The sequence below is a fragment of the Algoriphagus aurantiacus genome, from assembly GCF_035156405.1.
GTDB classification, from domain to species: domain Bacteria; phylum Bacteroidota; class Bacteroidia; order Cytophagales; family Cyclobacteriaceae; genus Algoriphagus; species Algoriphagus aurantiacus.
On sequence record NZ_JAXRUT010000018.1, the window covers coordinates 57,672 to 115,342 of the forward strand.

General features: G+C 39.7%; 51 protein-coding genes, 2 tRNA genes and 1 other RNA gene (2 of these 54 cut by a window edge). 20 read left to right on the forward strand and 34 right to left on the reverse strand.

Annotated elements, in window-relative coordinates:
• The 8 genes in view from SYJ56_RS17125 to SYJ56_RS17160 are tightly spaced (at most 39 nt apart) and all read right to left on the reverse strand, a layout consistent with a single transcriptional unit that may run on beyond the window.
• On the reverse strand, window positions 1-1,418 hold the 5' portion of the coding sequence (locus SYJ56_RS17125) for a cytochrome c oxidase subunit I (RefSeq protein WP_323836194.1). The gene continues 457 nt to the left of window position 1, outside the view; only the first 1,418 of its 1,875 coding nucleotides appear in the window; its start codon is at window positions 1,416-1,418; the stop codon falls past the left edge of the window.
• Between the two features lie 18 nt (window positions 1,419-1,436).
• Window positions 1,437-2,468, reverse strand: a complete 1,032-nt coding sequence (locus SYJ56_RS17130; RefSeq protein ID WP_323836196.1) for a cytochrome c oxidase subunit II — start codon at window positions 2,466-2,468, stop codon at window positions 1,437-1,439.
• 22 nt (window positions 2,469-2,490) lie between these two features.
• A complete protein-coding gene (locus tag SYJ56_RS17135) occupies window positions 2,491-3,783 on the reverse strand; it encodes a quinol:cytochrome C oxidoreductase (RefSeq protein ID WP_323836198.1) in 1,293 nt (430 codons plus the stop codon).
• Between the two features lie 2 nt (window positions 3,784-3,785).
• Window positions 3,786-4,505: a c-type cytochrome gene (locus SYJ56_RS17140; protein ID WP_323836200.1), complete on the reverse strand. Its 720-nt coding sequence runs from the start codon at window positions 4,503-4,505 to the stop codon at window positions 3,786-3,788.
• Window positions 4,506-4,515: 10 nt separating this feature from the next.
• A complete protein-coding gene (locus SYJ56_RS17145; RefSeq protein ID WP_323836202.1) occupies window positions 4,516-5,049 on the reverse strand; it encodes a DUF3341 domain-containing protein in 534 nt (177 codons plus the stop codon).
• A gap of 2 nt (window positions 5,050-5,051) precedes the next feature.
• Window positions 5,052-6,416 (reverse strand): NrfD/PsrC family molybdoenzyme membrane anchor subunit, encoded by a 1,365-nt coding sequence (gene nrfD, locus SYJ56_RS17150; RefSeq protein WP_323836204.1) that lies wholly within the window; start codon window positions 6,414-6,416, stop codon window positions 5,052-5,054.
• Between the two features lie 17 nt (window positions 6,417-6,433).
• The gene (locus SYJ56_RS17155) at window positions 6,434-9,517 is read right to left on the reverse strand and encodes a TAT-variant-translocated molybdopterin oxidoreductase (protein WP_323836206.1); all 3,084 of its coding nucleotides are present in this window, start codon (window positions 9,515-9,517) and stop codon (window positions 6,434-6,436) included.
• 39 nt (window positions 9,518-9,556) lie between these two features.
• A complete protein-coding gene (locus SYJ56_RS17160; RefSeq protein WP_323836208.1) occupies window positions 9,557-10,816 on the reverse strand; it encodes a c-type cytochrome in 1,260 nt (419 codons plus the stop codon).
• A gap of 366 nt (window positions 10,817-11,182) precedes the next feature.
• Between SYJ56_RS17160 and SYJ56_RS17165 the strand changes: the two genes are divergently transcribed.
• From SYJ56_RS17165 to SYJ56_RS17175, 3 genes are all read left to right on the forward strand, one after another.
• A tRNA-Cys gene (locus SYJ56_RS17165) sits at window positions 11,183-11,253 on the forward strand.
• A 262-nt stretch (window positions 11,254-11,515) separates the two neighbouring features.
• Window positions 11,516-11,986: a (2Fe-2S)-binding protein gene (locus SYJ56_RS17170; RefSeq protein WP_323836303.1), complete on the forward strand. Its 471-nt coding sequence runs from the start codon at window positions 11,516-11,518 to the stop codon at window positions 11,984-11,986.
• Window positions 11,987-11,989: 3 nt separating this feature from the next.
• Complete coding sequence (locus tag SYJ56_RS17175) at window positions 11,990-14,227, forward strand: xanthine dehydrogenase family protein molybdopterin-binding subunit (RefSeq protein ID WP_323836210.1); 2,238 nt, start codon at window positions 11,990-11,992, stop codon at window positions 14,225-14,227.
• A gap of 26 nt (window positions 14,228-14,253) precedes the next feature.
• Here the strand turns inward: SYJ56_RS17175 and SYJ56_RS17180 are convergent, their stop codons facing one another.
• The 4 genes from SYJ56_RS17180 to rpsA all read right to left on the reverse strand — a co-directional run bounded on the left by SYJ56_RS17180 (window position 14,254) and on the right by rpsA (window position 18,563).
• Complete coding sequence (locus SYJ56_RS17180; RefSeq protein ID WP_323836212.1) at window positions 14,254-14,862, reverse strand: hypothetical protein; 609 nt, start codon at window positions 14,860-14,862, stop codon at window positions 14,254-14,256.
• A 39-nt stretch (window positions 14,863-14,901) separates the two neighbouring features.
• Window positions 14,902-15,309 (reverse strand): hypothetical protein, encoded by a 408-nt coding sequence (locus SYJ56_RS17185; protein ID WP_323836214.1) that lies wholly within the window; start codon window positions 15,307-15,309, stop codon window positions 14,902-14,904.
• Window positions 15,310-15,366: 57 nt separating this feature from the next.
• The gene (locus SYJ56_RS17190; protein WP_323836216.1) at window positions 15,367-16,632 is read right to left on the reverse strand and encodes a hypothetical protein; all 1,266 of its coding nucleotides are present in this window, start codon (window positions 16,630-16,632) and stop codon (window positions 15,367-15,369) included.
• A 158-nt stretch (window positions 16,633-16,790) separates the two neighbouring features.
• On the reverse strand, window positions 16,791-18,563 hold the full coding sequence (gene rpsA, locus SYJ56_RS17195; protein ID WP_323836218.1) for a 30S ribosomal protein S1: 1,773 nt from the start codon (window positions 18,561-18,563) through the stop codon (window positions 16,791-16,793).
• A 406-nt stretch (window positions 18,564-18,969) separates the two neighbouring features.
• Between rpsA and SYJ56_RS17200 the strand changes: the two genes are divergently transcribed.
• The 3 genes from SYJ56_RS17200 to SYJ56_RS17210 all read left to right on the forward strand — a co-directional run bounded on the left by SYJ56_RS17200 (window position 18,970) and on the right by SYJ56_RS17210 (window position 21,298).
• Window positions 18,970-19,494, forward strand: a complete 525-nt coding sequence (locus SYJ56_RS17200) for a nuclear transport factor 2 family protein (RefSeq protein WP_323836220.1) — start codon at window positions 18,970-18,972, stop codon at window positions 19,492-19,494.
• Between the two features lie 400 nt (window positions 19,495-19,894).
• Complete coding sequence (gene ahr / locus SYJ56_RS17205; RefSeq protein WP_323836222.1) at window positions 19,895-20,899, forward strand: NADPH-dependent aldehyde reductase Ahr; 1,005 nt, start codon at window positions 19,895-19,897, stop codon at window positions 20,897-20,899.
• Between the two features lie 21 nt (window positions 20,900-20,920).
• Complete coding sequence (locus tag SYJ56_RS17210) at window positions 20,921-21,298, forward strand: EthD family reductase (RefSeq protein ID WP_323836225.1); 378 nt, start codon at window positions 20,921-20,923, stop codon at window positions 21,296-21,298.
• 124 nt (window positions 21,299-21,422) lie between these two features.
• On the opposite strand, the gene SYJ56_RS17215 is transcribed toward SYJ56_RS17210, so the two are convergent.
• Complete coding sequence (locus tag SYJ56_RS17215; protein ID WP_323836227.1) at window positions 21,423-22,154, reverse strand: LytR/AlgR family response regulator transcription factor; 732 nt, start codon at window positions 22,152-22,154, stop codon at window positions 21,423-21,425.
• Window positions 22,151-24,097: a tetratricopeptide repeat protein gene (locus SYJ56_RS17220; RefSeq protein ID WP_323836229.1), complete on the reverse strand. Its 1,947-nt coding sequence runs from the start codon at window positions 24,095-24,097 to the stop codon at window positions 22,151-22,153. The genes SYJ56_RS17215 and SYJ56_RS17220 overlap by 4 nt, the downstream gene beginning before the upstream one ends.
• A 194-nt stretch (window positions 24,098-24,291) precedes the next feature.
• On the opposite strand from SYJ56_RS17220, the gene SYJ56_RS17225 reads away from it, so the two are divergent.
• Both SYJ56_RS17225 and SYJ56_RS17230 read left to right on the forward strand, forming a co-directional pair.
• Complete coding sequence (locus SYJ56_RS17225; protein WP_323836231.1) at window positions 24,292-24,804, forward strand: nuclear transport factor 2 family protein; 513 nt, start codon at window positions 24,292-24,294, stop codon at window positions 24,802-24,804.
• 329 nt (window positions 24,805-25,133) lie between these two features.
• The gene (locus SYJ56_RS17230; protein WP_323836233.1) at window positions 25,134-26,225 is read left to right on the forward strand and encodes a TolB-like 6-bladed beta-propeller domain-containing protein; all 1,092 of its coding nucleotides are present in this window, start codon (window positions 25,134-25,136) and stop codon (window positions 26,223-26,225) included.
• 65 nt (window positions 26,226-26,290) lie between these two features.
• Here SYJ56_RS17230 and SYJ56_RS17235 read toward each other — a convergent pair whose 3' ends face one another.
• The 9 genes from SYJ56_RS17235 to SYJ56_RS17275 form a co-directional block, all read right to left on the reverse strand.
• Entirely contained in the window at window positions 26,291-27,310 is a 1,020-nt protein-coding gene (locus tag SYJ56_RS17235) for a bifunctional 3-deoxy-7-phosphoheptulonate synthase/chorismate mutase (protein WP_323836235.1), read from the reverse strand.
• 78 nt (window positions 27,311-27,388) lie between these two features.
• The gene (locus SYJ56_RS17240) at window positions 27,389-27,799 is read right to left on the reverse strand and encodes a hypothetical protein (RefSeq protein WP_323836237.1); all 411 of its coding nucleotides are present in this window, start codon (window positions 27,797-27,799) and stop codon (window positions 27,389-27,391) included.
• An 82-nt stretch (window positions 27,800-27,881) separates the two neighbouring features.
• Entirely contained in the window at window positions 27,882-28,655 is a 774-nt protein-coding gene (gene trpA, locus SYJ56_RS17245) for a tryptophan synthase subunit alpha (RefSeq protein ID WP_323836239.1), read from the reverse strand.
• A 284-nt stretch (window positions 28,656-28,939) separates the two neighbouring features.
• Window positions 28,940-30,118, reverse strand: coding sequence for a tryptophan synthase subunit beta (gene trpB, locus SYJ56_RS17250; RefSeq protein ID WP_323836241.1), 1,179 nt, complete (start codon window positions 30,116-30,118; stop codon window positions 28,940-28,942).
• A 45-nt stretch (window positions 30,119-30,163) separates the two neighbouring features.
• Window positions 30,164-30,790, reverse strand: coding sequence for a phosphoribosylanthranilate isomerase (locus SYJ56_RS17255; RefSeq protein ID WP_323836242.1), 627 nt, complete (start codon window positions 30,788-30,790; stop codon window positions 30,164-30,166).
• Between the two features lie 90 nt (window positions 30,791-30,880).
• Window positions 30,881-31,699, reverse strand: a complete 819-nt coding sequence (gene trpC / locus SYJ56_RS17260) for an indole-3-glycerol phosphate synthase TrpC (RefSeq protein WP_323836243.1) — start codon at window positions 31,697-31,699, stop codon at window positions 30,881-30,883.
• A 6-nt stretch (window positions 31,700-31,705) separates the two neighbouring features.
• Complete coding sequence (trpD, locus tag SYJ56_RS17265) at window positions 31,706-32,716, reverse strand: anthranilate phosphoribosyltransferase (RefSeq protein WP_323836244.1); 1,011 nt, start codon at window positions 32,714-32,716, stop codon at window positions 31,706-31,708.
• Between the two features lie 29 nt (window positions 32,717-32,745).
• Complete coding sequence (locus SYJ56_RS17270; protein WP_323836246.1) at window positions 32,746-33,312, reverse strand: anthranilate synthase component II; 567 nt, start codon at window positions 33,310-33,312, stop codon at window positions 32,746-32,748.
• A gap of 61 nt (window positions 33,313-33,373) precedes the next feature.
• On the reverse strand, window positions 33,374-34,786 hold the full coding sequence (locus SYJ56_RS17275) for an anthranilate synthase component I family protein (protein ID WP_323836248.1): 1,413 nt from the start codon (window positions 34,784-34,786) through the stop codon (window positions 33,374-33,376).
• 331 nt (window positions 34,787-35,117) lie between these two features.
• On the opposite strand from SYJ56_RS17275, the gene SYJ56_RS17280 reads away from it, so the two are divergent.
• The 7 genes from SYJ56_RS17280 to SYJ56_RS17310 all read left to right on the forward strand — a co-directional run bounded on the left by SYJ56_RS17280 (window position 35,118) and on the right by SYJ56_RS17310 (window position 39,376).
• Window positions 35,118-35,672, forward strand: a complete 555-nt coding sequence (locus tag SYJ56_RS17280; protein ID WP_323836249.1) for a hypothetical protein — start codon at window positions 35,118-35,120, stop codon at window positions 35,670-35,672.
• Window positions 35,673-35,692: 20 nt separating this feature from the next.
• Window positions 35,693-35,923 (forward strand): hypothetical protein, encoded by a 231-nt coding sequence (locus tag SYJ56_RS17285; protein ID WP_323836251.1) that lies wholly within the window; start codon window positions 35,693-35,695, stop codon window positions 35,921-35,923.
• 105 nt (window positions 35,924-36,028) lie between these two features.
• Window positions 36,029-36,114, forward strand: an RNA gene (gene ffs, locus SYJ56_RS17290) — signal recognition particle sRNA small type.
• Between the two features lie 177 nt (window positions 36,115-36,291).
• Window positions 36,292-36,951: a fructose-6-phosphate aldolase gene (gene fsa, locus SYJ56_RS17295; protein ID WP_323836253.1), complete on the forward strand. Its 660-nt coding sequence runs from the start codon at window positions 36,292-36,294 to the stop codon at window positions 36,949-36,951.
• 43 nt (window positions 36,952-36,994) lie between these two features.
• Window positions 36,995-37,198: a fructose-6-phosphate aldolase gene (locus SYJ56_RS17300; RefSeq protein WP_323836255.1), complete on the forward strand. Its 204-nt coding sequence runs from the start codon at window positions 36,995-36,997 to the stop codon at window positions 37,196-37,198.
• Window positions 37,199-37,200: 2 nt separating this feature from the next.
• Window positions 37,201-37,911 carry a cell division ATP-binding protein FtsE gene (locus tag SYJ56_RS17305; RefSeq protein WP_323836257.1) on the forward strand — a complete coding sequence of 237 codons (711 nt, stop codon included), beginning with the start codon at window positions 37,201-37,203 and terminating at the stop codon, window positions 37,909-37,911.
• Window positions 37,912-37,978: 67 nt separating this feature from the next.
• Window positions 37,979-39,376 carry a S41 family peptidase gene (locus SYJ56_RS17310; protein ID WP_323836259.1) on the forward strand — a complete coding sequence of 466 codons (1,398 nt, stop codon included), beginning with the start codon at window positions 37,979-37,981 and terminating at the stop codon, window positions 39,374-39,376.
• 411 nt (window positions 39,377-39,787) lie between these two features.
• Here SYJ56_RS17310 and SYJ56_RS17315 read toward each other — a convergent pair whose 3' ends face one another.
• The 7 genes from SYJ56_RS17315 to SYJ56_RS17345 form a co-directional block, all read right to left on the reverse strand.
• Complete coding sequence (locus tag SYJ56_RS17315; RefSeq protein WP_323836261.1) at window positions 39,788-42,556, reverse strand: TonB-dependent receptor; 2,769 nt, start codon at window positions 42,554-42,556, stop codon at window positions 39,788-39,790.
• Window positions 42,557-42,574: 18 nt separating this feature from the next.
• Window positions 42,575-43,660: a phytase gene (locus SYJ56_RS17320; protein ID WP_323836263.1), complete on the reverse strand. Its 1,086-nt coding sequence runs from the start codon at window positions 43,658-43,660 to the stop codon at window positions 42,575-42,577.
• 192 nt (window positions 43,661-43,852) lie between these two features.
• Entirely contained in the window at window positions 43,853-45,496 is a 1,644-nt protein-coding gene (locus SYJ56_RS17325) for a tetratricopeptide repeat protein (RefSeq protein ID WP_323836264.1), read from the reverse strand.
• A gap of 208 nt (window positions 45,497-45,704) precedes the next feature.
• Complete coding sequence (locus SYJ56_RS17330) at window positions 45,705-46,409, reverse strand: tetratricopeptide repeat protein (RefSeq protein ID WP_323836266.1); 705 nt, start codon at window positions 46,407-46,409, stop codon at window positions 45,705-45,707.
• A 21-nt stretch (window positions 46,410-46,430) separates the two neighbouring features.
• Window positions 46,431-47,864 (reverse strand): CCA tRNA nucleotidyltransferase, encoded by a 1,434-nt coding sequence (locus tag SYJ56_RS17335; RefSeq protein ID WP_323836268.1) that lies wholly within the window; start codon window positions 47,862-47,864, stop codon window positions 46,431-46,433.
• Window positions 47,861-48,247, reverse strand: a complete 387-nt coding sequence (locus tag SYJ56_RS17340) for a hypothetical protein (RefSeq protein WP_323836270.1) — start codon at window positions 48,245-48,247, stop codon at window positions 47,861-47,863. The genes SYJ56_RS17335 and SYJ56_RS17340 overlap by 4 nt, the downstream gene beginning before the upstream one ends.
• Window positions 48,248-48,445: 198 nt before the next feature.
• Window positions 48,446-48,787: a DUF6249 domain-containing protein gene (locus SYJ56_RS17345; RefSeq protein ID WP_323836272.1), complete on the reverse strand. Its 342-nt coding sequence runs from the start codon at window positions 48,785-48,787 to the stop codon at window positions 48,446-48,448.
• Between the two features lie 5 nt (window positions 48,788-48,792).
• Here SYJ56_RS17345 and SYJ56_RS17350 point away from each other — a divergent pair, with 5 nt between their 5' ends.
• Both SYJ56_RS17350 and SYJ56_RS17355 read left to right on the forward strand, forming a co-directional pair.
• On the forward strand, window positions 48,793-49,467 hold the full coding sequence (locus SYJ56_RS17350) for an RNA polymerase sigma factor (protein ID WP_323836274.1): 675 nt from the start codon (window positions 48,793-48,795) through the stop codon (window positions 49,465-49,467).
• A complete protein-coding gene (locus tag SYJ56_RS17355) occupies window positions 49,464-49,871 on the forward strand; it encodes a hypothetical protein (RefSeq protein ID WP_323836276.1) in 408 nt (135 codons plus the stop codon). The genes SYJ56_RS17350 and SYJ56_RS17355 overlap by 4 nt, the downstream gene beginning before the upstream one ends.
• 62 nt (window positions 49,872-49,933) lie before the next feature.
• On the opposite strand, the gene SYJ56_RS17360 is transcribed toward SYJ56_RS17355, so the two are convergent.
• On the reverse strand, window positions 49,934-50,338 hold the full coding sequence (locus tag SYJ56_RS17360) for a hypothetical protein (RefSeq protein ID WP_323836278.1): 405 nt from the start codon (window positions 50,336-50,338) through the stop codon (window positions 49,934-49,936).
• 1,155 nt (window positions 50,339-51,493) lie between these two features.
• Between SYJ56_RS17360 and SYJ56_RS17365 the strand changes: the two genes are divergently transcribed.
• Both SYJ56_RS17365 and yidC read left to right on the forward strand, forming a co-directional pair.
• On the forward strand, window positions 51,494-53,110 hold the full coding sequence (locus SYJ56_RS17365) for a CTP synthase (protein ID WP_323836280.1): 1,617 nt from the start codon (window positions 51,494-51,496) through the stop codon (window positions 53,108-53,110).
• A 42-nt stretch (window positions 53,111-53,152) separates the two neighbouring features.
• Window positions 53,153-54,961 carry a membrane protein insertase YidC gene (gene yidC / locus SYJ56_RS17370; RefSeq protein ID WP_323836281.1) on the forward strand — a complete coding sequence of 603 codons (1,809 nt, stop codon included), beginning with the start codon at window positions 53,153-53,155 and terminating at the stop codon, window positions 54,959-54,961.
• A 162-nt stretch (window positions 54,962-55,123) separates the two neighbouring features.
• Here the strand turns inward: yidC and SYJ56_RS17375 are convergent, their stop codons facing one another.
• Both SYJ56_RS17375 and SYJ56_RS17380 read right to left on the reverse strand, forming a co-directional pair.
• Window positions 55,124-55,369 carry a hypothetical protein gene (locus tag SYJ56_RS17375; RefSeq protein WP_323836283.1) on the reverse strand — a complete coding sequence of 82 codons (246 nt, stop codon included), beginning with the start codon at window positions 55,367-55,369 and terminating at the stop codon, window positions 55,124-55,126.
• 815 nt (window positions 55,370-56,184) lie between these two features.
• Window positions 56,185-56,258 (reverse strand) — tRNA-Arg (locus SYJ56_RS17380).
• Between the two features lie 181 nt (window positions 56,259-56,439).
• Here SYJ56_RS17380 and SYJ56_RS17385 point away from each other — a divergent pair.
• Entirely contained in the window at window positions 56,440-57,195 is a 756-nt protein-coding gene (locus tag SYJ56_RS17385; RefSeq protein ID WP_323836285.1) for a porin family protein, read from the forward strand.
• Between the two features lie 53 nt (window positions 57,196-57,248).
• On the opposite strand, the gene SYJ56_RS17390 is transcribed toward SYJ56_RS17385, so the two are convergent.
• Window positions 57,249-57,671: the 3' portion of a PA-phosphatase gene (locus tag SYJ56_RS17390; protein ID WP_323836287.1), read on the reverse strand. The gene runs 153 nt beyond the window's last position; 423 of the gene's 576 nt are visible here — the last part of the coding sequence; its start codon lies beyond the right edge, outside the window; it ends in the stop codon at window positions 57,249-57,251.

Genomic DNA, 57,671 nt, shown 5'->3' on the forward strand with positions numbered 1-57,671 from the left:
AATACCATGTAAACACCTACGAATGTGAGCCAGAAGTGAATGTAGCCCAGTTTGGCATCCATCATTCTTCCAAACATCTTAGGGAACCAATGGTAAACACCTGCAACCATTCCGAAGAAGGAGGCTGAACCCATCACCAAGTGGAAGTGAGCAACTACAAAGTAGGTATCGTGTAATTGAATATCAATAGCTGAGTTTCCGAGGAAAATACCTGTCAATCCACCAGAGATAAAGAAAGAGACAAGCCCTATTGAAAACAACATCGCTGGAGTGAAGATCAAGTTACCTCTCCAAAGTGTAGTTAAGTAATTAAACACTTTTACCGCTGAAGGAACAGCAATAATCAATGTAAGGAACATGAAGATAGATCCAAGGAACGGGTTCATACCTGACACGAACATATGGTGAGCCCATACCACGAAAGAAAGTACAGTGATACCAAGCAAAGAAATAATCATCGCTTTGTATCCAAAGATTGGCTTTCTAGAATTAGTGGCAATTACTTCAGAAGTAATACCCAACGCTGGAAGCAATACAATATATACTTCAGGGTGACCTAGGAACCAGAACAAATGCTGGTACAATACAGGGCTACCACCAGTATTCGGTAGAGCTTCTCCGCCGATATAGATATCCGCAAGGTAGAATGATGTACCAAAGCTTCTATCAAACACCAATAATAATGCTGCAGCAAACAGTACTGGAAAGGACAATAGACCAATCACAGCAGTCAAGAAGAAAGCCCATATAGTCAAAGGAAGCTTCGAGAAAGACATTCCTTTAGTTCTCAGGTTAATGACGGTAGTAATGTAGTTGATACCTCCCATTAGAGAAGATGCGATAAAGAAAGTCATCGCTACCAACCAAAGTGTCATCCCAAGTCCAGATCCTGGAATAGCTTGCTCCAAGGCTGATAGAGGTGGATATACCACCCATCCACCAGATGCCGGACCGGTTTTGAGAAACAAGGAAATAAACATGATCACACCGGAAAGGAAAAACAACCAGTAAGAAAGCATATTCATAAATCCTGAAGCCATATCTCTTGCACCTATTTGCAATGGAATCAAGAAATTGGAGAAGGTACCACTCAATCCCGCTGTCAATACAAAGAATACCATGATGGTACCGTGCATTGTAACAAGGGCAAGGTAAAAGGTAGGATCCAAATGCCCAGTCTCATCAATCCATCCACCCAGGATCGGTCGAAGGAAGGACATGTCCATCTCAGGGAACCCTAATTGTAATCTGAATAGAATCGATAGAAATCCTCCCAAAAGAGCCCAAAACATACCAGTAACCAAGTATTGCTTTGCGATCATTTTGTGATCTTGGGAGAAAATATATTTCGTTACAAAATTATCATGGTGCTCATGGTCGTGTGCTGCGTCATGATTTTCGACAGATGCTGTAGACATAATCTATAATTTTGTTAGTTACTTATCGCTTAATTGAATTTCTGCTACCTCTTTCACCTCAACTGGAAGACCTGTAGCTAGAGCCGGGTTCATTTGGATAAATGACTTTTGTTCAGCAAACCATTTCTGATATGCCTCTGGCTCCACTACCTCTATAACTTTCCGCATTGAGAAGTGACCATTGCCACATATTTCTGTACAAGCGATCTCGTAGTTAAATTCAGGGTTTCCGGTTTCCTCTCTCATTTCAGCTGTAGTCTTGGTAGGTACAAACCAAAAACGGGTTGGCATTCCAGGTACTGCGTCCATTTTTAATCTCATATGGGGAGCAAAAACTGAATGAAGTACGTCTCTAGCTCTGATTTTGAATAGAACTGGCTCACCCTTTGGAATAACTACCACAGGAGATGAGAAATCATCAATTGAATTCTTATCTGTGAAATCAATCCCGTGTGAATTAGTTGCTGTAATTAGTCGATAATCATAATCTCCCAGCACATTGTCTTTGCCTGGATATCTAACTTCCCACGCAAACTGGTACCCCATGATTTCCACTGTATGCGCATTCTCAGGCGCAGGAGCAGTGATATCTGACCATGCTACCCATCCTGAAATCACCAAACCTGCAAGAACAAATGCTGGCACGATAGTCCAGATAATCTCAAGCTTATTATTATCAGGGTAAAAAGAAGCTTTACGCTTCTCGCTATACTGATATTTATATGGAAAAATGAAAAGTAATACATGAGTAATCAAGAATACGATGCCCGTGATTGCCATGGTCCACCAGAATAATGAATCAGTGACTACACCGTGCTCAGATGCAACTGGTAATTGATAGTTGTGAAATTCTTTGATAGAATACCAGAACATCAGAATGCCTGTACCCACCAAGAAAACTATAAACAAAATTGCATTTACCTTATTACTCCCTGAAGCGATCTTCTTATCAGATCCTTTTACCACAGAGACTAACGTTTGGATTCGATATACCATCCATATTATGGAAAATATCAAAAGAACCCCTACTCCAATCAGAAATCCGTACATACCTTAATTATTTCGGCTGTTATTAAATGTGATGATTATAGCTTTCTTCAAGCATTGGATGGTTTTTAGGAACTAAATTCCCTTTTGCCAATCCAGAAAGAACTACGAATGTGAAGGCTGCTCCATAAACTAAGAACATGCCTACTTCCATAAACCCGACGCCTCCATTATGTCCTAATGTGCCTGGCTGTACCATAAGAAAGAAGTCAACCCAGTGACCAGCGATGATCAACGCACAAACTAGCTTCAAGAATACCCCATGTCTTTTTGAATCTCTTGTCATTAGTAACAGGAAAGGAAGCACAAAGTTCATGGCTAAATTCACAAATATGAATGGTCCATAAATATCGCTAGACAATCTTTCGACGAAGTAAACAGTCTCTTCAGGTATATTGGCATAATAAATCAACAAGAACTGAGAGAACCATAAGTACATCCAAAAGATGGTGAATCCAAAGATGAATTTACCCAAGTCATGAACGTGATTCTCATTAACCATCTCAAGTAGGCCTTGGCTCTTCAAGAAGATTGTAATCAAGGTGATTGTAGATAATCCAGCAACAAACCAAGATGAAAATACATACCATCCAAATAGAGTAGAGAACCAGTGGGTGTCAATTGACATTACCCAATCCCATGCAGCTATGGAAGATGACACAGCAAAGAAAATCAAGAAAAACGCTGACCAGCTTCTGATTTTGTACCAAGTGGCAGTACCACTGATTACATCTTCATTGTAAGTAAACTTTTGAAATTTCTTGAAAAAGAATACCCAGAAACCAAAGAACAAGACCATTCTAAGAATATAGAATACAGGGAATGTTCCTTTTGCCATAGGCCAGTAGAAGAAAGCTCCTTTTCCATCAATGATATGATCATATTCAGGAGAAGCCTTATCAAATAGAGAAGCATGAGTCCAGTGAAACAAATCATGATTTGCCACAAAGAATGTAACGATCATCAATACTCCTGCAATTGGCAACCAGTTACCTAAAGAAAGCATCACACGAATGATCGCTGTAGACCATCCAGCTTGAGCTGCATATTGAATAGCAAAGAAGAATACGCCGATGATAGCAATACCTGTGAAGTACACATTATTGATCCAAAGGTTAGCGTATAGCCGCTGATACCAATGAAAAGCATGTCCTTCAGCTTCAGCTGCCTCATGATGGCCACCGCCAAACATCGCCATTACAATGCCAAGTACTAGCAATGCTGCACCGATACCCAAAACCGTAAATACGATTTTCTTGGTTGCAGCAGTGAAATCAAATTTTTGATCCAGATTATAGTGTTGTACGTCGTGAGCCATAATTAATTAGCTGGAGTTTCTACTTGTGTAACTTCTTGGTCAGCGTCTGCATTTTCTTCTACATCTGCGTCTATTGAATTATCAGCATTCTGACCGCCTTGGAGGTCTTGCTTCACATAGTGAACAATCTTCCATCTGTTTTCCGGCGTAATTTGAGAACCGTGGGCTCCCATTCTTCCTTTTCCTTTTGTGATTACATGGTAAATATGTCCTTCTGATAGACCGGTATATGCACCACCTGTTAAGTTGGCTACACCACCGATGATTTCACCCACTTTACCATCCCCCATACCACCTGATCCATGGCATGGAGTACAGTAAAGACTGTATAGCCTCTTACCATCTTCCAATACTGCATCAGAGAGTTCAATAGGGTTTTTCAAAGTGGTACCGGCCTCCTCTATTTCAAAAGCTTTGTACCTATAAGGTAAATAGCCTTGTTTGTTTCTAGGGACAGTATTTGCAACAGGCTCTCTCATATTCATGTTATGAGGGTTGTTTATATTACTATTGTAATATTCGCCCTTTCCATCTTCTCGGTTGGAGATGATGTTACCTTTGGTCTCTGAATCAGTGATCTGAGTCAAAGGTTCATAAGCTACTGAGTGATACATCTGAGGCGCAAATTCCAAGCCTTGATCTTCTCCTCCTGCTCCACAGCCTGCAAGGGTAATCCCAGCTACTGCAATCCCTAAAATACTTAGTGTTTTAGCAATCTTCATATTTCCAGATTTACTCTTCAAAACTTTTTTTATTTACCTCTGAGGCTCCAGAAGATTTTAATATCTCTTCAATTTTCGCCAACTCGATAGCTGAATTATTTGCTATATCAATTGCCATTACATGCTTATCATCAGTGATTCTTAAATCAAAAATTCTAGGCTGTGCCCAAGGCTTCAAGTTTGTGCTTACCATAAACACCCCTACCATGCCGAATGATGCCAATAACACTGTCAATTCGAATGTAACAGGTATGAAATCCGGAAAAGCTCCGTAGTCTTTACCTCCAATGATCATTGGCCAGTCAAAAGCCATCATGTAATACTGCATGGTCAAAGCCAGGGTAGTTCCTAACAAACCAAATAAGAACGCGGCAATTGGCAACCTACTTCTCTTATAGCCGAGGTAATCATCTATACCATGAACAGGATAGGGTGAATAGACCTCATGGATTTTGATGCCTGAAGATCTTACTTCTTTGATTGCATGAAGTAATACATCCTCATCTTCATAAACTCCCGTAACAAAATGTGTATCTCTTTCCATGATTATTTATTCACTTTATCAGATGAAGACTTCAATACAGCTTTCACTTCAGCCATGTTGATTACCGGGAAGAACTTGGCAAACAAGAAGAACAGCGTGAAGAATAAACCAAATGTAAATAGATAAACCCCTACATCAGCCCAAGTTGGGTAGAACATCGCCCAAGAAGAAGGGAGATAATCTCTATGAAGAGAGGTGACGATAATTACAAATCTCTCAAACCACATCCCGATGTTCACTACGATAGACAAAGCAAAAGTTGCTACGATAGAAGTACGGATTTTCTTGAACCAGAAAAGCTGTGGGGAAATTACATTACAAGTCATCATCGACCAGTATGCCCACCAGTAAGGGCCAGTTGCACGGTTGATGAAAGCGTATTGCTCTGCTTCTACACCTGAATACCAAGCGATGAAAAATTCGGTGATGTATGCGATACCTACAATAGAACCAGTGATGATAATTACAATGTTCATCAATTCAATATGCCCTATCGTAATGTAATCTTCCAGGCTGTAAACTTTCCGGGTAACGATCATTAGGGTCAATACCATAGCGAAACCAGAGAAAATCGCACCTGCCACAAAGTATGGAGGGAAGATAGTCGTATGCCATCCTGGTATTACTGAAGTTGCAAAGTCAAAGGATACAATCGTGTGTACTGAAAGTACCAGTGGAGTAGCCAAACCTGCAAGGATCAAAGAAACTGATTCGTATCTGCTCCAAGATTTTGCGGCGCCATCCCATCCAAATGAAAGAGCTCCATAAATAATCTTTCTTAATCCAGTGGCTCTATCTCTAATAGTAGCGAAATCAGGAATCAAGCCAATGTACCAGAATACTAATGATACAGAGAAGTAAGTCGAAATCGCAAACACATCCCAAAGAAGTGGGGAATTAAAGTTTACCCAAAGAGAACCAAAGACGTTTGGAAGTGGAAGTGCCCAATAAGCTCCTAACCATGGACGTCCCATGTGAAGAACTGGGAACATTGCTGCGCAAATAACTGCGAAAATAGTCATTGCTTCTGCAGCACGGTTAATGGATGTTCTCCACTTCTGTCTGAAAAGTAATAATACGGCTGAAATAAGTGTGCCAGCGTGACCAATACCTACCCACCACACGAAGTTGGTGATATCCCAAGCCCAGCCTACGGTTTTGTTAAGTCCCCACATACCTATGCCCTCCCAAAGAGTGGCAATTACGGCGATGGATCCTAAAGCCAAAACACCGGCAGAAGTAAGGAAAGCAAGAAACCATCTGATATTTGGTTTTGCTTCTACATGGCGCGACACATCATGTGTCACATCATGGTAGGTTTTACCCCCGGTAACTAACGGCTCGCGTACGGATGAAGTAACCTGCATAGTTTAATAAATTTTGATTACGCTTCGTTTTTGTCTTTATTTCTGATTTTCGTAAAGTACCAAATGTTTGGACTTACGTTAATCTCTTCCAATACATGGTATGCTCTTTCCTCATTCACTTCTTTCAATGCGGAAATAGTGTTCTCCTCAATTTTAAGGAGTTTAGAAACCTTACTATTCGAGTCATTCAAGTCTCCAAATACCAAGGCATCTGTAGGGCAAGCTACAGCACAAGCGACATTGATGTCCCCATCTTTCACTTTACGCTTCTCACGCTTAGCTTCTAGTTTGCCAGCTTGAATTCTCTGAACACACATAGAGCATTTCTCCATTACACCACGTGCACGAACTGTTACATCCGGATTCAAGACCATTTTACCCAAATCATCATTCTGAGCAACATTGACTACAGCAAAGTCCTTATTGTCATGATATTTGAACCAGTTGAATCGACGCACTTTATATGGACAGTTGTTTGCACAATACCTTGTACCTATACATCTGTTGTAAGTCATTTGATTAAGCCCCTCCGAAGAGTGGGTAGTTGCAGCCACAGGACAAACTGTCTCACAAGGAGCGTTGTTACATTGTTGACATAACATAGGTTGGAAAGTAACCTCAGGATTGTGAGCAGCGACTTCCATACCACTCAAATCTTCTGCCGGAGCATCTGAAGAATAGTATCGGTCTATTCTGATCCATGACATTTCTCTTCGATTGAGAACTTCCTGCTTTCCTACTACAGCCACGTTGTTTTCAACCTGACAAGCAATAGAACACGCGGAGCAACCGATACAAGAGTTCATGTCAATAGCCAAGCCCCAGTGATGCTGAGAATACTTGTGCCCATTCCAAAGAGATATCTTGGAAGGTTTAACAAATTCACCGTCTTTGTAAACATGTGGATGGTATCTACCTGCGGAGGCATCTACTTTATATTCACTCAACACAGATTCTTGGATGACGTTTTCACGCCCCATGAACGTCTGATGTGTTTGTGTGCGGGCAATTTTGTAAGAATCTGCAGTAGCAGAAATCTCTACTCCAGAAGTAATATCAAAATTAACAAAGCCTTTAGAGGCATCCAGCAATTCATAAGCGTTAACACCTACTCCATTTGCTACACGTCCAGCTTTTGATCTACCGTAGCCCACTGCCAAACCGAAAGTCCCTTCTGCTTGACCTGGTTGGATCATGATAGGTACGATCAGCGATTTGCCATTTACAGTAATGGAAGCTTTGCTAGTCTCTCCTTCGAACATGGTCACACCATTGTCGGTAGCCCATTTCTGCGAAACTGTCAGGTAGTTATCCCAAGTTGCCTTAGAAATAGGATCTGACAATTCTTGAAGCCAAGGGTTATTTGCATATATACCATTACCGATACCTACTTTAGTATAAATCACTAATTCAGGAGAAGCATTATCAGCTGAGTATGCTTTTGCTACAGCAGAAGCCGCAGCACTTACATCTCCTACCGGAGCCATAGCCTCAGAAGCTGAGTTGATAGCTAGTACACCATTATATAGTGTCTGATCCCAGAATTCCTGGAAAGTTCCACCAGCTTCAACCTGTGTGAATACTTCACCCTGCCAGTTGCTCTGAAGGAAATCATAGTAAGACGTGGAATCACCTGCCCAAACCAAGAATGACTCTTGAGCTTGTCTAGTATTAAAAAGTGGAGTGATGGTAGGCTGAGCCAAAGAAAAGTGACCTTTCTTAGGTTCGAAGTCATTCCAAGACTCTAGGAAGTGATGATCCGGAGCTACTATTTGCACTAAAGATGAGGTTTCATCTAAGGTACCATTGGTAGAGATACTCACTTTTGCTTTTGCAATTCCAGCGGCAATTTCAGCGCCTCTTGCAAAATCATATACCGGGTTACAGTTATAGAAAATTACTCCGCCAACTCTTCCAGCATTCAAATCAGTAACAAACTGATTCATTTTAGCATCATCACCTTTTCTAAAGTAGGAAGGATTAGCAAAATCAACTGTGGTTCCATTGCTGCCAAGCAGCTCGTTAATCGCATTGATTACGACTTGTACATTTGGATCATTTGAACCAGAAACTACTAAAGAAGCACCTCTGCTAGCCCAAAGGTCAGCAGCAGCTTTGTCTAAATGTGCAATCTCAACTGCTGGAGCTGAAACAGAAGCCGCTCCTGATTGTTTCGCAATAGCATTATAAAGTGCAAGAACAGCCAAACCGCTTTGAGAAGCTTTTATTGGAGTTCTGTAATCAGCATTTGCACCTGAAAGTGACAAGTTAGATTCAAACTGATAATGTCTGGACATCTCAGGCTTTTCCTTGCTGATTTTTCTTGTCTGAGCGTATTGACGTGCAAATTCAATTGGAGAAATCCACGTTCCTAAGAAGTCTGCTCCGAAGGATACGATCGTTTTTGCTTTGTCAAAAGAATAAGAAGGAAGAACTGCTGAACCGTAATAAGTCTCCGCAGCCTTTGTAATACCGTAATTGGAAATTGGATCATACATGATCACTTCCACATTGCCATTTGCATCCGCAAACTGCTGAATAGCCTGCATAGTGGAAGGTGAAATAATCGTGTTTGCTACGATTTTCACAGCACCCGCAGAAGCTAAGGAAGACTTGGCCTGCGCATCTACTGTTTCCCAGTCAGATGGCTTGCCTCCGCTATGAGGAACTGCAAGTCTTTCTTTGTCATACAGAGAAAGTACAGATGCCTCTACAATAGCATTTACTTTTCCTTTATTGATGGGAGAAAGTTCATTTCCGTCAATTTTGATCGGACGACCCTCTCTAGTCTTTACTACAATAGAAGCATAATCTCCGCCTGTAGCGTAAGTAGATGCATAATAATTTGGAATAGATGGGTTGATATCAACCGGCTTATTCACATAAGGGATCATCTTTCTGACAGGAGCCTCACATGCTGCCAAAGAGGCTGCAGCTAAGCTGAATCCCATTACTTTCAGAAAATCTCTTCTGGAAGCACTACCCTCTTCGTTGAGTGTAGAAGGAAGCTCAGGGAATTCCCTATCAGCGTTCTTTACAAACTCTGGATCGTTATTGAGCTGCTCAAGCCCTTTCCAGTACGTTTTTTTATTTTCCTTCATTTTATGATATAAGAATGAATTTGCGAAAAGAATAATGAATTAATAGTGGCACTTAGCACACTCCAAACCTCCGATGTCTTTTACTTTCAAAGCATCTTTAGAGTCAGAGTGGATCTGAACCAACTTATCATAGTAGGCATTGCCTTCAGTAGTGATTTCGGTCTGTCTATGGCAATCAATACACCATCCCATGGTGAGCGAACTATGCTGTCCGACTACTTCCATCTCTTGGATAGGGCCATGACAAGTCTGGCACTCTATTTCACCTACCACGACGTGCTGAGAGTGATTAAAATAGGCCAAATCAGGAAGGTTGTGAACTCTCACCCACTCTATTGGCTGATTGTTATCTACAGCATCGTAGATTTTCTGAATTTCTGGAGAAACACCTTCTTTGCCTTGCAAATTCTGCACGTGTGTGTGACAGTTCATACATATGTTGGCAGAAGGAATATTTGCAGATTTTCCGATCTCAACACCAGTATGACAATACTGACATTCAATCTCTAATGTACCTGCGTGAAGTGCGTGTGAATAAGCTATAGGTTGAGAAGGTGCATATCCTTGTTGCACACCTACTGAGTAAAGTCCATCCAAAGCAGTCTTAGCTACCAAGGCAATAACAAGCGCTGTTACTATAACAACAAACATGTCGCTTTTGAATACCTTACCTAAGTCCGTCTTCTGATAGACAAACTCTTTGTCATCCTCATCAAGATCCTGCTTGGTCAAGTATTTGGTCAATACAGAGATAATCAATCCCAATACAACCAAAATCAGAAGTAGGACAACTACCAATACTCCTAGTATAACAGTAAGGTATTCGTTTGGAATTCCTCCACCAGCTGCAGCTGCACCACCTTCTGCTCCTGCAGTAGCTGCCGCTGCTGGATCCACCGTATCCCCAAACTCAATGTAAGAAAGTAGATTATTCAGATCATCATCACTCAAAAACTCATGAGAGATCATTACTGTATTGTTATACTCTTTGAATAGACTAGTGTAATATGCATCACCTGATGCGATTACTGCCTGAGAGTTCTTGATAAAACTTTTTACAAGCTCAACAGATTTCCTATCCGTAGCTCCTCTCAAAGCAGGACCGATCATCTTTTGATCGAGTTTGTGGCAAGTTTTACAATTTGTATTGAATAGAGCCTTTCCTGCTGCTACTGCTTCGTCGCTACTATCAACTGCCGGATCCGCAGCAAAGGCCTGCGTCCCGATCAGCATGAAAAATAGCACTGCCAGTGTGTGGAAATTCAATCGAACCCCTACTAACGAGCGTTTAGATAACATATTATAGCTAATTAAATAGTTTATGCGGTTTTTTATAACCCTTGCAAAGGTACTACCCGAAGCCAATTTTTCAAACTTGTGTGGATAGACGGTATATGCTACATGGGAGATCTATTTGATTTCCTATAGCCTTGTATTACAGTTAATTAAGGTTAAATTCAAGCTCGGAAATTAATTTAGAACCTTTATAAATAGAATGTATTTTGCAACCTTTTAAAGGTTACGTTGAAATCCCGTAACACAAGTCCCCTGATTCTTGAAATCAAATTAACCTTAAAGCCATTTTAGCTGTAAAAGATTTAAAATAAACAAGCTGATTATTGCAAGGAAAGAGATAATAACTACATTTGCATTCCAATTCTGATTGGTCGAGTGGCCGAGTGGCTAGGCAGAGGTCTGCAAAACCTTCTACAGCGGTTCGAATCCGCTCTCGACCTCAACTAAAAGCATTCGCCGCCGCGGATGCTTTTTTTGTTCATCCCCTTTTATAATTTCCGTTCCCATCATCTATCAACCCAAGTTTTGTGCTTATTTTTTCAATGGTCCATTCTTAGATCACAACTAAAATTACTCCTCAAATTTAAGGTGTGACACAATCTGATTTTTCACTCCATATAACTTCCTAAATAACCAATCCTAATTTACTCATTGCATTTCAGGCAGACATTCCTTAGTTTAAAACTCAAACCATTGATAGTCATGCCTCAAAACATCATGTTACAAGTAAATGGGAAATCTAAAACCATTTCGGCAGATCCTGAAGAGCCCTTACTTTATATATTAAGAGAAGAGTTCGCATTGAAAGGTGCTAAATATGGCTGCGGACTACAGCAATGCGGTGCATGTATGGTGATCGCCGACTCTAAAGCAGAGCCAATATGTCTTCGACCATGCGCAAGTTTCGAAAATGTGGCAATAACCAGCCTTGAAGGATTGCAACAAAACGGCAAGCTTCATCCAGTACAGCAGGCTTTCATAGATGTGCAAGCGGCACAATGTGGCTATTGCGTCAATGGCATGATCATAACTGCGGTGGCACTGTTAGAAGAAAACCCCAGTCCTAGCGATGAAGAAATCCGTACAGCACTAAATCCAGTTATATGTCGCTGTGGAACCCATTCCAGATTTGTTGAAGCTGTGAAATTGGCATCTCAACTCTCAAACGCCTAGTCCATGGAAGATCTACAGATTCCCAATTCCAGTCGTCGCTCCTTTCTCAAAACTACCGGACATCTATTAATCGGCTTTAACATTTTGCCTTTCGCTTTTTGTCAAACAAAGGGGGCACCAAATGAGATCCCACCCTACGCAGGAGTTCCACTTCGTCCAACTATTGATAATAATCAAATTGATTCATGGATAAGACTGGATGCTGATGGGCACTTGACTGTCCTATCGGGAAAGCAGGAACTTGGACAGGGAATAAAAACTGCCTTGATCCAAATTGCAGCCGAAGAACTGGATATCCATCCAGATCGCTGCCACATAATTAATTCAGACACTGGTCAAACAGCAAATGAAGGTTTTACCGCTGGCAGTAATTCAGTGGAAGGCAGTGGGAGCGCTATACGTCAGGCTGCTGCTGAAGCTCGACTGTATTTATTGAAGCAGGCAGGTCAAAAATGGAATGTAAACCCTAGTTCACTTCAAGTAGAAAATGGAAACATAAAGTCTGCCTCCGGAGAAGAAATCAGCTATTGGAAACTATTAGAAGGAAAACTTATTGAGCAAAAAATTACCGGAGAGGCTACCCCGAAAAAACCAAAAGATTACAAATATGTGGGCCAGCCAATAAAGCGGGATGATATCCGAAAAATGGTAAATGGCGAGTCTCACTTTGTGCACGACCTGCATATGCCAGGAATGGTTCATGCCCGCGTGCTTCACCCACCGTCTTACCAGAGTCAATTACTGTCCATAGATTTGACTGAAGTAGAATCTATGCCGGGTGTTTTGAAAGTGATTAGAAATGGAAGTTTTTTGGCAGTAGTCGCTCAGCGAGAATATCAAGCTATAAAAGCTCACGAAAAGTTAAATTCATTGGCAAAGTGGGACAATACTTCTATTGAAATTCTACCTAGTCAACTTCATGATTCAATTAAAAGTACTTCTGGAAAACCAGAAGAAGTGGAAGTCTCTCCAGGAATAGCAGACATCATCTCAAATGCAGCCGTAAATCATCAGGCTGAGTATTTCCGCCCATATCACATGCATGCCTCCATGGGTCCTTCCTGCGCATTGGCCATTTGGAAAGATGATGAACTGACAGTTTGGACTGCGACTCAGGGAGTTTACCCTGTTCGACGCACCTTATCCGATCTTTTCGCTTTGGATGAGGAAAAAATCCGTTGCATCGGGGTTCCCGGGTCTGGCTGCTATGGGCACAATGGTGCTGATGATGTATCGGGCGAGGCAGCTTTGATCGCTAAAGAATTACCTGGAAAGCATGTTCGTCTGCAATGGATGCGGGAAGATGAACACAAATGGGAACCTTATGGAACTACCATGGCATTCCGGCTTTCCGCAGGCATTGACTCTGATGGCAACTTGTTGGCTTGGGATAGCGTAATATGGTCGGATTCACATAGTACCCGACCAAATGGCAGCGCTGGAAGCTTCATCTCTGCAAGGCATTTGGATCCGCCAATTGAACTTAGAAAAGGAGGCTGGTCGGGTGGCTCGCACCGAAATGGAATCCCAGAGTACACCTTCAAAGCTAAGCAACTCCATTTATTCAATTATGATGGCCCACTTCGCACTTCTTCCCTACGGGGCTTGGGAGCTTATGCAAATACCTTTGCAATGGAATCATTCCTGGACGAATTGATCCATAAATCTGGTTATGATCCAATTGATTTTCGTATAAAAAATCTGGAAGATCCACGGGCTAAAGCTGTTTTGGAAGAACTCGCAATAAAGACCAACTGGAAATCAAAAAGCAAACCTGCTAATACGGGATTTGGAGTGGCCTATGCGAGATATAAGAATTCGACATCCTATTTTGCAGTACTTGCCGAAGTAGAAATCGAGAAAGCAGCGAGGATCTACAAACTCAAAAAACTCACAGGAGTGATCGACTCTGGACTGACAATCAATCCAGATGGACTAAAAAATCAAACAGAAGGCGGCATGATCCAATCGGCTAGCTGGACGATGATGGAGGAAGTCAATTATGATCAAAATGGTATAACGAGTGTGGACTGGGCCACCTACCCTATTTTCCGAATGGTGGATGTGCCAGAATTGGAAGTTCACATTATAGATAGACCTGAGACAAAACCAATGGGAGCTGGAGAGGCAGCTATGGGACCGGTTGCAGCGGCTATCGCAAATGCTGTTTTTGATGCTACCGGAAGCAGAATAAGAAATCTACCTATAAAACCAGAAAAGATAGACTGGGAAAAAGTCTAGCCTTTTAAGTCATTCCTCGCCAAAAGCTAGAATTTATAACCTACGCCAAACTGAAGTCCCAATTCTTGCAGGACATGTTTATACTTATCCGAATCTTCAAAAGGAATTACACCATGCCTTTTGTAATTGGGAAAGATGGAAAATGATAGTTTGCTAGTTTCAACCCTTCCTCCAAGACCGATTAAATATCCAATCCCGCTTTGATCTGAGAAATTATTTCCATCAGATAGTTGAAAGTCTACTATTGGGCCTGCTGCCGCATACAGAAATTTCCAAAAACCATATTCTGCATACAAGGGAACAGAAAGCATTTTAAACTTAGGTTCATGAACATACATTATTGAAGAAGCCTGCATACAAATGGGGTCGCCGCATGGACCTGGTCTAAAACTCACATCACCAAATGCATAATTTAACCCCGTATTCAATCTAAAATTGCTTCCTACACTTTTAGATAGCAAAAGCCCAAACTCTTTAAAGTTCTTCATATCAACAGAACTCGCCCCATCCAGATCAACTTTCCTGCTGGCACTAGTTCCGGAAATTCCATAATATCCTTTCAACTGAAAATCTGACTGCGCAGCAGCTGAAAAATAAGAAGCTACAAGACAAACTAGTAAAATGTATTTCTTCATGATTTTTAATCTTAGTGTTTATGTATAGTTTATTAAAAACTACTCTATCCTTTTAAAAATATAAGCGCAACCTTCTATGCACATGGAAGGCGTACGCGGAGAAATAGCCAAATCTCCGTTTTCTCTCTTCATAGAATACGTCATTTCAGGCACCTCCTCTTCGCAGTCAAATACCAAAGTAAGTATATGATCTGCTACTTGGTATTCTCCCTCATCACATTCAAAAAACTCTACAGCATTTAACTTCCCATTAGCGAAAAAAGTGAGGATTTTACCCGTTGGTTCATATGCTGTCCTGTAGTCGTCTGCACCGGTATTACCTTGATATTGATATAATTCCCACTTCCCCACAAGCCCCTCAGAAGTAAGCTCTAAAGGTAGATTTTCTTCTTTATCGCAAGATGAAAAACATAACAGCGCAATAATTCCAAACCAAAAGTATTTCATAATCATTTATCTGACTCCGAATAAAAGACGAATTGAAAACCCGATACGCTACAACGTTCAATTTCCCAATGAAGACGACACGTCAATCACTACGAGCCGTGTGCCCCCTGAAGTATCCATGATATTTACATATAGCTTCTCTTCACTCCAACTCAGCCCTACTATTCCACTATTGATCCACTCACTTTGCTGAAAATCAGTCACCTGAATAAACTGCCCAGAAGACAGATTTTTAATCCAGACCTGCGGCAATCCTGATCGGTCTGAGACAAAAGCTAAATGGTTTGGATCCAAGGTAGAAAAAGATGGATTGCTATCGTTCCAATCGGACACCTCTAAGTTTCTCAAAGCAGAAGGGCTTCCCAGATCAAAGCCAACTATATCGTAAGAAAATCCAACTAATGTTTCCTTTGGAAATGCCGCACTATATGCCAGCGCGTTTTCCTCAGTGGAATAATCCATTCCCAAAACCGGAACTTGGGCATTTTCTAAAAATTCTACTTCCCGTATAAGGCGCAAAGTATCTTCGATCACTTCAAACTCAACTATTCCAGATTCGCCTTCTGTCAAACTATCCAAAAGATAGATCATCGTTGAATCTGCTATTCCATACAGTGGAAAATAGCCCTGAAATGAATTGCTTGCATATTCCTTCACATTACCTGAAGCCACGGTATATTCTTTAACAGCAGATGAATTTTCATCTCCTCTCACAAAAAGTATAGCCGTACCACTTGCCGACCACGATGGATACTTTCCATTTTCTATTATCATACGATGAGTTTTACTATTCAAATCATATAGAAAAACCTTTTGCGGATTTACTGTTGAGCCTGCTTCTGAAACTGAATAAGCAATGGCTTTTCCATCAGGAGAAACTTGGGGATTCGTAATGAAATCAAATCCCTCGCTCTCAAAAATGGTCTCTCTGGCAGGAAGTTCAGAGGGAATGACCATCACGCGATTTGTCTTATTGCTGACGTTTGCTCGCTTTGCGATTACAAAAAATTCCTGTCTTACACCAGGCTCTAATCCTTCTACAAGAAAAGTCATCTCTCCCGCAAGAGTTTCTGCTAATTTATAATTGGTTGAACTGCTAAGCGATTTGGTCCAAATTTCGTAGTACGAAGCAGGTACAAGAGTAGGGCAATTCCCAGCACATATTTCCGCCGAATTCCAGGTTAAAAGCACTTTGTCTTCCCCCATTAATTTAGTGGAAAGTCTAGGTATCTCTAGTTTGCTTCCATCGGGAATAGGATCATCAAAATTTTCGCAGGATGAAAAGGCAAGCAAAAGTAAAAGTGAAGTAACGATTATTCTCATATAGACTATATTTTCGTCGATCCTTAGTTGACCAGCATATCCTTTACGTAATCAACTAAAGTTTAGCTACAAAAAGCACAAAAAACGCCGACTTCTCAGCCGGCGTTTTCAATATATTAAGTAATAAGTCTTGATTCTAACTTCTAGAATCTAGCTTTTTACTTTTTACCTTCCATTTGCTCTTTCAATTGAGTCAATGCATCCAAGTCACCAAGAGTTGACTTCTCAGCTGGAGCAGAAGAAGTAGTAGAAGGAGAACCTGAATCAGATTTCTTCTTCACTTCTTTCTTAGCTTGCTTCGCTTCTTCTCTGAACATTGCAGTGTGAGAAAGTACGATTCTCTTATCATCTTTAGAGAATTCAGTTACTTTGAAATCCAAAGATTCACCAACCTCTACTTGAGATCCGTCTTCTTTTTCCAAGTTCTTCACGGTAGCAAATCCTTCAAGACCGTATGGCAATTCAAGAACTGCACCTTTGTCATTCTTAGAAACTACAGTACACTTATGAGTAGATCCAACTGGGAATACTGACTCGAAAGTATCCCAAGGATTTTCTTCCAATTGCTTATGACCAAGAGCCAATCTTCTGTTGTCTACGTCAAGCTCAAGAACAGCTACTGCTAGCTCATCTCCTACTTTCACAAACTCAGATGGATGCTTGATTTTCTTAGTCCAAGACAGGTCAGATACGTGAACCAAACCGTCGATTCCTTCTTCCAATTCTAGGAACAAGCCAAAGTTGGTCAAGTTTCTTACCACACCTGTGTGCTTAGAACCTACAGCATACTTAGTACCCATGTCGTTCTTAGTCCAAGGATCTTCAGTCAATTGCTTGATACCAAGAGACATTTTTCTGTCGTCTTTGTCAAGAGTCAATACCACCGCTTCGATTTCGTCACTTACTTTCACGAAGTCAGCAGGATTTCTCAAATGCTGAGACCAGCTCATTTCAGACACATGGATCAAACCTTCAACACCTGGAGCAAGCTCAAGGAACGCACCGTAGTCTGCTACGTTTACGATCTTACCCTTAACTCTAGATCCGATTTCAAGGCTAGACGCCAAAGAATCCCAAGGATGAGCAGTAAGCTGCTTCATACCCAAAGAAATTCTCTTCTTATCATCATCAAAGTCAAGAACCACAATCTGAACTTTCTGATCAAGTTGCAATACTTCTTCTGGATGATTGATACGTCCCCAAGAGATATCTGTAATGTGAAGAAGACCATCTACACCACCTAGATCGATGAATACACCGAAGTTGGTCATGTTCTTGATCACACCTTCCAATACTTGACCTTTCTCAAGGTTATTCAAGATCTCAGCTTTTTGCTTCTCAAGATCCTTCTCGATCAACACTTTGTGAGATACTACTACGTTATCATTTGCGTGGTTGATTTTCACCACTTTCACTTCCATTTTCTTACCTACATAGATATCGAAATCTCTGATAGGCTTCACGTCGATCTGAGAACCTGGCAAGAATGCTTCTACTCCGTAGATATCTACGATCAAACCACCCTTAGTTCTTCTTTTCACCAAACCTTCGATCACATTGTCATGCTCAAGGGCATCTTCGATGTCCTGCCATGCACGTACGATCTTAGCTTTCTTACGGGAAAGGATCAACTGACCAAGCGCGTTTTCTTGCTCTTCGATGAATACCTCTACAGTATCACCTGGCTTGATGCCATCAAGATCTCTGAATTCAGAAAGAGGAACCAATCCATCAGATTTGAAGCCGATGTTGATGATTACGTCCTTGTCATTCACACCTACTACAGTGCCTTTGATTACTTCTTTCTCAGTGATCGTGCCTAATGTACCTTCGTACATAGCAGCCATCTGCTCACGCTGTTCTTTGGAATAGCCTTCGCCAAAACCTTTGGTTTCGAAGTTGTCCCAGTTAAAATCTTCTTTGTTAGACATAATAGTACAAACCCTGAATAGCAATAGTCCTCGGGTCAGCAGACTATCGTTTTTAGTTGTAAATCAGCGCATTAAGCAAGCAAAACACACTCCATTCACCCGAACGGACTGCAAAGGTAGGGAAATATTGACAAATGAGGAATTTCAGAGCAAAAAATGGCATAGAATTAAAAAAACGGTGATAGTCTGACACATCTATTAAGCAACATATAACCTTACCATTCTCCCTCTATTTATTACGGTAAATTCTCTAAGCACAATACTTACATTGACTCAATCAAGGAAAGTTTACACTGGTATTAGGACATAAATAGTAGGTATTCGTCCATAATGACTTCCAATTCCTATTTGAATTCTAGTAATTCCATACGCATTCTTTTGACTAAACTCTAAACCCTATATCATCATGAAAACTTTAAAAACAACACTGATCTTCGCCTTTATTATGGCATGGATACCATTAATCAGTAAAGCACAGCAACCTGAAGTAACGATAGAATTCGAAAATGCGGCAACTGCAATTGAGGTTGTTCAAAATTATACTGCAGCGCTACAGGCAGGTAATGTTGACAAAATGGATGCATTGCTTCATAATGACATCATAGTCTATGGCCTAGGAGGAGGCTTAGACTCTCTTACAAAAGCTCAGCACAAGGAATATTACACTACTAGTACAAGCCAATACAAACATTCACTTTCCAATGAACTTTACCTGCCTGTCAAAGTGACCAACAACTGGAATGAGGGGGAGTGGGTCTTGGCATGGGGAACAAACACCATTACAAATAAGGAAACCGGTAAAATAATTGAGATTCCCTACCACACAGCCTCCAGAGTAGTAGATGGAAAAATTACTTTCGTACACTATTGGTATGATATGTTGAATATCCTACGCCAACAAGGTTATGAAATTAAACCACCGTCCAACTAGAATCCATTTTTTAATAAAGGGTGATTATATTTTTCAATCAATGCTATGTGTAATCGTAAAATTACCTATAGCATTGATTTTTTAGTTTTCACACATACACTTGCGTCATAGATTTAGACAGGCTTTGACTTCAGTCAGCTACACATCCATATACCTTTCTGGAAAAAGAGAAAAGGACTTGACTTATTTTCAAGTCGGTGTATGCATGAGATGGTTTTGAAAAAAATATTGACAAGTTTGGACACTTTTAAGGTGTATTAGTCCTAGCTCTATTTCCCATCATCTAAGAAAGCAATAGCTTAATTATCCACTTTGTAAGGAGCTGTTTATCAATTCATAATTGATCCTAAAACTAATCCATAATTAACCTTTTTAAATCGTAACCATAACCTCACAACAAATGAAAGTATCAGCCTTCGCGGCCAAAGGGCCGCACGAAAAATTAGAAGCTTTTTCCTTCGAAATGGGAGAACTTGGACCTGAGCAAGTCGATATCAAAGTAATCAATTGCGGGATCTGCCACTCAGATCTTAATATGATTAACAATGATTGGGGAATGACCACCTACCCCATTGTCCCTGGTCATGAGATTATTGGGGAAGTAATCGCTGCCGGATCTGCAGTCAAAAATGTAAAAGTAGGCGACAAAGTGGGCGTTGGGTGGTTTTCAAGTTCTTGTATGACTTGCCACGAGTGTATGGATGGGTCACAACACTTGTGCGTATCTGCAGAATTTACCATCGGAGGCAGACATGGCGGATTTGCAGACTATGTAAGAAGTCACTGGTCTTGGGCGATTCCTCTGCCTGAAGGGATTGACTTAGCCAAAGCTGGTCCACTGCTTTGTGGAGGCATTACAGTTTTTAACCCAATCATTATTGCTGGAGTAAAAGCCACTGATAAAGTTGGGGTAATTGGGATAGGAGGACTGGGACATATGGCGCTGAAATTCCTCAATAAATGGGGCTGTGAAGTCATCGCATTTAGCTCGACTCCCGCCAAAAAGGAAGCCATCTTAGCGATGGGTGCGACCAAAGTAGTCGATTCGACTAACCCTGACGAATTAGCTGCTATTGCTGGATCCTTGAATTTCATACTCAATACCACGAATGTCACCTTAGATTGGGATTCCTTTTTGACAACGCTAGCCCCAAAAGGAAAATTTCATAATGTAGGTGCGGTTTTAGAACCTTTGGCTATTCCCGCATTTTCGCTTATCATGGGAGGGAAATCTGTCGCCGGTAGTCCTCTAGGTAGTCCTGCCCTGACTCGGACCATGCTAGAATTCTGTGTGCGCCATAATATCTATCCCATTACAGAAGAATTCCCTATGTCTGAAGTAAATAAGGCTCTAGAACATTTAGAGTCAGGGAAAGCCCGATACCGAATTGTTTTGAAAAACTAGTCGTAGCCAAACTCAATAACCATGATCAAATTAACTGTACTCTATGGCCATCCTAGAGATCCTGATGCTTTTGAAAAATACTATGCAACTACCCATATGCCTTTGGTAGGGAAAATAAAAGGTGTCGCAAAGGCCGAAGTAACCAAGTTCTTGCCAAACGAAGATGGATCCAAGCCAGAATACTATCGCTTGACAGAACTCTATTTCGAAAGCCCTGAAGGAATGCAGGCAGCATTAGGTTCTCTAGAAGGAAAGGCCACAACCGATGATTTGGCAAACTTTTCAACGGGAGGTGTGAAAGTGCTGGTGGGATTGTCGGGTAAAACTCACGCAATAGTTAGATTGGCCATAGGGAGTATGGTCACTCAGCTTCTTATGCCATATTTTAAAATAGTATGAACCATTTGTGAGCAACAAACGATGGTGAGGGCTATTTCACTTACATTCTGATAGAAATTGACGGGGAAGCATAAACCAAATTGACACTCCTCCCTCTTGATTGACTGTTGAGTAGATTAATCTACTAAACCTTATTCATCAACTTGTACAGTTCATCCTTGTATTGCTTACCTATAGGAATTAGCTTCCCTTTAAGCTCTACATGAGAATCGGCAACGGCATCAAGTTTTGAAAAGTTGACCATAAAGGATCTATGAATTCGAATAAATCGCTTTTGATCAATTTTTTCACAAAGCTTATTCAATGGACTCACTATTAAATAAGATTGCTGGATGGTGATGATTTTACAATAATTCCTTTCAGCCTCCACCCAAAGAATATCATCAAGCATGACTTTGATCAACCTGTTTTGATTTCTGATAAAAACCCTATCCTCATGAGCATCCACAAGTGTTTCCACTGAGGAAGTATTTGTAGGATTTTCTTTGATTCTTTCCTCTACCAAGGCGATCGTTCTTTCCAAATTCTTTTTGGTAAAAGGTTTTGAAATAAAGGCAAAAGGATGGGTTTCTTTTGCTTTTTCAAAAGTGACATCATCCTCGTTCGCCGTGAGAAAAATCATGGGAATACTTAGGAATTTATGGATTTCATGTGCGGCATCGATCCCACTAAACGTCCCTTTCAGTTGAATATCCATTAAGATAATATCTGGTTTGGCCTCAAGTGCGTGATGGATGGCTTCTTCGCCTTTGGTCTCTATTCCGGTGACTTCATAACCAAGATTACTTAGCTGCAAACTGATATTTGCGGCAATAATCATATCATCTTCTACAATCAAAATTCGAGTTGCGCTCATGCTGCTTTATTTAGTAGAAATTCAAAAGAAAATGCAGTTCCTGATTGATTCTTCAAGGTCATTTTCCCATCCAATTGACGCGTAAGTAAGCTAATTAACTCTCTTCCAAAACCAGTACCCTTTGTTGTGGAATTTTCCATGATTCCGATTCCATTGTCAGAAACTTTTAAAAAAAGATTCCCATCTCTTTCATACAAGCCAACACATATTTGCCCTGCTTGCTGCGGAGGAAAAGCATACTTAAGTGAATTAGAAATCAGTTCATTTACTATTAGCCCAATGGGAATTGCTACATCTACATCCAATTCCAACGAATTCATTTCAGTAGAAAAACCAATCCTATCGGTAGCATCAAAAGTATCTAAGATGAATGTTCCTAAGTCTTCAAAAAACCCCTTCATTTCCACTTGCTTCAGATTTCCTTCTTTATATAAACTAAGATGAATCATTCCCATACTTTGGACTCTTGTGTACGTCTCCTCCATTACTTGTTTGAACTTTGGTTCGTCAATTTTTGCAATCTGAAGTGTCAGTAAACTGGAGATCGTTTCAAGATTATTTTTTACACGATGATGGATTTCTTTAAGCAGAAATTCTTTCTCCTTGTTCTTTTTTTCCAAAAGTGTACTGTATCTCTTTTTCCGCAGGAAAACCCGGTAAAGCAGAAATAAAAAGATTACTAAAACTCCGGCAAGTGTCAGGTAAAATGTCTGCAATATTCGCTGCCTACTCAAAGCAGCTTCTTGAAGCTTAATGGTGTTTTCCTTTTGAGCAACTTCCATTTGAGTCTGCAAAAGTGAAATTTGCTCTTCAGCCTCTGCAGTAAAAACATCCTTTCGGAGTTCATCAGATTTTCTCGAAGCGATAAGCGCCTGTTGAAATGATTTGGAACCCTCATAAGCTTTACTCAGCTCATCATAGACCAAACTCAAATAAAATTTATCCCCAAAGTTATCTTTTACCTCTGCAATGCTGGTTTCCAAATAGTTGGATGCCTGTAAAAAATCTCCCGATGCATTGCTGACTTTCCCTAAAGCCATATAAGAACGCATAATCATAAAGTCGTTATCGAGTAGTTCTGCATACCGCAGTGCTTCCAAACCGGACTTTTGTGCTTCCGAATAATCCCCCATTTTGGATTGTAGGTTGGCGAGTGCTATAAATGTATCGCTCAGATTATTATAAAAACCATAACGCTCTCCCAATTGTACCGACTGCTGGAAGTATTCAATCGCCTCCTTAGGCCTATCCAAATCAACCATAAATTGACCTACTAAATGGAGCGTAAAATCATAATCCAGATCCTTGAGGCCTCGCTTTTCAAATACTTCAAGTGATTTGAGCCCATAATTTAAAGCAGCATCAAACTTACCTTGCTTCCAAAAAAGGTTACTCATATCTGAATAAGCCATTGCGATGGCTTTTCTATCTCCATACTTTTCCCCAATCTCAAGTGTTTTGGAAGCATAGACAAAGGCTTCTCCTAGCATGCCCTTTCGTTCGTACACATATCCCAAATTGGTAAACAATAACCACCCTTCGTTTTCGGGAATCTTGAGGAGAGCTTCTTTGAGCACATGTTCCGCCAGTTTCAATTCCTCCATTCTAAGTAAAATCGCCCCTTGAGAAACCATGAGTTTACCTTCCCAATAGGTATTTTCTTTTTCTCTAGCTTCTTCTAATCCCTGCTCAATATATTCAAGAGCTAAATTAAGGTTACGAGTATGATAGTAATATCCAAGATCATTAATGACTTTCAATCTGAGGGTAGAATCTTTTGGTATCGCAGACAGTGCATTTTCTAATTTCTCGAGATAATCCGATTGGAAATCATCAGTTTCTACAAATACCTCTTTGTATTGGAAAAATCCATTTCTCAATTCAATTTGAGTAAATCCAGAGATGGATATGAAAAAAAAAGCGAGTAAAAAAAAATTCTTCATTTATAAATGTAAGAATTTGATTGAATTGAAAATCAGTTTTTTGTATTTAAAATGTGCCTTGGGAAATATTTCCTGTAGGTAGGGAAATAAAAGACTACGTTCATACTATCTCATTTTTAACTCTGCTTGAAGAAATCCAATTTACATTCATTAAAGCCAATTAATAAGTTTTCACTTTTCAAAATCCGATGCATATGAAAAAATTTCTTTTCCTAGGATTGCTCCTGCTGACAATAGGATGCACAAGCAAAACACGATACACACAACAGTCTCCAGAGATTGAAACTTTTAAATCCATTATCAACAACTACGTCAATGGAGAATGGGATGAATATGCCTCCCACTATGCCGAAGGTGCCACTATCTTCTTTAATACCACAGAAGAAAACCCCTCCTCTATTCAAGAAATTATTGCTGGTCAGAAACTGGGTATTGAGCCGCTATCCTCTTACTCTTTCGAAAGAGATGAAGACGAATTTGAGATGGTATTGACTGATGAAGGGGAAACCTGGGTGAATTTCTGGGGGATTTGGAAAGGAACAATTGCAGCAACAGGAGAAACTTTTGAAACGCCTATACATATCACCTCTCAATTTGAAGATGGAAAAATTGTAAAAGCTTTTGGCTATTGGAATAGTGCACCTCTTCAAGCTGCACTCAAGGAATTACAGGAAGCTGCAGCTGAAATGGCTGAAACAGAACAATAAACTAAAAAACCAAACAGATTTTTTTATTTCCAGGAGGAGCTTCAGTCTAACAGTTGAGCTATCTTCCTGGAATTATTCTTTTAGCTATCAAAAAAAATAAAAAGCCAGTGTCCCCACTGGCCTAATTAGAATTCTACAACAAATCAAATCCTTTTCTCATCGCAAAACTATCTCGGATCCAGCCTTCATTTTTTAAAATGGTTTAAATCCATAAACCCATCCCTAAAATCATTCATTTCGTCCCATTTTTCTTAAAAAAGTTTGATTCATTAATACCTTAAGCTTTTAAGTCAGAAGAAGTTAAAAAACACCAGTCGTCTCAGAAAGCTATGAAATCAACTAACTACGCACTACTATTTTTAATATTATTCGCTAGCTGTAGAAGTGATGATGCACCACCTCTTTTTATGGGCAAGCATCCAACATTTATAGCCTTTGAAAAGTCAATTGAGCTAACTGGAGAGCACACATCAATCGAAGTTATTGCTGCAAATAATATCGAGATCTTGGACACTTTAATGATATTCACTACGCCTGCACTTAATACACTTTACTATGCAATATCCACCAAAGATTATAAATGGAGTAGAAGCTTTATAGGTAAGGGAGAAGGACCCAATGAATTTGAGAAGGCATTAATACCTCTTTCTGTCGAAAGAAAAGACAATGATTTACTGATATCATTTTATCATAAAGCTAGGCAAGGCTTATTCCATTATAACCTTACACAATCATTCAATGGAGGAAATGACCTTTTTCAGGACACAATTCCTTTGAACAGTTTAACTGATATATATAAGGCATATCAAATTAATGAAGAGGAAGTTCTTGTGGACAACATGGATTTCATCAACTTAAATCAACACTATTCAATTTACAACTGGAAAGATCAAAACATTGTCCGTAAAGATTCAACGCTGATATCAGGCCTTAATGATCATGGCGATTCTTATTTATTGGCCACTAATACAATCTTCAGTAAATCTCAACTTAAATATGCCGGAGCAATGGTGTTTGTAGACCAATTGAATATTTATGATTTGGCCCAACCCGAAAAATCATTGGCTATTTCTGTGAGCAATCAGCCTAATTCAATAAATGATGCTGCTCGTACGCTTATGCCATTCAAGAAAGAATTCTATGTTGATTTGAGGGAGGCAAATAACCTTCTATTTGGACTATATGCCAATCTTGGCAGAAAGGAATGGGCAACTGGAGATAGCCCTGCTGTAATCCATGTAATCGACTGGGAAGGGAATCCGATTTGTAAACTTTCTACAAAGGAAAAGCTAGTGAAATTTGATATAGATCCAGAAAACAACATGCTTTATGGATTGACAGAAAAGCAGGAAGTTTATAAATATGATCTTTCAAAAATTCCCGAATTGGCTGCCTATAAAGCAACAAGTGAATTGAATTAGCTGCATTTTTAAAATTCAGGCTGATATTGAAAAAGCCAGCGCTCCCACTGACTTTTTCAATTCCTCTACAACAAATCAAATCCTTTTCTCATCGCAAAACTCTCGCGTATCCAGCCTGCAAGTCTAGCACTTTGGGCGAAATCAAGTGTCTGCTGTCCGTCGGAATAGGCTTTTTCAGGAACCTCATGTGATTCGTATATAATGCCATCCGCTCCTGACATTACCCCAGCCAAGGCCATCTGAGGCACATAAGCGCGAATACCGATTCCGTGCGAAGGATCCACGATTACAGGCAAGTGGGATTTTGCTTTCAAAATCGGAATAGCATTCAAGTCTAACGTATTTCTGGATGCTCTCTCATATGTTCTGATTCCTCTTTCGCAAAGAATTAACTTCTCATTTCCTCCTGAAAATACATACTCAGCAGATTGCAAAAGTTCTTCGAGCGTGCCTGAAATCCCCCTCTTGATCATCACCGCTTTATCTACTTTACCTAGTTCATCTAGCAAATTGAAATTCTGGGAATTTCTAGCTCCCACCTGGTAGACATCCACGTAAGGATACATTTCTTCGATCTGGGAAGTCTGCATCACTTCGGTCACTATCTTAATTCCCGCTTTGCTTGCGATTTTATGCCATAGTTTCAATCCTTCCAAACCCAAACCACGAAACGCATAAGGGCTGCTTCTTGGTTTGAACACGCCGCCACGCATCATCTTGATGTCATTTTCTACGCAGTGTGCCACTACAGCACGAATTTGCTCCTCTGATTCAATGGAACACGGCCCGGTGATCACTGCCATTTCCCCGTCCTTTATGAATACACCATCTCCCAAATCAACGGAAGTCGGCTTGGCCTTCCATTTTTTGGAAACCAATTTATACTCGTCAGATACAATGTGAATATCAATTATCCCATCCATCTGGCCAATTTTACGGATATCAAATTCTTTTTTTCCGATGCCAATCAGATAGTCTCCCAGTTGGGTTTTCACCTCGGTGGTTTTATAGCCAATGCCATTGACTTTTTGTATCAAATTTTCCTTCTGTCTGTCGGAAATATCGGGTTGAAGTTGGATAATCATTTTGATTTACGAATTATGAAGTACGATTTTCGAGGCTTATTTAAATGTTAAATATTTCAGGTTTCAAAACCATTAACATCAGTTATCGAATAATTTGTCATCGAAAAAGAAATTATTGATTCTCCACTGGTCAATTGGTTTATAATACAAAAACACAAACCTCAATGGTTGCCTCTCATATTTAACAAAGTACGTTAGCTCAATTATACTTTGACCTTTCTTCACTTCTGAAATTTTCTCAAAGCCTTTGTAATCCCCAACCAATTGAAGAGTATTATTTAATTGATTCTTCAAATTTTTCAATCCATCCTGATTATTCAACATCCATTGATTGGTATTGAACATTTTTTCAAGCGCGATGTCTGGAGATTTTTGATATGTAGTAAAAAACTCTTTTACCAAATCATCCGGTTGATTTTGAGCTATTGCAAGATTAGAGAAAAGCAAAAACTTTAAAGTAAACAGGTAAAGAGAATATCTTTTTTCCATATAAAAGAATTTGAATATTTATTTAAACTATCAAGTTGTTTTGGTGACAAGCTATTTGAGAAATATAGAATTTTCCAATTTTTCAATTAACGACCCCTTGAATGTATTCCTGGATATCAGAACTCAGATTCTTTGAATCTTTTACTATTTTGATGAAGGCCGAACCTATGATGGCTCCATTGCTATATTTCGAAGCGGTAGTGAAGGTTTCCGAATCAGATATCCCAAATCCAATCAATCTAGGATTTTTCAGATTCATCGCTTTTACCCGTTCGAAGTAAGAAATCTGCTCTTCGCTTATCCCTGTTTTGGCACCTGTGATGCTATGTGAGGAAACCATGTAGATGAAGCCATTGGTATTTTCATCGATCTCTTTAATTCGCTTTTCGCTGGTTTGGGGTGAAATCAAGAAAGTATTAACCAAGCCATATTGCTCAAAAAGCTCCTTGTAATCATCCAGGTATTGTTGCATAGGAAGATCGGGCAAAATCAGACCATCAACTCCCACTTCTTTACACTTTTTGCAAAAGGCTTCCATCCCGTATTGCATGATCGGGTTTAGATAGCCCATCATCACTACGGGGATATGGATTTTTGCCCGAAAGCCTCTCAGCTGTTCAAAGATCTTTTTTAATGAAATCCCATTTTCCAGCGCAATCATATTGCTGTCCTGGATCGTCGGACCATCAGCCACTGGATCAGAATAGGGTACGCCAATTTCTATGATATCTGCCCCGCCTGCCTGAGCAGCTTCCATGATTTCCATGGTATTTTCCAGCTCAGGAAACCCCGCTGTGAAATAGATGGAGAGCACACGGGCCTTTTTTGTTTCAAATAGTGTATGTATTCGGTTCATTTTTTCGGTATTGAAAAATTACAAAATTGAAAGACTGGAGAATTAGTTGTTCAACCCCTTCAGGGTTGATCTATGAGGACCCCATGATTTTTTCCATGGGTTGCACCCATGGCTATTCAGAGTTTAATCTCCGCCACTGCGGACAAGCTCTTCAGGATTAGTCAAAACTTACTGCAAGGCATACTTCATTATTCAGCCTTCATCATTTTTCATTCATTATTCTTTAGGAAAACATGAATTCTACAATTACAATGGAGGTTCAAGAAGACCTCATGAATCCTGAATCAGTACTTCCCCCATTTTATATAAGTATCCAGATCCTTGTCTCCTCTGCCCGAAAGATTTACCACGATCACATCATCTTTGGAATATTCAATCATATTCAGGGCATACAGCGCATGAGCAGATTCAATTGCTGGAATAATTCCCTCCATTTTACTCAATTCGATACCCGCTGCCATTGCATCCTTGTCCTCTACTGCCACAAACTCACCTCTTCCCACATCAAAAAGATGTGCATGAACTGGTCCAATACCTGGATAATCCAACCCTGCTGAAATAGAATGCGGCTCCACAACTTGTCCGTCTTCAGTTTGCATTAATATCGTTTTAGATCCATGCAAAACCCCAGGGGTTCCGAGAGCAGTTGTCGCTGCTGATTTTCCAGATAAAACCCCCAAGCCAGCTGCCTCAGCAGCCACCAAGCGAACTTCAGGACTATTATAGTAATGGTAAAAAGCACCTGCAGCATTTGATCCTCCGCCCACACATGCAATAACTATATCTGGGTTTTCTCTTCCTTCCTTCTCCTTCAATTGCCACTTGATCTCTTCCGAAATAACGGATTGAAACCTTGCAACCATCTCTGGATAAGGGTGTGGTCCTACTACAGATCCAATTATGTAATGTGTATCTACAGGATTATTGATCCAGGCACGCATGGCTTCATTGGTGGCATCTTTCAGGGTTTTCGAGCCTGAAGTTGCAGGAACTACAGTTGCTCCTAAAATCTTCATCCGTTCCACATTGGGATGCTGGCGTGCAATGTCAACTTCACCCATATAGACAGTACATTCCATCCCCATCAAAGCACAAACTGTCGCTGTAGCTACACCATGTTGACCAGCACCGGTTTCTGCAATTATTCTTTTCTTACCTAATTTCTTCGCCAAAATGATCTGACCAATAGTATTGTTCACCTTATGAGCCCCCGTGTGACATAGGTCCTCCCGCTTAAGGTAGATTTTGGTCCCATATTTTTCAGATAGACGGGAAGCAAAATAGAGTGGAGTCGGACGACCAACATAATCTTTAAGCAAACCTCTGAACTCATCCTGAAACTCCTTAGAAGCCATAATTGACTCATAATTCTCCTTCAGTTCTTCCACATTGGGATGTAGCATTTCGGGGATATAAGCTCCCCCAAACTTGCCGTAAAACCCTTTTTCATCTACTTTGATCATAATTCTATAGTTGATAGTAACTAGTCCATAGAAATGGACTGACCATTATGTTCTTATTTTATTTTTAAAACTTTTCAGTTTCTCTATATTTTTCAATCCAGGAGCATCTTCAAATTTTGAATTCAAATCAACCCCCACCAGCTGTGGTATTTTATCAGCGAGAGAAATCACTTCAGACGAACTTTCTTCATCCAGCCCTCCACTAAGTATAAATCCCTTTTCAAAAGGATAGTTTTCCAGTACCTGCCAATTGAATTTCCGACCCGAACCACCATGCACAGCAGCTGCCGTATCAAATAGAAAGTATTCAACTAACCCCACATAATCCCTCAAGGTTTCCCAATTAATAGTTTCTCCCACTGAGATGACTTTCCAAAGCTTTTTACCTGTTTTCAATTTCAGTTCCCGGACATATTCAGGGCTTTCATCTCCATGCAATTGAATAGCAGCCAACTTGAACTCATCGATTTTCGAAAGGATAAACTCAATTGACTCATTCACAAAAACCCCTACTTTTGGAACTTCGGCCAGCTGGATTTCTGCAGCAAAATCGATTGAAACGTATCTGGGTGATTTGGAATAGAAAATCAATCCCATCCAATCAGGGTTAACTTCTTGAATCAGATTTTGAATATTATCAGGATTTCGCATCCCACACACTTTGATTTTCACGTGTCTATAATTTGTTTTTATTGGTCACATGGAATCTCGCCTGGAGGATAATCATCCCGCTGTATGACATTTTAGTCAGGCTCGATTTCATCAGGCACTTATCGTTGATTCTTTGGCCAAAAGCTTCTTGTATTCTTTAATGAAATTGTAAGCTGCTTGTTCCGGACGGCTTGATTTCATGAAATTTTCTCCTATCAAAAACCCATCAAATCCAGCTTTTTTCAAGGTGATTAACGTAGCAGGATCAGAAATCCCACTTTCAGATATTCTTACAAAATCAGCGGGGATCTTATCCACTAGGTCTAGTGAGGTTTGCAAAGACACCTCAAAGGTTTTCAGATTCCTGTTGTTTACCCCCACTAAATCTAATTCATCGCAAAGGCTTCTTTCCAACTCCTCCCCATCGTGCACTTCCATCAAAACTTCTAGTCCTAAGCTTTTGGCAAAAGCCGCCAATTCCTTCAATCTCGCAGGATCCAATACCGCTGCAATGAGTAGAATACAATCTGCCCCGATAGACTTTGCTTCGAGAATCTGATATTCATCCACCACGAAATCCTTTCGAAGAATTGGGCAGAAATTAAATTTCCTAGCTTCCTTCAGATCTGCATTTGTGCCGCCGAAGAAATCGGTATCCGTCAAAATCGATAAGGCTGATGCTCCGGCCTGCATATATCCTATACTTACGGCTTCCACCGAAGCAGAGCCGTTAATCAATCCTTTGGAAGGTGACTTTCTTTTAAATTCAGAGATGATTCCTGACTTTTCAAGATCAATAACATACTTCTTCATAGAGACCACTTTCCCTTCGAAAAAGATACTATTCTCCAAAAGTTTCACTGGCACCAAACTGCTTCTCTCAGCTACTTCTATGTGCTTTTGCGCAATAATTTTATCTAAAATGTTCATGAGAATTTAAGCTAAGGAAACTGAGGTTTTAGGATTGACAAGACCCTCAAATACTGCTAATGCTTTTCTGGAAAGCAAAACTTCTTCAGCTTTTGCGATAGCTTCTGGAAAAGAAAGCCCTTCTTCAGCAGTTACTAATGCGGCTGCAGAATTTGCAAGTACCACAGCATTTTGACTTTCTGTACCTTCCCCTTTAAGAATGGCTTCAAAGATTTTGGCAGATTCTTTTATAGTCTTTCCACCTTTGATGGAATCAGCCTTCAGCTTTGTAAGACCAATATTTTCTGGTTTCAATACTTTTTCACCTTCATTGGAGATCATTTTAAAATCACCTGTCAAGGAAATCTCATCATAGCCATCCAAAGCATGAAGAATGGAGAATCGTCCCTGCATTTCCTGATATAGATAGCCATAAAGCCTTGCCAGTTCCAGACTAAATACTCCCACCAATTGTTTTCTGGGAAAACTTGGATTCACCATTGGACCAAGCATATTGAAGAAAGTTTTTACCCCAAGATCTTTTCTGATCGGACCCACATGCTTCATAGCTGGGTGAAATAGTGGTGCATGCAAAAAGCAAATACCAACTTCATCCAAACTCTGACGGATTTTGTCCAAGTCACTGGTGAACTCATAGCCAAAATAAGCGAGCAGATTTGAAGATCCACAAATGGAAGATACTCCGGTGTTGCCATGTTTTGCTACATTCTGACCCGCTGCAGCGACAACAAAAGAAGATAAAGTGGAAATATTAAAGGTATCTTTTCCGTCACCTCCTGTACCGCAGAGATCCATGGCATCATACTCGGCAATTTCAACAGGAATGCATCGCTCAAGCATGGCCTCTCGAAATCCTGAAAGCTCCTCCACAGTAATACTCCGCATCATATATACGGTCATAAATGCCGCAATTTGACTCTGATTATACGTTCCGGCAGTAATGTTTTTCAGCACCTCGCGCGCATCTTCGCGTGTTAGTGTACGGTGTTCAATTAGATGATTTAATATTTCTTTCATAACAGGGGGTGATATTAAATTATTCTGTTTTAATTCTCCAACCAATTCTTTAGGATTTGAACGCCATTTTCAGTCAGAATGCTTTCGGGATGAAATTGTACTCCTCGTACATCAAACTGCTTGTGCCTGACAGCCATAATTTGATTATCCGGTGTACGTGCGATCACTTCCAAGTCTGGTGAAAGGGTGTTTTCATTGACTACCCAGGAGTGATACCTACCAATACTAAAAGTATCGGGAACGTCTTTGAAAAGCAAATCCTCCTCCACTTTTACTATAGAAGCTACACCATGAAGTACCTCGGACAAATTGATTAAATCACCGCCAAAAGCTTCACCGATTGCCTGATGACCAAGACACACCCCTAAAATAGACTTAGTTGAAGCATATTTCTTCAAAAGCTCAGGCATGATTCCGGCATCTTCTGGGACTCCGGGGCCAGGCGATAGAATTATCTTATCGTATTGAGCTACGTCTTCCAAACTGATTTTGTCATTTCGGAACACATCCATCCGCACACCATAGCCCAGTTGCCTGACAATGTAAACAAGATTGTAGGTGAAGGAATCGTAGTTATCGAGGACGAGAATTTTCATTTTAAGTAATTGAAAGATTGGAATATTGACAGAACTTGCTCTCCATTTCGGCTGGGAAGATTCAAATTGCTTCCGCAGCCCTGAGTGCCACTCTAAGCGCTTCCAGCTTATTGGCCACTTCTTGAAGCTCTGAGGGAATAGTTGACTTCGCTACTACTCCTGCCCCAGCTTGGAATCTCAGCTGGTTATTTTCAGACACAAAGGATCGGATCAAAATCGCATGATTGAAATCTCCATTGAACCCCAAATAGCCGATGGCTCCTCCGTAAAATTCTCTCGAAACATTCTCAAGCTCATCAATCAGTTGCATCGCTCTAAATTTAGGAGCTCCGGAAAGTGTACCCGCTGGAAATGTATCTGCAACCAGTTGAAGTGGATTGGTATTTTCAGGTAATTCTCCTGTCACTTTGGACACCAGATGAATTACATGAGAATAGTATTGAATCTCTTTGAATACATCTACAGTTACTTTTTCTGATGACCGACTTAGGTCGTTTCTCGCAAGATCCACAAGCATCACATGTTCCGAGTTCTCTTTAGGGTCATCATAAAGCTTACGTGCCAAAGCAGCATCTTCCAGATCATTCCCTGTTCTGCGAAAAGTGCCCGCTATAGGGTAAATGGTAGCTTTTTTATCTTTTACCACAATCTGCGCTTCAGGAGAACTTCCAAAAACCTTAAATGAACCGTAATCAAAATAGAATAAATAAGGAGAAGGATTCACAGATCGCAGTGCTCGATACACATTAAATTCATCTCCTTTGAAACTTGTGCTAAACCTTCTGGAAAGGACAATCTGGAAGACATCCCCTTTGAAGCAATGCTCGCGTCCTTGATTCAAAATCTTTAAAAATTCCTCATCAGTGTAATTAGAGCTTTCCTCACCCAATCTTTTGAATGAATAGCTAGGTATATTTTTATTAGATAGTAAACGCTCGATCTCATCCGTCAACTCAGGATTCTCCGCTCCTGCCACCCGATGTTCTAACAAGTGTAGCTCATTCTTGTAATGATCCACTACGATGATATTTTGATATACCGAATATTGCATCATCGCTACCTCTGATGGTATGGTATTCTGGAGTCTGATATCTTCAAAATAAGCTACAGAATCATACTGAATGTATCCAAAAAGCCCATTGGAACTAAATTTAAATTTGTCTTGGGCAGAATCAAATTTATTCCCAAAAGCCCTAAGACACTCCATTAGTTTCTGATCTGAACTCACCTCATATTTTACAGAATGTCCCAACGGAAGTGTTTCCTCAACTACTCCAGCATTGAATTTAAATGTAGCCAACGGATTAAAGCAGATATAGGAATAGCTATTTTCCTGACCGTGATAATCTGAACTCTCCAGCAGGATCGGATTGGCATAACGATCTCGAATCTGTAAATAAATACTCACAGGAGTGATGGTATCAGCCAAACGCTTTCTGTACGTAGTTAAAATAGGTAGTTTAATATGAGTCATTTCCTAATTATTTTATTCATGAAAAAAGGCCTACCGGAAATCCAGTAAGCCTTTTATACTATATCGTCACGCAAAATTATACGCAGGGGCTTTCTAAACTTCCTTTTGGAAAGAGTATGAGTGCCACCACCAATTTTTATTTGTGTTTGTTTTCATAAGAATGATCGCAAATTTAGAAAGGGATTGTTAAGGACAAAGCATGAATCAATTTTTTTATCAAAAAAAATTATCGCCAAAAAGTAAACCTCCAACAAAATGACACTTGCAAACTACATATGTAAAACGAAAATACATTTTATCCGTTCGATTATCTATATAACTCTCGATCAATATGAAATATAACCCACTCATTCTTCCGCTTTTCTTCCTCAGTCTTGGTTTTGTGACTGCCCAATCTGGGACTGAATGGAAAACCCCAATGTATCAGGTCACCTTTGAATCCGACACTGAAGCTGAAGCCAAAATGGAAATAGACAAAGGCTATAGGTACGCAGATCTTGACTATGACGGCAGAGTGTTCCATTTGTTTTTCCATAATGATATCACAAACATCAAAAAGGCAAGGATAATGGAGCCGAAAACAAAGCTTCAGGTAGCCAGAGGAAAAGGTAGTTATTTCTGGGGTTCGGCACGGTTTGAATTTGTAGATGGGGATATTATCAAAGTGAAAAGAAAAAATAATGCGAATGGTTACGAAATTACAGGTCCATCCGGGCCACTTTTCAAAGTGGAAAACCATGCCATCGCTCCCGTCAAAACCTACAATGAAAAAGATTTTCTTACGCAGGCTTTTTATGTATTCGAGCGGATCAAAATAACCCAAAGTGCTCCTGCAGATGTGATGATATTTTACTCAAGTTATCATCCAATCGGTCCCAATGAGTAGTTTTATTAAAAAATACAAGAATGGCAAAGGCATTTCCACAGTATCTCAAGCGGGTTTTTGACGATTACCAAGTATTAGTGCAGGTTGATCCTGACACGTTCGCAGGGGTTGAGCTTATCGTACATCCAGATGGGAAAATCGAAAAAACTGAACTGGAGTTTGACGAAGAGATTTTTGATGACCTGGCAGAAGATGAATTTATCAATTGCAACGTGCTGGAATTTCAGTTACATCTGGCGAAAATACGCTGATTTCAAATTTGAAATCTTTTAGCCTCATAGTCAAGGGGAAAAGACACCGATTCAGCAAACCTGAGTAAGAATATTGTAAACATTGATTTTCTCCTTACCTTTGCGCCGGCGGCACGACCAGCTCCTGCTGAATCCCCCAGGTCCGGAAGGAAGCAAGGGTAGGTGGTTGAGCGGTGCGATGCCGCTTCTTTTTTGCCCTATTTTTTTGTCAGGCAACTCCAATCAAGTTCCATATCTTGATTAATCTTCTAACTTTGTTTCCCACAATCAAATCCATTTGGAACTATCCTTCTATCTGGCTTTTGCCCACTTTCAAGAATAGCAAAGTCTGAAAAAAGGAAATTCCATACCTATTAAACAATTCAAATATGAAATTCTTTATTGACACAGCCAATCTATCTGACATTCGCGAAGCTTATGACCTAGGAGTATTAGATGGCGTAACCACCAACCCTTCTCTAATGGCCAAAGAAGGCATCAGCGGAGAAGAAAAAGTAAGAGCTCACTACAAAACTATCTGTGATATCGTAGATGATAAAGTAAGTGCAGAAGTAATCGCTACAGATTATGAAGGCATGGTAAAAGAAGGGAAAGAACTCGCAAAAATCGATGACAAGATCGTAGTTAAAATCCCGATGGTAAAAGATGGACTAAAAGCCCTTAAATACTTCCAAAGTGAGGGAATACGTACAAACTGTACTTTGATTTTCTCTGCAGGCCAAGCACTTCTTGCCGCAAAAGCCGGAGCTAGTTATGTCTCTCCTTTCATTGGAAGATTAGATGATATTTCCTTTGATGGAATGGATCTTATTGCCCAGATCGTGCATATCTATGGGAACTACGGTTATGAAACAGAAGTACTTGCTGCCTCTGTACGTCATAGCATGCACCTGTTGAAATGCGCTGAAGTTGGAGCAGACGTAGTCACCTGTCCATTGAAAGTAATTACGAGTTTACTTAATCATCCATTAACAGATTCTGGTTTGGCAACGTTTTTGGCAGATCATGCCAAAGCAGCTGGAAAATAACTAGTGAAAGGCCGGCTTTTGTCGGTCTTTTTTAATTTCCCTTATGTATATTATCAAAGTAAAAGGCAAAGCAAGAATCCCTGACTACATTCAGATCAGAGATGAAAACTTTGTATTAGTAGCCTATTTCAGAGCAGATAGGCCGTTGAAGAAAATTGAGAAATTTGGTCTGGAAGGAAAGGAAGAAGAACTTGAAAAGTTAATCAAGGAGCTTCCATTTGGGAAATTGCAAAAATTAGAACTTTAAGAATGGATTTTAGTACTCAGCCTGTACTTCAGGTAAAACAAGCAACAATCTTTCAGGGTATCGACCCCATACTTACGGATGTAAACTTCTCTGTGGAGCAGCACGAATTTGTGTTTCTAATCGGTAGAACTGGCAGTGGTAAAAGCTCCTTATTAAAAACACTTTATGCCGATTTGGAGTTGAAAAGTGGAAGTGCTGAAGTAGCGGGATTTAATCTGGAAAATATCAAGATCAAGGAGATTCCTTATCTGAGAAGAAAAATCGGGATTATTTTCCAAGATTTCCAACTCTTCAACGATCGCTCTGTGGCTGAAAATTTAGCATTTGTTATGAGAGCAACGGGCTGGACAGATAAATCAAAAATAAATGCCCGGATGGCTGAAGTCCTGCTTTTGGTAGGTCTGAACAATGCATCGAGTAAAATGCCTCACCAGCTTTCAGGTGGCGAACAACAGCGTGTGGTAATCGCAAGAGCCTTGCTTAATGAGCCTTCAATTTTACTTGCGGATGAGCCTACTGGGAACCTTGACCCCGATGTTGCAGACGGTATCTTTAAGCTTTTCCAAGAAATAAATAAAAAGGGAACTGCGATATTGATGGCAACCCATAATTATGATTTACTTCGTAAGTACCCATACCGAGTATTGAAATGTGAAAAAGGAGCGCTCCAGGATAGTCAAACACATGACGTGTCTTTTGGTTCTACTTATTAATATTTCGAGTTAAATTTCAAACGCTTTTGCAAAATGTAACGTTTGTAAGTATCCAAACTTCCCAAATATGAAATCTACCCTACTCTCAAGAGCTTTCTTCTTTGTAATCCTGAGTGGATTACTTTGGAGCTGTGATAAAGATGGCGATAAGGACCCAATTATCGATCCTGATCCTACATTAGAAGAGGAAATTAATAACTGGATTTATGATGTAATGGATGAAGTTTACTATTGGAGACTCAATCTTAGAACACCTATAGCAGCTACTTCTGATCCAACCAATTATTTCAATTCTCTACTTTTCAAGCCAACAGATCGGTTTTCAGCAATTTATCCTGATTACCAAGAGTTGATCAATTCTCTGAGCGGTATTTCATTAGATGCAGGATACGAGTTCAAATTGTACCGAGTACCTGACTCCGAAAATGTATATGCTGAAGTTCTTTACGTGAAGAAAAACAGTCCCGCTTCATTAACAGATTTAAAACGTGGCGATGCAATCGTTGCCATCAATGGTACACAGATAGATATTAATAACTATAGAACCCTGTTGGATCAAACACAGACAACTCATACCATCAGACCGCTCAGGTATAGCGATGAAACAGGAGCATATGTGGCAAGAGAGGAAATTTCACTCACCCCTATAGAATTATCTGAAGATCCGAATTTCCTTGATACAGTCTATACAATCAATAATCAAAAAATCGGATATGTAGTATATAACTTCTTCGCGCCAGGTACAGCGAGTGACAATACACTGTACGATAGAGAGATGGATGCTGTGTTTGAGAAAATGAAAGCGGAAAACATCACTAATCTAGTGTTAGATCTACGATACAACGGCGGTGGATATGTCACTTCTGCAGTAAACCTCGCTAGTTTAATTGGTCCTGGAGTGACTAGTTCTGATATTTTTTCGAGAACAAAATACAATAACTTGCTTGCTTCAGAAATACCTGCATTGAGCAGTGTTAAGACTGAGTTTTTAGATAAATCTCAAAATCTCGGCAATATTCTTACCGGAAATCGCCTGTATGTATTGACCACCGGCGGAACAGCTTCAGCATCTGAACTAATCATCAATGGGCTCAAGCCATACATGGATGTTTTCTTAATTGGGGATGTTACTTATGGTAAAAATGTAGGTTCAATTGCGATTGAAGATGAAGACAATCCAGAGAATGCATATGGCTTGTTACCTATTGTTACCCAAAGTTTCAACAGCCTAGATCAATCTGACTACAGCACAGGTTTTACTCCAAATATTGCTGTCAATGAAAACTCAGAACGCCTAAGACTTCTTGGTGATGTAAATGAGATTTTGCTAAGAACAGCTATTGAGCAAATCACGGGTGAGCCTTCATCTGGAAGAGTGGTCAAATTAGATCGAGAAGAAATTGCCAATACCTTAGATCGAAAAATCCGGACAGGAAAAATGATAGAATCCCCAATAATTAAATAATCAACAAGCTCCGAAATATCGGGGCTTGTTTTTGTTCATTATCAAATTGTTAAGTTTCCGATCTTTAATGACTTCCTATAAAATTGATGCTAAATTTAAGGCTCACTTTTGAATGTCATGGAAATAGCAGCAAGTCTCCTTCTAATACTAACAATTTATTTCCTAGGTTGCCTTGCCATAGTGCAGGAAGTAGTCAGGCCGAATAGACAACTGGTAGTCGAAGGAGAAAGTAAAAAACCTCAGTGGGTAACAAACTATCCAAAGATCATTTCCCTGAGTTTTGTTATCTCTTTATTGACAACGTTCATCGCATACTACCTTTTCCTTAGCTAGAAAAATTTATACTTAGCATATACAAAAAAGGCTGCCAAATTGAATTTGGCAGCCTTTTTTATATTCCAACAACTTCTTCTATTCGAACAAGTCGAATTTCAATCCAAAGTTTAATCGTGCATTGTAATATTCAGCTTGCATCGTTCTGGATTTGATTCCTTGGTAGTATCTCAAAGGTTGATTGGTCAGGTTATTTCCTTCGAAAAATACACGCCATTTAGGCGTAATAGCGTATGACGCATTTACATCCAAGAATGTTTGCTTATCGTAATAGCGATCTTCAAAGCTTTCTCCACCCAATTCATCCAAGTAATCAGAGGCATAATTCAGTGATACTCTCATAACTATCCGCTTTGTCTCATAAGAAAGTGATGCATTAAACATATTATCCGCTGTACCAGGTAATTCAATATCATCATTGTCTCTTCCTTCAATGCCTGTAGTAGAAGACTTCGTATAGGTATAGTTCAAGTAAACTCCAATTCCTTTCCAAATCTGACGCTGAATAGACGCTTCTAATCCATATATTTTTGCAGTCCCACCATTCTCCGGACGGGAATATTGCAATCCAGAACCGAACTGGGGGTCACTATACCCCTGTGTTGTGATGGTATATACGAAATCATCAATGTCCTTATAAAATCCACCTAGTGAAATAAGACCAACATTATCGAAATACTGCTCAGCCATCAAATCAAAATTCATTGCAGTAGCAGGCTGTAGATTAGAATTTCCACGTGACAATTCCTCATCTTCTGGACTAAATTCAGCATAGGGGACAAGGTCAAAGTAATTTGGTCTTGCAATGGTATTTGTCCATGCAAATCTCAAAACACTGTTTGGATTCATGTTGTACTTCAAATGTACCCCAGGCATGAAATTGGTATAACTCTGCTCACCCTCAGCCGAAGAGATCTCTTCATTATCTATATCAAAGATATTTCCCATGTAATCTATGGAAGTATGTTCCAATCTTACACCAGCAATTGCAGAGAACTTATCTGAAAACTGATGATCTGCCATTATGTATCCACCTGTGATGGTTTCTTTCGCAGTGAAATTACCCGGCGCATATTCTTCAGGAACATCACTTTCTTCAAACAGTGCTGAATTTTTGAAATCCAATCCTCCCAAATATTTAGGGTCCGTAAAGGTGCCTACTTGATACTGGGATCCTGCCAGAAAATTCGGATCTGAGTAATTGACATTTGGTACATCTGCAAGTGTTTCTCCGAAAGCCTCTTCATCTAGTGGCTCATACTCATAGAAGTTATTGTCTCGTTCCTTATCTTTTCCGCGATACCTCACTCCAAGCTGTAAAATCCCTTTGGGGCTGTATGGTAATTTGAAATCCAGTTTCCCATTCAGATCACGGTCAAATGTGTAGCCGTATTGTTCTGATAGTCCATTTAACCCAATGGCAAGATTGTCAGTTGGATTAGTCAGATTAGCATAAGGTTTGTCAGGATTTGACACATCTACAGTAACATCCTGGTTAGAAGACCTGAATGAAGTATAGCGCTCAAATTCCCTTTCTTCTGATGCCTTTGCATGGGTTACAGACCAATCCATCTTTAGTTTATTGAACAAATGGCTACCCCCTAGTGTCGTATTATAAACCCGTTGGTCCTCCAGTCTAGAAGCTTTGTTTCTATCGCTATCCAGGCCACCTTTCGTCTCATATTCCACACGGCCTTTAGTCAAATATTTCCCTGGGCTAACCTCCGTGAAATCACCATCATCAAAGGAATCATCCAACTGACTTACGCGCATTCTAAACCTGTTTTCCCAATCGTCGCGATGATTATACATCCCGGAAAGAAATAGCGTATGATTGTCGTTGATATCATAATCAAATGCTAGGGTAGCTGACCGCCGAACCCGCTGCACTCTGTATTCTCGGATATCAAATTCCTCGAGAGAAGCTCCGTTATCATAGTTTTTCCAAACTGCCTCAATGTTATCTGATCCGAAGCGATGATTATTGTATGATCCTGAAAAAATCGCTCCCAATTTATCGTTGAAAAAGCGGTTGCCTATAATCAAGCCACCTGTCCAGATAGGTTTATTAGACAATAAGTTAACCCCTGAAGCGGCTGTTCCTGAAATCCTAAGCGAATTTGGAGCCTGCCGGGTTACAAGATTTACAGAACCGCCAATTGCATCCGCATCCATACTCGGAAGTACAGCCTTGTTTACTTCTATCGTCTGAATCATATCGGATGGAATCAAATCCATCTGCACATTTCTGTTGTCTCCTTCTGCTGACGGAAGTCTCTCTCCATTTAGCGTTACCGAATTTAACTGCGGTGCAAGGCCACGAATGATAATATTACGCGCTTCTCCCTGATCATTTTGCATGGTGATCCCCGGGATTCTTTTTAATGCATCACCAATATTAGCATCAGGAAACCTTCCAATTTGATCAGAAGACACCACATTGGTAATATTAGCATTGTTCTTTTGCTGATTAAGGGCTTTTGCCTGTCCTTTAAGCCGGTCTCCCATCACTATAAATTCCAGACTCTCGATAGTAGTTTCATCCAATTTGAAATTCAGGATGGTTGTTTCCCCCTTTTCAATTGTCGTTTTATAGATAACAGAACCATAGCCCAAGTACGTCACCTCTACTTCATAAGACCCCTGAGGAAGGTCAACAATGGAATAATCTCCCGCCTGGTTTGTAATCGTACCCAATGTGGTATTCTTCAATACGACATTGGCACCTGGCATAGATAGATTATGTGCATCTATCACTCTACCTTTTAAAACTCCTTGTGCCAGCGCCTTATGATTTAGGCAAAAAACAGCGATCAAGGTAATTGCGATCAGTAATGACTTTTTCATAATTATGAAGATTAATGCTTAGTTTTTAGATTTTAAGATGTCGCCTGCCATATCTTCCCATCGGTAGATTTGGTAGGTCTTGTCATCCGACATGGCTACAAAAAGTCCATGTGGGAAGTCTGCCCCTAAAGGGACACTGATGGATTCAGATCCATCGCTTGAAATAGTACTGGTAGCGATCTTGGTAATCAATGCATGCTCATGCGGATTTGAAATACTTCCTTCTCTTGGGAAAACATGGAAAAGGTTGGCACCCTGGTCAGACACCAAGATATAGCCGGTACTATCATCCAGTTTGTATATAGAAATCCCCTCGTGATCATCAGAGAATCCTTCTTGAGCAAAAAGCGCCAGTTCCTCATTTCCTTTTTCCGGATCTGCATAGTACTTTCTTACACCTACCCCTTCATCAGAATAATAGATATACCCCAGCTCAGTGTCTACGGCTATGGCTTCGATTTCTTTCTTTCCGGAATAGGTTCCAAACTTCCTAGACAAGTTTAATTTGATTTGGCCTCCCTCACCTATGATCTCATATTGCCAGAGATATGTCCCGTCTGTTGGGCCACTTTTTCTACCTGCGATAACAAAGTTTTTACCGGAGGTCTGATCTTGAAATATAGCAACCCCCATCAGATCTCTGCAGTCAGAACAAGTCTCTCCTTGATACACTTCAATACCTCCCATATTGATTTCTTTCATATCAGGGAGTGAGAAAAATCTCAGTTTGGAAGTCATACGCTCTCCAGTGACTGCAAAATCGACAGTCCGATCACCTAGATCCAAGCCATATCCTACATCCACATTGTTTGGGCGTTGGATGTCGCGTACGATTAGCGAGTCGATGGACTTTCCCTTAAGATCAAATACATAAAGTGCTCCTTCAGCATCCTTGTCCGTTCCAATCATTAAGCTTTTGGATGGATCTGTCGGATTCACCCAAATGGCGGGATCGTCGGTGTCATGGATAACCGAATCAGTTGTATAGACTGGTTTCACCAGCCTTTGCCCGATTATTTCTTCTTTTTGTTGGACTGGCCCGCCGCATGAACTTGCTAAAAATCCCAATGCAGATAAGCCAGTGAATAGTCTACTTTTTGTCATAAGATTTAAATGGTTTTGATGTTACAATTTTAGCTTGAGAAGCAGCTTTTGACTACAAATGGCTGTTATCAATTGGGCAACAATTGAAAAAGTAACCGTTAACAAAACCTAAACAGGATTTCAAAAAACGATCTCAAAAGTTTGGTTTTCAGAAACTTATGAAATGTTAAAAAGAGATTAACAAATTGTAAATCATATACAAAGGAGAAACTGCTGTAAACTATCACCTTTTTCCAAGTTCAATTTCTTACGAAGTCTATATCTTGAAATCCGAAGGCTATCCATGGAAATACCAAGTGAAGAAGCGATCTCTTTTGAGTTTAGATTAAGCCGCATCAGACTTGCAAGCTTCATTTCAGCAGGAGTGAGACCACCGGTTCGTTGATGGATGTTTCGGAAGAAATCCTGATGCACCTTTTCAAAACTATGCTTGAAATCTTCCCAATCTGTATCATGTGAAAAATTGAAATCAATTTGCTTAATAAGATTTCTAATCTTTTTCTTTTGCTCTTTTGGCTCCTGCTCCAAGATACTTTTCAGTCTTGTCTGAATATCTTCCAGCATTTGATTTTTGTCGATGACATGTAGGGTTTGGGCAGTGAGTGCTTTAGAATGGGCCTTCTCTTCTGTTTCCATTTTCATTTCCAACAATTGCATATTTTGCTGTTCTGTAGCGATCAGTTGCTCCTTCACCTGAAGTATTTCCTGATGGCGCTCGAGCAATTCCTTGTTACTTTTGATTTTCAATTTCTGGCGATTGAAAATGACCCAGCCCAACACACACATTAAACCAACCAAAAACAAAAGCAGCCATTTTACGATGGCATCGAAATCATGCATCTGCTCGAGCTGAATGATCTGTTGATTTTTAGCGTACAAACTATTCTGAGCTTCTTGAACTGCCAATTGCCGAGCTGACTCTTCTGAATAAACCAAGTCGCTTAACTGACGACTTTGCTCCAAATATTTATACGCATTATCATAGTCTCGCATCTCTGCGTATGCCTTAGATATATCTACGATCGCACTTTTCTGTTGATATAAAAAACCAAGTCTCTCACTCATCTCCGCTGCTTTTTCTGAATAAAGTAATCCTTCCTCTGGCTCACTAGTTTTGCGAAGCACATCGCCAAGATTATTTAGATTGCTGATAATCCGAAGACTATCCCCAAGTGCCATATTCAGCACAAATGCCTTTTGAAAATTGAAGTATGCAGAATCATACTGTTCTAAATCTTCATAAATACTTCCGATGTTCTCTCTGACGAAAGCCAATTGACTCTTCAGGTTAAGTTCCTCAAAAATTTTAAGTGCTTCCTGCTGATAGGCTAGGGCTTTGGGGTAGGAACCCATTTTCTCATACATTCCCCCTATGAAGCTTTTTGTCTCAGCCTCCCCTCCTGCATCCTGCAGTTTTTGATAAATAATAAATGCTGTTTCATGGCGCTGTAGCGCATCTTCGGGAGACTTAATTTTGTAATAGACTTCACCCAACGCATTATTTACATGCGCCAAAAGAGAAGGTAAGTTATTGTTTTGAAAAATATGCTCTGCTTCATAAAATGCCTCTACGGCAGGTTGAAACAATCCAAATTGTAAAAGAATCTGGCCACGGATTAATTGTGCCTTCCCTACCAGAGAATCCAAAGCAGCTAGCTTACTTTCTTCCAAAACTTCTGTGGCAAGCATAAATGCCTTATCGGGCTTACTCTTGGCTAACCTTGTCGCTGAGTCCAGCTGTGAGTCAATTAAAAAGGGGGTTTGAGCCTGGGAGAAGTGTGGAAACCAAGCAATGAAAATGACAGTGCCCCATGTGAATAAAATCAATCGCTTCATAATCAGCGAATTTCGACGTATCAGAAGTGAAAATCATTAAGTGAAAGTTGTCATTTTATTAAACTTCTCTTCGTGAATGCTAGAACAATGACCATCAGATTTCATAATCTACCTATGGATGAAAAAAAATTTGATCATATAAGCCTAAACCCACTAGACACAAAAAAACCGGCATCCCTGCCGGTTTCATGATCAGTATTTGACTTGATCAATTTGTTTTGGTAAGATTTTCCTTTGCAAGGTCAAATGCAGGATCTAGCGATATTGCTTCTTCGAATGCTGCCTTCGCTTCAACTTTAGAGCCTTGATCCAAGTAGATCATTCCTTTTAGGTTCAGAGCAGCTGCTTTCATACTGACTTCTTGAGTTTCTGTTTGTGACTTTGGAAAGCCTACTTTATCCTCAGGCTTAGCATTTTTTACCAACATATTCATAGAATTCAAAGCCTCTGGGTATTTCTTCAAGCTATACTGAATAAAGCCTGATTTGTAAAGGCTGAAATTGTCTCCACTAAGCAAGTAAAGACTTTCGAAATACGGCAGGGATTTTTCAAGGGCCCCGACTTGTTCCAAAGAATAAGCAGCTATTTCCAAAGAAGTAATGCTTTTGTCATTGACTTTCAACACATCCATGGAAACAAGGGCTGCTGACATGGCCTGTCCCGCTTCATAATATAGTGATCCCAACATCTCCACATAACGTATGTCGTCAGGATTTCTGACAATCAAGTGATAGAGAGAATTCTTAGCAGATGCGACATCGTTGTAACGCAAGGCCAGTTGGTAAGCAGCCTGGTCAGCTACATTCAATGTTCTTTTAAGTTTTGGGTCAAGTCTGGCAACAGAATCGGCCGTCTGGGCAATGGTAGTGCTGGCGCAAAAGGCCATAAGCAGCATGAGTAATACGTGCTTCATTTGAATTGATTTTGATTTAGTTTAAGAATTTGGGCGATCTAACACTGGAAACAATCCTTTGGATTTGGCAATCTCCAGCATCAATTCACGTGCCTGATCAGGATTATTGTGAATTTTACCCTCCAATATAGCTTCTTTAATTTCCTCTTTAATGTCTCCTATGATTTTTGAAGGTTCCAAACCAAAAATTTCCATGATCTCCTCACCCGAAATAGGCGGCTGAAAGTTTCTGACTTGGTCTTTCTCTTCGACTTCGATAAGCTTCTGAGCTACTTTATCGAAATTCTCTAAATAACGTTTTACTTTTTTATTGTTTTTCGACGTGACATCTGCACGACAAAGCTTCATCAAATCATCGATATCATCCCCAGCTTCGAATAGCAATCTTCTCATAGCCGAATCTGTCACCTCATCTTTGACTAGTGCAATGGGGCGAAGATGTAGCTTAACCAGTTTCTGCACATATTTCATGCGCTCATCCATCGGGAGTTTCAACCTGCGGAAAATCCCTGGAGTCATTCTCGCTCCTTTATCCTCATGGCCATGGAATGTCCAGCCTACTTTCTTATTGAAGCGTTTGGTTGCCGGTTTAGCGATGTCATGTAAAATAGCCGCCCAGCGAAGCCACAGATCATCGCTCATCTGGCAGACATTATCGAGTACCTGAAGAGTATGGTAGAAATTATCTTTGTGAGATTTATCATCCACCGAATCCACACCTTGCAACTCTACCATTTCTGGAAAAAACTCATGGAGCAATTTACCTGCAAACAACAATTTGAAGCCATAGGAAGGTTTTTTCACCTGTATGATTTTATTCAATTCTACTATGACACGTTCCCCCGAAATGATATTTAATCGATGTGCGTTTTCGCTTAATGCAAAGAAGGTGTCTCCATCAATATCAAAATCCAATTGAGCGGCAAACCGTACAGCACGAAGCATGCGGAGAGGATCATCAGAAAATGTGATGTTGGGTTCTAGCGGTGTGCGAATCAATTTCTTTTTGATATCAGCAAGACCATCAAACGGATCAAGCAGATCCCCATAATTTGCGGCATTCAAAGAGATTGCCATAGCATTGATTGTGAAGTCCCTGCGCTCCAAATCTTCCTGAAGGGTGCCTGTTTCCACGATTGGATTGCGGGATTCCGAACGATAAGACTCTTTGCGAGCCCCCACAAACTCCAGTTCCCAGTCATCCAGTTTCAGCATTGCTGTACCGAAATTCTTAAAGACTGAGAGTGGCACATGCTCATTGTATTGCTTAGCCACTTCTTTGGCCAATTCAATCCCACTTCCTACACAAGTAAAATCAATGTCCTTACAATCCCTCTTCAAAATCAAATCTCTCACATATCCTCCCACCACATAGGTTTCTAATCCTAAATTTGAGGCAGCTTTTGCTACTTTGGCAAAGACTTCGAATTCGTCAAGATGTGATTTGAAATTCATCCTTTAATAATTTTGACATCCCCGTCAGGCCCCAAAAACATCTCTTTTGTACTTGGACTCAAAAGCGGAAATAATAATGGTGTCTGATGAGCTGTGACTTCTTTAGTATCCATTTTTACTAAAACCGGCTGAGAAATCTGAAACAGTAATTTATTCCAGTTAGGCTCCAATATCAGACTGAACATCAGCACTCCCTCCTCTATAGGTCCATTTTTAATGATGCGATTCGCCGGACTATGATAGACAGTAGGCTTATTTGCATATTCTACGATATCCAGAGAAACCTCTGAAAAAGCTTCGCAAATCGTACGGATTTGAAATAAATCAAAAAGTAAAAATATCCAGTCTTCACCCATTTCAGCCTTCCAAAGCTCTGGTTTCATGAAGGTTATTACTTTTCCGTTTCCTTCTTTTAGGTGCAAAATGCCCTTTTCCCTAAAAGCTGCTAGTAATTGTGAGTGATCCAATGCGTTTATTTTTTTACAAAAATAAACAGAATTTCGAGAGCAAGCTCTTTTGGGGTTAAACCAAAAAAACTTCCCCGCAAAGAGAAGGCTTTTGGCACTTATTAAAAAACTGGTTTATATATCTTCTTTGTCAAGTTTTCTGTTCAAGAAAACGCTAATAAATAAGCCAATTCCCCCAAAAATAAAGATGCAAGAACTAAAGGCAACGCCTTCTTCCATTCCGCCATTATTGAACATTGCTCCTACCAATACTCCTACACCAACTCCTATTGCAAGGAGAGCAAGATTCAGAATAAACTGGCCAAAGCTGTATTTTTTGCCAGAGTTGAAGAGCTTCGCGTCAGCACCATTTTCAATTAGTGCGAGCCTTTCCTTATTTCGGGTGGTCAAGAAAGTGAAGATGACTCCGAAAATACTGGAGAAAATAATCAGTGTAACTAAGATGGTTTCTGCCATGATCTATGTGTTTTTTCTTCTTGGATGTAGGATACCGGCCAAAAGGTTACAAGTCTGAACAAAAAACTGTAACTTTTTTTCGGGTACTTGCATCCAATGTGAAAATGCGATTCCAGGAAGACCACCATTATATAGAGAAAACGCTACGGGGTAATATGAATGCTTATGGACAATTGATTCAAAAGCATGAAAAATATTCATTTACCCTGGCCATGCGGATTCTTAAAAACCGAGAGGAAGCTGAAGAAGCTTCTCAAGACGCATTTATGAAAGCGTTTCATTCCTTAAAAACCTTTGAAGGAAAATCTAAGTTTACTACTTGGTTATATAAGATTGTATATAATGAGGCGCTTGGCAGATTGAGGAAATCGAAAAACTATACAATCCAATTGGATGAAGTCGAAGAGACGGCAAGTAGTTCAGTGGATTACTTGGATGGATTAAAATCACTTCAACTGATAGAAAGAAAAGAACTTATTCAGCGTGGTCTGGATGCTATGAAGCCAGCGGAGTCAGCTGTGCTTACATTGTTTTATCTGGAAGAACAAAGTATAAAAGAAATTGAAGAAATTATGGGTTTGACAAGTTCACATGTCAAAATCCTTCTGCATAGAGGAAGAAAAAGTCTTTTGGAATCGCTGCAAAAAATCACAAATAGTGAATTAATTCATCTGCTATGAAAAATCAAGGCAAAGAAGACGAGTATATCCGCCAATTTATTTCTGAGTTGGGAACAGAGGATCCTTCTGAAGGTTTCCATAAATCTATATTATCGAGACTTAATCATACGCCAACTGTGTCAGTCTATAGACCGGTAATTTCATCTTTAGGCTGGAAAATAATCGGTGGCGCCATAGTGGCTTTATTTGTCACTGTCCTGCTATTTGTACCAAATGGAAGTGATGCTACCCCATTGTTTGATCAGTTGCCTAGTATATCTATTCCTGAAGTTGCTATTTCACTTCCAAGAATTTCATTTCCAGTAATAAACTTATCACCCATAGTTCTTCAGTCCTTAGTTGCTTTTATAGTTTTGGCATTTTTGACAGTCATCACTTCTCTTAGAAGATGGAAAACGTTTTAGGTTAAGTGTAAAACAAAAAAGGCAGCTTAAATAGCTGCCTTTTTTGTTTTGTCATAGAGGAATTATCCTCTCAACCAGTTGATAAATGTCTGGTAACCGACTCCAATTTCTCTAGCAAATGCCGCTTTAGTTTTCTTACCTGCAGCTTCTACTTTCTTCCACTCTTCTACAATTTTGCTTTTCTCTGCATCGGTGAATGATCTTCTTTTAGACGTTTTAGTAGCAGAGCTACTTCCTGTAACAAGTGAAATCAATTCGTTTAATTCATTTAAGAATCTACCGTCATTCAAATGAAGACCTGCTGCTTCCAATTTCTTGATTACTTGATCTTTAGGATTCACAGGAGTAACTGCTATCCCTTTTGTAGCTGCTTCATGTAAATCGATCTTGTTACCATCTGATGTTACATAAATAAATCCATCACCTTTTTTAAGGTCAGCAATAGCTTCTTTGATTAAATCTCTCATATTTTTACGTTGATAATTATTTATTATAAACCACACGCAATATATATATAATTATCATATCTCAGATAATTACAAAGCATTAAAAAACATCTTTTTTAACAAATAAAACCCTATCATCAAGATTCTTTAACTGAGGAAATAATCAAGCTCCCTTTGCTGTAGGAGACTAAACGAATGAAAATTCTGACTAAAAGCACAATAATATTGATTTTCTGATGAACTATTTAAAAAGTTAGTATTAAATTCTTTACTGCTAATTTCATTTCGATGAGAATTTACAATCTTATTAAAATTCGAAAAAACTACTCCGTATCGGATTTTCTGTTTAGAAATCAAAGTCAGATTCAACCTCACATAAGGTAACTTGAGATTTTATATAAGGGCAAAGCATCATTTCATTCACCTTATACTAAAATAATAACACTTTCGTTATCGCGTTTTGAGTTAGCTATTTCCTCTATCGCTTCATTCAACTTAACATGTTCACAAACGGATTCAACTACGAAAGAGATGAGGGTTTTCCATAATCTTTCAGATTCAAAATGTATTTTATTATCATTTACAATGATGCTACTTTATATTTTCTGCATCTAAACCTATCCATACACACTGGCCATATTCACTTAGTTTAAAAAATCATCCGCTAAATTGTTGGTGAACCAATAACATAAAGGTTTTTTGCGATCAATCACCCCTTCATAAATAGCAGAGAATAAACCGTGTTAAGTATAACAAGATCATCTTGAAACTTTTTCAAATCCACTGAATTAAATAATAAAACCAAACTCAACATAAAACACTCGTTATCATTTAGTTGCAATTTATAGTGCTTATCATAATGCTCAATACTAATTTGATTTACTTAGACATTTATCAAGATATGGAGGTCCATATAGAATTTGAATTCGGCCGATAGCTAGTTAAAAACTAGATGAAAGACTTAACCAGCTCAGACTTTAATAAGCTTTAAACTAAATGCATGTTTTTTTTGATTCCAGCAAATTGACACGTATTGTCACAATACACGTTATGGAAAAAGTATAAGAAATTCGAGAAAAGTAATCTTATTCAAGTTCAAAAAGCCATTAATCGGGAATTTTCCATAATTTTGAGCCCCATAAGAATCCAAACAAATTTCCATCCTCCCCCATTCTTATGGCTTCAAGCACCAAATACATCTTTATTACCGGAGGAGTTACTTCCTCTCTCGGCAAAGGCATTATTGCAGCTTCACTAGGCAAGTTGCTCCAAGCTAGAGGTTTCAAAGTAACCATCCAAAAATTCGATCCTTATCTGAACATCGATCCTGGAACTCTAAATCCGTATGAGCATGGCGAATGCTATGTGACTGACGATGGAGCAGAGACCGATTTGGATTTAGGACACTACGAGCGATTTTTGAATATCCCGACTTCTCAGGACAATAACATCACTACAGGAAGGATCTATAATAATGTGATCACTAAGGAGCGTAAAGGCGAATTCCTCGGAAAGACAGTTCAGGTCATACCTCATATTACTGACGAAATCAAAGCTAATTTTTATAAACTGGGTGAAGACGGTAAATATGATGTTGTAATTACCGAGATCGGTGGTTGTGTTGGTGACATCGAGTCCCTTCCATTCATTGAAGCAGTAAGACAGGCTAAATGGGATCTGGGTCCGAATAACTTCTTGGTTATTCACCTGACTTTGATTCCTTATCTTAAAGCTGCCAAAGAATTAAAAACCAAACCAACTCAGCATTCTGTTAAGCAATTGCTGGAAGCTGGTATTCAGCCAGACATTCTTGTTTGCCGCACAGAATATCATTTACCTGCAGATGTAAAGAAGAAGCTAGCACTTTTCTGCAACGTTCAGCTGAATAATGTAATCGAAGCTATGGATGCAGACTCAATCTATGATGTTCCTTTATTGATGAAAAAGGAAAAATTAGATGAGCGCGTAATGACGAAACTTAAGCTTACATCCAAAGAAAATACTGATCTGGAAAATTGGAAAGACTTTCTCGGTAAGCTTAAAAATCCAACTCAGGAAGTGACAATAGGCTTGGTAGGGAAGTATGTCTCACTACCTGACGCCTATAAATCCATCATCGAATCCTTCACTCATGCTGGCGCTTCGATTGAGTGTGATGTAAACCTTAGATTGATTTCATCAGAGGAAATCAACCCTGATAATATCGTTCAAAAACTTACAGACCTGGATGGTATAATTGTAGCACCTGGATTTGGGGAGCGAGGTTTTGAAGGCAAAATTCAAACAGTAAAATATGCCCGAGAAAACCATGTTCCTTTTCTTGGAATTTGCCTCGGAATGCAGGTCGCAGTAATTGAATACGCCAGAAACGTACTCAAATTAAAATATGCAAATAGCACGGAAATGGATCCAAATACCCCAACTCCGGTAATTGCATTGATGGAAGAGCAAAAAAATATTGACCAAATGGGCGGAACTATGCGCTTGGGTTCGTATGCTTGCGACCTCAAAAAAGGCAGTAAAGCTTTTCAGGCTTATGGAAAATCTAAAATCCAAGAGAGACATCGACACAGGTATGAATTTAACAATGAGTATCTAGCCATTATGGAAGAAAATGGAATGATCGCTACTGGAAAAAACCCTGAGACGGGTTTGGTAGAAATTGTTGAAATAAAAAGTCATCCTTGGTTTGTTGGGGTTCAATTCCACCCAGAATATAAAAGCACAGTACTAACCCCTCAGCCCCTGTTTGTGAAATTCATCCAGGCTGCTGTGGACAAAAAAATTAAATAAAAACTCCCCGACGATTCTTTATCGGGTTTACGATTAAACTTTATGGACAGAAATCAAGCAACTGGTTTGATTCTTTTTGCAGCGGTTATCCTGATCTACTCGCTTTTCTTTGCGAGCACTCCAGAGATACCTGAAGTGGAAACAACCACTACCTCTCAATCAGAATCAATTCAATCAAATACCCCAGATCAAACACAAATCCCACAAGCGACATCTGAAAATGACAGTACGTTAGGAGTTGCTAGACTGGCTAAATATGGCGATTTAGCGTCAGTGACTGTAGGAGAAGAAGAAACGATTAGCTTTGAGAACGACCTAATTCAGGTTAGCATTTCGACTAAGGGAGCTGAGATAAAAAAGGTTATCCTAAAAGAATATAAAAGCTCGATTCAAGAGCCTTTAGAGCTTTTAAATGAAGAAAGTTCTACAATGGACTTTGTCATTGAAAGCAAAAATGGCCCTTTGAATCTAAGGGATATCTACTTTACACCTTCTAAAGAAAGTACGCAAAATGAAGAAGGGGTAACTATTCAAACTCTGACGCTAACTGCCGAGACTGAGAATGGACAACTGATACAGACTTTCACCCTTGAGGATGGTAGCTATCAAGTAAAAAAATCATTCGAAATAGATCGCTTTCAAGGTTTATTCACTGGAAATGAACTTACACTCAACTGGGAAGACAAGGTGATGTTGCAGGAAAGAGATCTTGCCGAATCCAGAAGACAGGCAAGACTAAATTATTATACTTCTGAGGGATCTTTTGACAACCTTGGAGCAGGAGATGATCTGGAGCAAGAAACTATTGCAGAGCCTGTCAAGTGGGTGAGCTTTAGCCAGCGATTCTTCAGTGCTGCGATGATAGCAGACACAGACTTCCAAAATGTAACCATCACTCAAAGCACTCCGGAGACTGATAGTACTATTGTCCGCACTATGGCTACTAGTCTATCTATTCCTCTTCAGGAGGGTAAAGCTGGTTTCACCTATTATTTCGGTCCGGACAAATACAAAACCCTTAAGAAGGTAACAGACGGATTTGAGGACAACGTGGACATGGGTTACTTCTTTGTCAGCTGGGTCAATAAGTATATCATCGTTAATCTTTTCGCTTTCTTAGAAAAGTTCTTTACCAATTACGGTGTCATCATTGTAATCATCGTATTTCTGATCAAACTCGCACTTTTCCCTCTGACCTACAAGTCATATATAGGAATGGCCAAAATGCGTGTGATCAAGCCAGAAATCGATGAGCTGAAAGAGAAATACGGAGATGATGCTACCAAGATGCAGCAGGAGCAGATGAAGCTTTTCTCGAAACTGGGTGTAAGTCCTATATCTGGCTGTTTGCCGATGGTGCTTCAGATGCCATTCTTATTTGCGCTTTTCTTTTTCTTCCCAAATGCAATCGAACTGCGCCAGGAATCTTTCCTTTGGGCAACCGACCTTTCTACATACGACACCTTTTTCAATCTGCCGTTTACAATTCCATTCTATGGATCCCATGTGAGCTTATTCACATTGCTGATGACGGTGTCTCAGATTATCTATACGCATTTCAATAATCAACTGACCACGGCAACTGGACCAATGAAAAACTTGGGTTACATCATGCCAGTTATGTTTATGTTTATTTTGAACTCCTATCCTGCTGGATTGAGCTTTTACTATTTTGTATCAAACATGGTGACATTTGGTCAGCAAGCTTTGATCAAACTATTTGTAGATGATGAGAAAATCAGAGCAAAAGTGGAAGAAAGCAAAGCAAAGAATGTGAATAAAAAGAAATCGAAATTCCAACAGAAACTGGAAGACGCGATGAAAGCAGCCGATACGACACGTAAAAAGTAGTTAGTCAGGAAGCTGTTTCAAAAATCATAGGAAGGGACTGGGAGTTGAAAATTTCGAATCAAGCTCATATTCCTACCCGTAAAAATCAGAGGCTGTCTCATAAGGGACAGCCTCTATTATTTTCTCACGTATTCTTGAAAGAGTGAATTCCAGTAACCTGAATTATTGACAGGAATAGCTCGTGTAGTCATTTTTAAAAAGCGACCAGATTTTACCCGCCTCATCTCGATAGGTTATTGCTTGTGTTCGTTTGCTTATTTCAACATTACCATTGCTTACAACAGTGGTCCCGTCAGTAAGAAATATGGTACAAGGGCCATCAACATCTTGAATATCCACCAATTTGGTGTCTTCAAAAAGGTTACAACCCGTCAAAATCAGAATCAGAAGAGGAAGACACTTTTTCATTGTAAAGCTCAAGGCGCAAAATAGTTTAACTAAAATGAGTAAAAATTATTTCTAAAAAAAAAGTGGTTTCAAAAGAAACTAGGGACAAAAGTAGAAAAGAGGTTGTCTCATAACTTAAATCAACAGCCTGACATTTGAGTATTTGGAATTTTTCTCAGATACCTACCCGTACAAATTAGAGGCTGTCCCTACTTATGAGACAGCCTCTTTTACTTTGTGACCTCGTCAAGATTCAAACTTGAAACCTTCCCGAACGTGTCCGGGATGCTCTATTCAGGACGCTACATACACAACTTAAGCTAAATGGACACTCATTAATAACCGGATGACAGCAGAATTTAAGCCCTAAAAAATCAGCACAGAATGATACTGATTAAACTAAAAAGAAAAAGCCCAACTGAAAAGTTGAGCTTTGTGACCTCGTCAAGATTCAAACTTGAAACCTTCCCGAACGTGTTCGGGATGCTTTATTCAGGACGCTACACATACACAACTTAAGCTAAATGGACACTCATTAATAACCGGATGACAGCAGAATTTAAGCCCTAAAAAATCAGCACAGAATGATACTGATTAAACTAAAAAGAAAAAGCCCAACTGAAAAGTTGAGCTTTGTGACCTCGTCAAGATTCAAACTTGAAACCTTCCCGAACGTGTTCGGGATGCTTTATTCAGGACGCTACACATACACAACTTAAGCTAAATGGACACTCATTAATAACCGGATGACAGCAGAATTTAAGCCCTAAAAAATCAGCACAGAATGATACTGATTAAACTAAAAAGAAAAAGCCCAACTGAAAAGTTGAGCTTTGTGACCTCGTCAAGATTCAAACTTGAAACCTCCTGAGCCGTAATCAGGTGCTCTATTCAGTTGAGCTACGAAGCCGATTTGGAATGCAAAGGTATCCAAAAATAGATTTTATCCAAATACACCTGCTCAAGAATTTTATAATTTTCTTTTCCACGCCACGTTTCTCCTTAAGAATAATTAAGATCAAAAAAGGGGTAAATCCTCTGGGATTTCCTATTTTTGCCCGCATTGAGTGCATTTTAAGTAAACCAATTTGATGAAAAAAATATACACCTTCCTGCTCGCATTTGTTTTGATTCAAGGAGCATTCGCTCAGGACAGCCTGCAAATCGCAAAAAAAACAAAGACTCCAATTGGAGGAAGACCGAATATCCCAAGTGATCTAAAGTTTGAATTTGGGTTTAATCAACTTAATAACAGATCAGAAGACCTGAGCCTCAATTTCTTTGCCTCACGCACATTCAATGTTTATTACCAATATCCCGTTTCCATCTTTGGTGATGCATCAGGATTCACCATGGATATCGGTATAGGCGTAGGAACTGACAAATATGCATTCAAAGACGATCAGACACTGTACAACAATCCGGTACTTGGTCCAGAATCCAGCAAATTGGAAGACATCACTGAGGTACTTGGGGACAATATAAATATTAAGAAGAACGTAGTAGCTGCAAATTACTTTGATGTTCCACTGGATTTCACTTACCACTTTAATAAGCAGAATTACTCCAAAGGTTTTAAAGTGAGTGTTGGAGGTAAATTTGGATATTTATATGAATCTCACACAAAAATAAAATATGAGGATTCAAATGACCTCAAAAGACAAATCAAAGATTCCCAGAACTACGGCTTTGAAAAATTCAGATATGGCATATCTGTTAAAGCTGGATCTCCAGGATTTTATGCTTGGAGCTACTTCGGGTTAAACCAAGTCTTTCAAAAAGGTATGGGTCCCAATGGTACCGAAGCTACGCAAATCAATTTTGGAATTGCTGTAAATGTTTTCTAGGAAAATATTTTCTTAGCGAGGTTAAAAAAACCGGGCTTGATCCCGGTTTTTTTTTATGCCCAAACCGAGCCAAAGCCTATCAAGCAGAGGATAAATCCAAAGAGTAGACCGACATAAATCTCAATGGGCTTATGGGCTTCTAAGAACAACCTTACCGTCCCGACCAGTCCAGCTAAAACAAGAGACGCCAACAGTGGATAGACAGGCTGAAATGTAGGGAATTTGAACCCTAGAACGAGTACTGCCGCAATCAAACCACCCATTCCTGTCATATGAGCTGACATTTTCCAAAAAAAAGTAACTATAGTCAGTCCCACAATAGCCAAGGTAATTATCCCAAGCACTTGCCCTAGAATTGGATCTAGCTCTTTCTTTTGAAATAAAAAATATACTGTAAGTAAATAATATATGCTTGTCACTGAAAAAGGAATAGCTCTGTCCTTCAGATTGGCCATGTGCATACTTTTAAGTGTCCC

Excerpts from the sequence above, each read along its gene's own strand:
- SYJ56_RS17315 (WP_323836261.1), bottom strand. The coding sequence starts at position 42,556 with ATGAAAAAGTCATTACTGATCGCAATTACCTTGATCGCTGTTTTTTGC.
- SYJ56_RS17365 (WP_323836280.1), top strand. The coding sequence starts at position 51,494 with ATGGCTTCAAGCACCAAATACATCTTTATTACCGGAGGAGTTACTTCC.
- SYJ56_RS17230 (WP_323836233.1), top strand. The coding sequence starts at position 25,134 with ATGAAATCAACTAACTACGCACTACTATTTTTAATATTATTCGCTAGC.
- SYJ56_RS17180 (WP_323836212.1), bottom strand. The coding sequence starts at position 14,862 with ATGAAGAAATACATTTTACTAGTTTGTCTTGTAGCTTCTTATTTTTCA.
- trpA (WP_323836239.1), bottom strand. The coding sequence starts at position 28,655 with ATGAACCGAATACATACACTATTTGAAACAAAAAAGGCCCGTGTGCTC.
- SYJ56_RS17335 (WP_323836268.1), bottom strand. The coding sequence starts at position 47,864 with ATGAATTTCAAATCACATCTTGACGAATTCGAAGTCTTTGCCAAAGTA.
- SYJ56_RS17220 (WP_323836229.1), bottom strand. The coding sequence starts at position 24,097 with ATGAAGAATTTTTTTTTACTCGCTTTTTTTTTCATATCCATCTCTGGA.
- SYJ56_RS17275 (WP_323836248.1), bottom strand. The coding sequence starts at position 34,786 with ATGACTCATATTAAACTACCTATTTTAACTACGTACAGAAAGCGTTTG.
- SYJ56_RS17225 (WP_323836231.1), top strand. The coding sequence starts at position 24,292 with ATGAAAAAATTTCTTTTCCTAGGATTGCTCCTGCTGACAATAGGATGC.
- SYJ56_RS17320 (WP_323836263.1), bottom strand. The coding sequence starts at position 43,660 with ATGACAAAAAGTAGACTATTCACTGGCTTATCTGCATTGGGATTTTTA.
- trpB (WP_323836241.1), bottom strand. The coding sequence starts at position 30,118 with ATGATCAAAGTAGATGAAAAAGGGTTTTACGGCAAGTTTGGGGGAGCT.
- SYJ56_RS17130 (WP_323836196.1), bottom strand. The coding sequence starts at position 2,468 with ATGTACGGATTTCTGATTGGAGTAGGGGTTCTTTTGATATTTTCCATA.
- SYJ56_RS17175 (WP_323836210.1), top strand. The coding sequence starts at position 11,990 with ATGGAAGATCTACAGATTCCCAATTCCAGTCGTCGCTCCTTTCTCAAA.
- SYJ56_RS17360 (WP_323836278.1), bottom strand. The coding sequence starts at position 50,338 with ATGAGAGATTTAATCAAAGAAGCTATTGCTGACCTTAAAAAAGGTGAT.
- SYJ56_RS17210 (WP_323836225.1), top strand. The coding sequence starts at position 20,921 with ATGATCAAATTAACTGTACTCTATGGCCATCCTAGAGATCCTGATGCT.
- SYJ56_RS17200 (WP_323836220.1), top strand. The coding sequence starts at position 18,970 with ATGAAAACTTTAAAAACAACACTGATCTTCGCCTTTATTATGGCATGG.
- SYJ56_RS17345 (WP_323836272.1), bottom strand. The coding sequence starts at position 48,787 with ATGGCAGAAACCATCTTAGTTACACTGATTATTTTCTCCAGTATTTTC.
- trpC (WP_323836243.1), bottom strand. The coding sequence starts at position 31,699 with ATGAACATTTTAGATAAAATTATTGCGCAAAAGCACATAGAAGTAGCT.
- SYJ56_RS17350 (WP_323836274.1), top strand. The coding sequence starts at position 48,793 with ATGTGTTTTTTCTTCTTGGATGTAGGATACCGGCCAAAAGGTTACAAG.
- ahr (WP_323836222.1), top strand. The coding sequence starts at position 19,895 with ATGAAAGTATCAGCCTTCGCGGCCAAAGGGCCGCACGAAAAATTAGAA.
- nrfD (WP_323836204.1), bottom strand. The coding sequence starts at position 6,416 with ATGCAGGTTACTTCATCCGTACGCGAGCCGTTAGTTACCGGGGGTAAA.
- SYJ56_RS17240 (WP_323836237.1), bottom strand. The coding sequence starts at position 27,799 with ATGGAAAAAAGATATTCTCTTTACCTGTTTACTTTAAAGTTTTTGCTT.
- SYJ56_RS17270 (WP_323836246.1), bottom strand. The coding sequence starts at position 33,312 with ATGAAAATTCTCGTCCTCGATAACTACGATTCCTTCACCTACAATCTT.
- SYJ56_RS17355 (WP_323836276.1), top strand. The coding sequence starts at position 49,464 with ATGAAAAATCAAGGCAAAGAAGACGAGTATATCCGCCAATTTATTTCT.
- SYJ56_RS17185 (WP_323836214.1), bottom strand. The coding sequence starts at position 15,309 with ATGAAATACTTTTGGTTTGGAATTATTGCGCTGTTATGTTTTTCATCT.
- rpsA (WP_323836218.1), bottom strand. The coding sequence starts at position 18,563 with ATGTCTAACAAAGAAGATTTTAACTGGGACAACTTCGAAACCAAAGGT.
- SYJ56_RS17280 (WP_323836249.1), top strand. The coding sequence starts at position 35,118 with ATGAAATATAACCCACTCATTCTTCCGCTTTTCTTCCTCAGTCTTGGT.
- yidC (WP_323836281.1), top strand. The coding sequence starts at position 53,153 with ATGGACAGAAATCAAGCAACTGGTTTGATTCTTTTTGCAGCGGTTATC.
- fsa (WP_323836253.1), top strand. The coding sequence starts at position 36,292 with ATGAAATTCTTTATTGACACAGCCAATCTATCTGACATTCGCGAAGCT.
- SYJ56_RS17285 (WP_323836251.1), top strand. The coding sequence starts at position 35,693 with ATGGCAAAGGCATTTCCACAGTATCTCAAGCGGGTTTTTGACGATTAC.
- SYJ56_RS17330 (WP_323836266.1), bottom strand. The coding sequence starts at position 46,409 with ATGAAGCACGTATTACTCATGCTGCTTATGGCCTTTTGCGCCAGCACT.
- SYJ56_RS17305 (WP_323836257.1), top strand. The coding sequence starts at position 37,201 with ATGGATTTTAGTACTCAGCCTGTACTTCAGGTAAAACAAGCAACAATC.
- SYJ56_RS17385 (WP_323836285.1), top strand. The coding sequence starts at position 56,440 with ATGAAAAAAATATACACCTTCCTGCTCGCATTTGTTTTGATTCAAGGA.
- SYJ56_RS17325 (WP_323836264.1), bottom strand. The coding sequence starts at position 45,496 with ATGAAGCGATTGATTTTATTCACATGGGGCACTGTCATTTTCATTGCT.
- SYJ56_RS17170 (WP_323836303.1), top strand. The coding sequence starts at position 11,516 with ATGCCTCAAAACATCATGTTACAAGTAAATGGGAAATCTAAAACCATT.
- SYJ56_RS17140 (WP_323836200.1), bottom strand. The coding sequence starts at position 4,505 with ATGAAGATTGCTAAAACACTAAGTATTTTAGGGATTGCAGTAGCTGGG.
- SYJ56_RS17375 (WP_323836283.1), bottom strand. The coding sequence starts at position 55,369 with ATGAAAAAGTGTCTTCCTCTTCTGATTCTGATTTTGACGGGTTGTAAC.
- SYJ56_RS17155 (WP_323836206.1), bottom strand. The coding sequence starts at position 9,517 with ATGAAGGAAAATAAAAAAACGTACTGGAAAGGGCTTGAGCAGCTCAAT.
- SYJ56_RS17145 (WP_323836202.1), bottom strand. The coding sequence starts at position 5,049 with ATGGAAAGAGATACACATTTTGTTACGGGAGTTTATGAAGATGAGGAT.
- SYJ56_RS17235 (WP_323836235.1), bottom strand. The coding sequence starts at position 27,310 with ATGATTATCCAACTTCAACCCGATATTTCCGACAGACAGAAGGAAAAT.
- SYJ56_RS17190 (WP_323836216.1), bottom strand. The coding sequence starts at position 16,632 with ATGAGAATAATCGTTACTTCACTTTTACTTTTGCTTGCCTTTTCATCC.
- SYJ56_RS17340 (WP_323836270.1), bottom strand. The coding sequence starts at position 48,247 with ATGAAACCAGAGCTTTGGAAGGCTGAAATGGGTGAAGACTGGATATTT.
- trpD (WP_323836244.1), bottom strand. The coding sequence starts at position 32,716 with ATGAAAGAAATATTAAATCATCTAATTGAACACCGTACACTAACACGC.
- SYJ56_RS17300 (WP_323836255.1), top strand. The coding sequence starts at position 36,995 with ATGTATATTATCAAAGTAAAAGGCAAAGCAAGAATCCCTGACTACATT.
- SYJ56_RS17160 (WP_323836208.1), bottom strand. The coding sequence starts at position 10,816 with ATGTTATCTAAACGCTCGTTAGTAGGGGTTCGATTGAATTTCCACACA.
- SYJ56_RS17310 (WP_323836259.1), top strand. The coding sequence starts at position 37,979 with ATGAAATCTACCCTACTCTCAAGAGCTTTCTTCTTTGTAATCCTGAGT.
- SYJ56_RS17215 (WP_323836227.1), bottom strand. The coding sequence starts at position 22,154 with ATGAGCGCAACTCGAATTTTGATTGTAGAAGATGATATGATTATTGCC.
- SYJ56_RS17135 (WP_323836198.1), bottom strand. The coding sequence starts at position 3,783 with ATGGCTCACGACGTACAACACTATAATCTGGATCAAAAATTTGATTTC.